52 protein-coding genes and 1 pseudogene (1 of these 53 running past the window's edge) are annotated in these 57,671 nt (G+C 53.8%); 32 read left to right on the top strand and 21 right to left on the bottom strand.

Translation table 11 applies throughout. The features are described 5' to 3' along the window. The 11 genes from ndk to PMI17_RS00205 form a co-directional block, all read left to right on the top strand. Nucleotides 1-276, top strand: the 3' portion of a protein-coding gene (gene ndk / locus PMI17_RS00250) for a nucleoside-diphosphate kinase (protein ID WP_007884899.1). 156 nt of this gene lie to the left of the window's left edge; only the last 276 of its 432 coding nucleotides appear in the window; its start codon lies beyond the left edge, outside the window; its stop codon occupies nucleotides 274-276. 186 nt (nucleotides 277-462) lie between these two features. After that, on the top strand, nucleotides 463-1,632 hold the full coding sequence (locus PMI17_RS00245; RefSeq protein WP_007884898.1) for a bifunctional tRNA (adenosine(37)-C2)-methyltransferase TrmG/ribosomal RNA large subunit methyltransferase RlmN: 1,170 nt from the start codon (nucleotides 463-465) through the stop codon (nucleotides 1,630-1,632). Nucleotides 1,633-1,707: 75 nt separating this feature from the next. After that, nucleotides 1,708-2,442 carry a type IV pilus biogenesis/stability protein PilW gene (pilW, locus tag PMI17_RS00240; RefSeq protein WP_007884897.1) on the top strand — a complete coding sequence of 245 codons (735 nt, stop codon included), beginning with the start codon at nucleotides 1,708-1,710 and terminating at the stop codon, nucleotides 2,440-2,442. After that, nucleotides 2,432-3,451 (top strand): cytoskeleton protein RodZ, encoded by a 1,020-nt coding sequence (gene rodZ / locus PMI17_RS00235; protein WP_007884890.1) that lies wholly within the window; start codon nucleotides 2,432-2,434, stop codon nucleotides 3,449-3,451. Before pilW ends, rodZ begins: the two co-directional genes overlap by 11 nt. A 38-nt stretch (nucleotides 3,452-3,489) precedes the next feature. Then, a complete protein-coding gene (ispG, locus tag PMI17_RS00230; protein ID WP_007884889.1) occupies nucleotides 3,490-4,611 on the top strand; it encodes a flavodoxin-dependent (E)-4-hydroxy-3-methylbut-2-enyl-diphosphate synthase in 1,122 nt (373 codons plus the stop codon). A 106-nt stretch (nucleotides 4,612-4,717) separates the two neighbouring features. Continuing rightward, complete coding sequence (hisS, locus tag PMI17_RS00225) at nucleotides 4,718-5,992, top strand: histidine--tRNA ligase (protein ID WP_007884887.1); 1,275 nt, start codon at nucleotides 4,718-4,720, stop codon at nucleotides 5,990-5,992. Between the two features lie 39 nt (nucleotides 5,993-6,031). Next, nucleotides 6,032-6,649, top strand: a complete 618-nt coding sequence (locus PMI17_RS00220) for a YfgM family protein (protein ID WP_007884886.1) — start codon at nucleotides 6,032-6,034, stop codon at nucleotides 6,647-6,649. Nucleotides 6,650-6,668: 19 nt separating this feature from the next. Further along, entirely contained in the window at nucleotides 6,669-7,850 is a 1,182-nt protein-coding gene (gene bamB, locus PMI17_RS00215; RefSeq protein ID WP_007884884.1) for an outer membrane protein assembly factor BamB, read from the top strand. Between the two features lie 178 nt (nucleotides 7,851-8,028). Continuing rightward, on the top strand, nucleotides 8,029-9,519 hold the full coding sequence (gene der / locus PMI17_RS00210) for a ribosome biogenesis GTPase Der (RefSeq protein WP_007884883.1): 1,491 nt from the start codon (nucleotides 8,029-8,031) through the stop codon (nucleotides 9,517-9,519). 45 nt (nucleotides 9,520-9,564) lie between these two features. Further along, nucleotides 9,565-9,792: a zinc ribbon domain-containing protein gene (locus PMI17_RS24570; RefSeq protein WP_007884882.1), complete on the top strand. Its 228-nt coding sequence runs from the start codon at nucleotides 9,565-9,567 to the stop codon at nucleotides 9,790-9,792. Nucleotides 9,793-10,119: 327 nt separating this feature from the next. Next, nucleotides 10,120-12,558 (top strand): glucose/quinate/shikimate family membrane-bound PQQ-dependent dehydrogenase, encoded by a 2,439-nt coding sequence (locus tag PMI17_RS00205; RefSeq protein ID WP_007884881.1) that lies wholly within the window; start codon nucleotides 10,120-10,122, stop codon nucleotides 12,556-12,558. An 84-nt stretch (nucleotides 12,559-12,642) separates the two neighbouring features. Here the strand turns inward: PMI17_RS00205 and PMI17_RS24565 are convergent, their stop codons facing one another. From PMI17_RS24565 to xseA, 4 genes are all read right to left on the bottom strand, one after another. Continuing rightward, nucleotides 12,643-12,825, bottom strand: a complete 183-nt coding sequence (locus tag PMI17_RS24565) for a general stress protein (protein ID WP_045814915.1) — start codon at nucleotides 12,823-12,825, stop codon at nucleotides 12,643-12,645. Nucleotides 12,826-12,928: 103 nt separating this feature from the next. Continuing rightward, the gene (locus PMI17_RS00200) at nucleotides 12,929-13,255 is read right to left on the bottom strand and encodes a protealysin inhibitor emfourin (RefSeq protein WP_007884879.1); all 327 of its coding nucleotides are present in this window, start codon (nucleotides 13,253-13,255) and stop codon (nucleotides 12,929-12,931) included. Beyond that, nucleotides 13,240-14,265, bottom strand: coding sequence for a M4 family metallopeptidase (locus tag PMI17_RS00195; RefSeq protein WP_007884877.1), 1,026 nt, complete (start codon nucleotides 14,263-14,265; stop codon nucleotides 13,240-13,242). The genes PMI17_RS00200 and PMI17_RS00195 overlap by 16 nt, the downstream gene beginning before the upstream one ends. 50 nt (nucleotides 14,266-14,315) lie before the next feature. Then, nucleotides 14,316-15,686 carry an exodeoxyribonuclease VII large subunit gene (xseA, locus tag PMI17_RS00190; RefSeq protein ID WP_007884875.1) on the bottom strand — a complete coding sequence of 457 codons (1,371 nt, stop codon included), beginning with the start codon at nucleotides 15,684-15,686 and terminating at the stop codon, nucleotides 14,316-14,318. A gap of 169 nt (nucleotides 15,687-15,855) precedes the next feature. Between xseA and guaB the strand changes: the two genes are divergently transcribed. Then, nucleotides 15,856-17,322 (top strand): IMP dehydrogenase, encoded by a 1,467-nt coding sequence (gene guaB, locus PMI17_RS00185; protein WP_007884873.1) that lies wholly within the window; start codon nucleotides 15,856-15,858, stop codon nucleotides 17,320-17,322. A 72-nt stretch (nucleotides 17,323-17,394) separates the two neighbouring features. Next, nucleotides 17,395-18,975 (top strand): glutamine-hydrolyzing GMP synthase, encoded by a 1,581-nt coding sequence (gene guaA / locus PMI17_RS00180; RefSeq protein ID WP_007884870.1) that lies wholly within the window; start codon nucleotides 17,395-17,397, stop codon nucleotides 18,973-18,975. A gap of 72 nt (nucleotides 18,976-19,047) precedes the next feature. Here guaA and PMI17_RS25815 read toward each other — a convergent pair whose 3' ends face one another. Continuing rightward, a complete protein-coding gene (locus PMI17_RS25815; RefSeq protein WP_369751401.1) occupies nucleotides 19,048-19,155 on the bottom strand; it encodes an IS3 family transposase in 108 nt (35 codons plus the stop codon). A gap of 1,697 nt (nucleotides 19,156-20,852) precedes the next feature. Continuing rightward, nucleotides 20,853-21,635, bottom strand: a complete 783-nt coding sequence (locus PMI17_RS00170; protein WP_007884868.1) for a dTDP-4-amino-4,6-dideoxyglucose formyltransferase — start codon at nucleotides 21,633-21,635, stop codon at nucleotides 20,853-20,855. Nucleotides 21,636-22,370: 735 nt separating this feature from the next. On the opposite strand from PMI17_RS00170, the pseudogene PMI17_RS00165 reads away from it, so the two are divergent. Continuing rightward, nucleotides 22,371-23,399 (top strand): annotated as a pseudogene (locus tag PMI17_RS00165) (IS630 family transposase). 210 nt (nucleotides 23,400-23,609) lie between these two features. After that, nucleotides 23,610-24,386, top strand: coding sequence for a DUF3750 domain-containing protein (locus PMI17_RS00160; protein ID WP_007884866.1), 777 nt, complete (start codon nucleotides 23,610-23,612; stop codon nucleotides 24,384-24,386). Between the two features lie 27 nt (nucleotides 24,387-24,413). On the opposite strand, the gene PMI17_RS00155 is transcribed toward PMI17_RS00160, so the two are convergent. The 6 genes from PMI17_RS00155 to ppk1 all read right to left on the bottom strand — a co-directional run bounded on the left by PMI17_RS00155 (nucleotide 24,414) and on the right by ppk1 (nucleotide 30,777). Next, nucleotides 24,414-24,593 carry a hypothetical protein gene (locus tag PMI17_RS00155; RefSeq protein WP_007884864.1) on the bottom strand — a complete coding sequence of 60 codons (180 nt, stop codon included), beginning with the start codon at nucleotides 24,591-24,593 and terminating at the stop codon, nucleotides 24,414-24,416. A 75-nt stretch (nucleotides 24,594-24,668) separates the two neighbouring features. Continuing rightward, nucleotides 24,669-26,102: a magnesium transporter gene (gene mgtE, locus PMI17_RS00150; RefSeq protein ID WP_007884863.1), complete on the bottom strand. Its 1,434-nt coding sequence runs from the start codon at nucleotides 26,100-26,102 to the stop codon at nucleotides 24,669-24,671. A 120-nt stretch (nucleotides 26,103-26,222) separates the two neighbouring features. Further along, nucleotides 26,223-26,408, bottom strand: a complete 186-nt coding sequence (locus PMI17_RS00145) for a YfgG family protein (protein WP_007884862.1) — start codon at nucleotides 26,406-26,408, stop codon at nucleotides 26,223-26,225. Nucleotides 26,409-26,560: 152 nt separating this feature from the next. Further along, nucleotides 26,561-27,160 (bottom strand): tellurite resistance methyltransferase TehB, encoded by a 600-nt coding sequence (gene tehB, locus PMI17_RS00140; protein ID WP_007884861.1) that lies wholly within the window; start codon nucleotides 27,158-27,160, stop codon nucleotides 26,561-26,563. A 27-nt stretch (nucleotides 27,161-27,187) separates the two neighbouring features. After that, nucleotides 27,188-28,711, bottom strand: coding sequence for an exopolyphosphatase (gene ppx, locus PMI17_RS00135; protein WP_007884860.1), 1,524 nt, complete (start codon nucleotides 28,709-28,711; stop codon nucleotides 27,188-27,190). Nucleotides 28,712-28,716: 5 nt separating this feature from the next. Beyond that, on the bottom strand, nucleotides 28,717-30,777 hold the full coding sequence (ppk1, locus tag PMI17_RS00130) for a polyphosphate kinase 1 (protein WP_007884859.1): 2,061 nt from the start codon (nucleotides 30,775-30,777) through the stop codon (nucleotides 28,717-28,719). Between the two features lie 182 nt (nucleotides 30,778-30,959). Between ppk1 and PMI17_RS00125 the strand changes: the two genes are divergently transcribed. The 3 genes from PMI17_RS00125 to pstB are packed head-to-tail and all read left to right on the top strand — an operon-like array spanning nucleotide 30,960 to nucleotide 35,428. Continuing rightward, a complete protein-coding gene (locus tag PMI17_RS00125) occupies nucleotides 30,960-33,053 on the top strand; it encodes an ABC transporter permease subunit (protein ID WP_007884857.1) in 2,094 nt (697 codons plus the stop codon). Next, nucleotides 33,050-34,648, top strand: coding sequence for a phosphate ABC transporter permease PstA (gene pstA / locus PMI17_RS00120; RefSeq protein ID WP_007884856.1), 1,599 nt, complete (start codon nucleotides 33,050-33,052; stop codon nucleotides 34,646-34,648). Before PMI17_RS00125 ends, pstA begins: the two co-directional genes overlap by 4 nt. A 12-nt stretch (nucleotides 34,649-34,660) precedes the next feature. Further along, complete coding sequence (gene pstB, locus PMI17_RS00115) at nucleotides 34,661-35,428, top strand: phosphate ABC transporter ATP-binding protein PstB (protein WP_007884855.1); 768 nt, start codon at nucleotides 34,661-34,663, stop codon at nucleotides 35,426-35,428. Nucleotides 35,429-35,573: 145 nt separating this feature from the next. Here pstB and purN read toward each other — a convergent pair whose 3' ends face one another. Further along, the gene (gene purN, locus PMI17_RS00110; protein WP_007884852.1) at nucleotides 35,574-36,212 is read right to left on the bottom strand and encodes a phosphoribosylglycinamide formyltransferase; all 639 of its coding nucleotides are present in this window, start codon (nucleotides 36,210-36,212) and stop codon (nucleotides 35,574-35,576) included. Continuing rightward, nucleotides 36,209-37,249, bottom strand: coding sequence for a phosphoribosylformylglycinamidine cyclo-ligase (purM, locus tag PMI17_RS00105; RefSeq protein WP_007884851.1), 1,041 nt, complete (start codon nucleotides 37,247-37,249; stop codon nucleotides 36,209-36,211). Before purM ends, purN begins: the two co-directional genes overlap by 4 nt. Nucleotides 37,250-37,490: 241 nt before the next feature. Here purM and upp point away from each other — a divergent pair, with 241 nt between their 5' ends. The 3 genes from upp (at nucleotide 37,491) to hda (ending at nucleotide 40,392) form a co-directional block, all read left to right on the top strand. Then, nucleotides 37,491-38,117, top strand: a complete 627-nt coding sequence (gene upp / locus PMI17_RS00100) for a uracil phosphoribosyltransferase (RefSeq protein WP_007884850.1) — start codon at nucleotides 37,491-37,493, stop codon at nucleotides 38,115-38,117. A gap of 196 nt (nucleotides 38,118-38,313) precedes the next feature. Further along, nucleotides 38,314-39,597 (top strand): uracil permease, encoded by a 1,284-nt coding sequence (uraA, locus tag PMI17_RS00095; RefSeq protein ID WP_007884849.1) that lies wholly within the window; start codon nucleotides 38,314-38,316, stop codon nucleotides 39,595-39,597. 93 nt (nucleotides 39,598-39,690) lie between these two features. Continuing rightward, complete coding sequence (gene hda, locus PMI17_RS00090) at nucleotides 39,691-40,392, top strand: DnaA inactivator Hda (RefSeq protein WP_036619769.1); 702 nt, start codon at nucleotides 39,691-39,693, stop codon at nucleotides 40,390-40,392. Here the strand turns inward: hda and arsC are convergent. Together arsC and PMI17_RS00080 are read right to left on the bottom strand one after the other, a co-directional pair. After that, nucleotides 40,389-40,736 (bottom strand): arsenate reductase (glutaredoxin), encoded by a 348-nt coding sequence (gene arsC / locus PMI17_RS00085; protein ID WP_007884843.1) that lies wholly within the window; start codon nucleotides 40,734-40,736, stop codon nucleotides 40,389-40,391. The two genes, hda and arsC, sit on opposite strands and share 4 nt — an antisense overlap. Before the next feature lie 5 nt (nucleotides 40,737-40,741). Beyond that, the gene (locus tag PMI17_RS00080; protein ID WP_007884835.1) at nucleotides 40,742-42,205 is read right to left on the bottom strand and encodes a M48 family metallopeptidase; all 1,464 of its coding nucleotides are present in this window, start codon (nucleotides 42,203-42,205) and stop codon (nucleotides 40,742-40,744) included. 641 nt (nucleotides 42,206-42,846) lie between these two features. On the opposite strand from PMI17_RS00080, the gene PMI17_RS00075 reads away from it, so the two are divergent. The 4 genes from PMI17_RS00075 to PMI17_RS00060 all read left to right on the top strand — a co-directional run bounded on the left by PMI17_RS00075 (nucleotide 42,847) and on the right by PMI17_RS00060 (nucleotide 47,234). Next, nucleotides 42,847-43,452, top strand: a complete 606-nt coding sequence (locus PMI17_RS00075; protein ID WP_007884834.1) for a DsrE family protein — start codon at nucleotides 42,847-42,849, stop codon at nucleotides 43,450-43,452. 23 nt (nucleotides 43,453-43,475) lie between these two features. Continuing rightward, nucleotides 43,476-44,084, top strand: coding sequence for a DsrE family protein (locus PMI17_RS00070; protein WP_007884832.1), 609 nt, complete (start codon nucleotides 43,476-43,478; stop codon nucleotides 44,082-44,084). Between the two features lie 392 nt (nucleotides 44,085-44,476). Beyond that, entirely contained in the window at nucleotides 44,477-46,069 is a 1,593-nt protein-coding gene (locus PMI17_RS00065) for a sensor domain-containing diguanylate cyclase (protein ID WP_007884829.1), read from the top strand. A 91-nt stretch (nucleotides 46,070-46,160) separates the two neighbouring features. Next, complete coding sequence (locus PMI17_RS00060; RefSeq protein ID WP_007884827.1) at nucleotides 46,161-47,234, top strand: AI-2E family transporter; 1,074 nt, start codon at nucleotides 46,161-46,163, stop codon at nucleotides 47,232-47,234. A gap of 34 nt (nucleotides 47,235-47,268) precedes the next feature. Here the strand turns inward: PMI17_RS00060 and bcp are convergent, their stop codons facing one another. Together bcp and PMI17_RS00050 are read right to left on the bottom strand one after the other, a co-directional pair. Continuing rightward, nucleotides 47,269-47,736 carry a thioredoxin-dependent thiol peroxidase gene (gene bcp, locus PMI17_RS00055; RefSeq protein ID WP_007884826.1) on the bottom strand — a complete coding sequence of 156 codons (468 nt, stop codon included), beginning with the start codon at nucleotides 47,734-47,736 and terminating at the stop codon, nucleotides 47,269-47,271. Nucleotides 47,737-47,878: 142 nt separating this feature from the next. Beyond that, complete coding sequence (locus tag PMI17_RS00050; RefSeq protein ID WP_036619762.1) at nucleotides 47,879-48,445, bottom strand: glycine cleavage system transcriptional repressor; 567 nt, start codon at nucleotides 48,443-48,445, stop codon at nucleotides 47,879-47,881. A gap of 143 nt (nucleotides 48,446-48,588) precedes the next feature. On the opposite strand from PMI17_RS00050, the gene dapA reads away from it, so the two are divergent. From dapA to ypfH, 6 genes are all read left to right on the top strand, one after another. Further along, nucleotides 48,589-49,467: a 4-hydroxy-tetrahydrodipicolinate synthase gene (dapA, locus tag PMI17_RS00045; protein ID WP_007884824.1), complete on the top strand. Its 879-nt coding sequence runs from the start codon at nucleotides 48,589-48,591 to the stop codon at nucleotides 49,465-49,467. Between the two features lie 14 nt (nucleotides 49,468-49,481). Further along, the gene (gene bamC / locus PMI17_RS00040) at nucleotides 49,482-50,510 is read left to right on the top strand and encodes an outer membrane protein assembly factor BamC (RefSeq protein ID WP_007884823.1); all 1,029 of its coding nucleotides are present in this window, start codon (nucleotides 49,482-49,484) and stop codon (nucleotides 50,508-50,510) included. 267 nt (nucleotides 50,511-50,777) lie between these two features. Beyond that, complete coding sequence (gene purC / locus PMI17_RS00035; protein WP_007884822.1) at nucleotides 50,778-51,491, top strand: phosphoribosylaminoimidazolesuccinocarboxamide synthase; 714 nt, start codon at nucleotides 50,778-50,780, stop codon at nucleotides 51,489-51,491. A gap of 166 nt (nucleotides 51,492-51,657) precedes the next feature. Next, nucleotides 51,658-52,527, top strand: a complete 870-nt coding sequence (locus PMI17_RS00030; RefSeq protein WP_007884820.1) for a neutral zinc metallopeptidase — start codon at nucleotides 51,658-51,660, stop codon at nucleotides 52,525-52,527. Then, the gene (locus PMI17_RS00025; protein WP_007884819.1) at nucleotides 52,527-54,485 is read left to right on the top strand and encodes a tRNA(Met) cytidine acetyltransferase TmcA; all 1,959 of its coding nucleotides are present in this window, start codon (nucleotides 52,527-52,529) and stop codon (nucleotides 54,483-54,485) included. The genes PMI17_RS00030 and PMI17_RS00025 overlap by 1 nt, the downstream gene beginning before the upstream one ends. Nucleotides 54,486-54,558: 73 nt before the next feature. After that, a complete protein-coding gene (ypfH, locus tag PMI17_RS00020; RefSeq protein ID WP_007884818.1) occupies nucleotides 54,559-55,257 on the top strand; it encodes an esterase in 699 nt (232 codons plus the stop codon). A gap of 118 nt (nucleotides 55,258-55,375) precedes the next feature. Here ypfH and PMI17_RS00015 read toward each other — a convergent pair whose 3' ends face one another. The 3 genes from PMI17_RS00015 to PMI17_RS00005 are packed head-to-tail and all read right to left on the bottom strand — an operon-like array spanning nucleotide 55,376 to nucleotide 57,082. Further along, complete coding sequence (locus tag PMI17_RS00015; RefSeq protein ID WP_007884817.1) at nucleotides 55,376-55,564, bottom strand: YpfN family protein; 189 nt, start codon at nucleotides 55,562-55,564, stop codon at nucleotides 55,376-55,378. Between the two features lie 20 nt (nucleotides 55,565-55,584). Then, a complete protein-coding gene (gene dapE / locus PMI17_RS00010; RefSeq protein WP_007884816.1) occupies nucleotides 55,585-56,712 on the bottom strand; it encodes a succinyl-diaminopimelate desuccinylase in 1,128 nt (375 codons plus the stop codon). Nucleotide 56,713: 1 nt separating this feature from the next. After that, nucleotides 56,714-57,082 (bottom strand): ArsC family reductase, encoded by a 369-nt coding sequence (locus PMI17_RS00005; RefSeq protein WP_007884815.1) that lies wholly within the window; start codon nucleotides 57,080-57,082, stop codon nucleotides 56,714-56,716. Between the two features lie 321 nt (nucleotides 57,083-57,403). Between PMI17_RS00005 and ypfM the strand changes: the two genes are divergently transcribed. After that, nucleotides 57,404-57,535, top strand: coding sequence for a protein YpfM (ypfM, locus tag PMI17_RS25810; protein ID WP_369751400.1), 132 nt, complete (start codon nucleotides 57,404-57,406; stop codon nucleotides 57,533-57,535). Nucleotides 57,536-57,671 lie beyond the last annotated feature (136 nt).

The following is a 57,671-nucleotide window of genomic DNA, read 5'->3' as shown; positions in this document are numbered from 1 at the left end:
GAGCACAAAGGTCGTCCATTCTTTGATGGTCTGGTTGAATTCATGACTTCTGGTCCAGTTGTGGTTTCTGTACTGGAAGGCGAAAACGCCGTTCAGCGTCATCGCGATCTGATGGGTGCAACTAACCCAGACAACGCGCTGGCAGGTACTCTGCGTGCTGACTACGCGGACAGCTTCACCGAGAACGCGACCCACGGTTCTGACTCAGCTGAATCTGCAGCACGCGAAATCGCGTACTTCTTCGCAGAAAACGAAGTCTGCCCACGCACTCGCTAAGTACATTGAGGGCCAAGCGGACACACGTCTTTACAGCTGTTCAACATCTGTGAAACGGTTCCCCTGGCATCATGCAGCAGATGTAGTACAATTATGCGCCCTTGTTGAGTCTGACTCAGCAAGGGCGCTGTTTTTTCCTACTATTAACCAGAGCCGTAACGTGTAACAACGAGGCCAGAGAACATTATGTCCGAACAGATTGTGACGCCGTCGTCCGCTTCCCCCGTGGTTGTTTCCCCAAAAAACGAAAAAATTAACCTGCTGGATCTTAACCGTCAGCAGATGCGCGAATTCTTTCTCGAAATGGGCGAAAAGCCGTTCCGTGCCGATCAGGTCATGAAGTGGATGTACCACTACTGCTGCGATGATTTCGAGCAGATGACCGACATCAATAAAGTGTTGCGCGGCAAACTGATGCAGCGCGCTGAAATCCGTGCGCCGGAAGTGGCGGAAGAGATGCGTTCCACCGATGGCACCATTAAATGGGCGATTCGCGTCGGCGATCAGCTGGTGGAAACTGTCTACATTCCGGAAGCGGATCGCGCAACGCTGTGCGTCTCTTCGCAGGTAGGCTGTGCGCTGGAGTGCAAATTCTGTTCGACGGCGCAGCAGGGCTTTAACCGCAACCTGCGCGTGTCTGAAATTATTGGCCAGGTATGGCGTGCCGCTAAAATCATCGGCGCGGCGAAAATCACCGGTCAACGTCCTATCACCAACGTGGTGATGATGGGCATGGGCGAACCGCTGCTCAACCTGAACAACGTGGTACCGGCGATGGATATTATGCTGGATGACTTCGGTTTTGGTCTGTCAAAACGTCGCGTTACGCTGTCAACGTCAGGCGTGGTGCCGGCGCTGGATAAGCTGGGCGATATGATCGACGTAGCGCTGGCGATTTCGCTGCACGCGCCAAACGATGCCATTCGTGACGAAATCGTGCCGATCAACAAAAAGTACAACATCGAAACGTTCCTCGCGGCGGTTAAACGCTATATCGGCAAGTCCAACGCGAATCAGGGCCGTGTGACCATTGAGTATGTGATGTTGGATCATGTCAATGACAGCACCGATAACGCACATGAGCTGGCGGCACTGCTGAAAGAGACACCGTGCAAAATTAACCTGATCCCATGGAACCCGTTCCCGGGCGCGCCGTATGGCCGTAGCTCCAACAGCCGTATCGATCGCTTCTCTAAAGTACTGATGGATTACGGTTTCACCACTATCGTGCGTAAAACGCGCGGTGATGACATTGACGCCGCATGTGGTCAGTTAGCGGGCGATGTGATTGACCGTACCAAGCGTACGCTGCGTAAGAAAATGGCGGGTGAAGCCATCTCTGTGAAGGCGCTCTGAAAGCCAGCGCCTGGTGATATTCACCGGGCGTAACTCATGTCAGTCTCTCCGCACATTTTTCACGGAGAAACTGATATGCGTAAAGGAATACCTGCGGCGATTCTGGCCAGCTTAGTTGTAACCGGTTGTGTCAATCACCCCGCCCGACAGAGCGCAGCGGATATCCGCTTGCAGCTGGGATTGCACTATCTTGCAGTCAAGGATTTTGCCGCCGCACAGCGCAATTTGTTGCGTGCGCAGCAGGCGGCACCGGATGATTATCGGGTGCCGTTAGCCCTTGCCCGCGTGGCGCAGGCTCAACAGAATAGCGCGCAAACACGCTGGCACTATCAACGCGCGCAGCAGTTAGCACCGCTGAATGGTTATGTCGCTAACAATTACGGTGCGTTTCTCTGCGGTTTAAGGCAGTATGACGAAGCGCATCAACAGTTTAAGCTGGCAATTGAGGCGCAGGAAATCGATGCCCGTCAGGATGCATTTCTGTTTTCGGGCTATTGTTACCTGCAGGCTGATGAGAGTGCCGCAGCGCGCGAGCAATTAGGTTACGCGCTGGATGCCGCACCGGAGCAGGGCAATCAACTGCTAAGGGAAGTGGAAAGGCGGCTTGAACAGCAGGAACAGCAATCCGTTCCGCTGCTTTTAGAAGTGTACCATCAGCGTTTGCCCGCAACGGCAGAGAGCCTATGGTTACAGATACGTTTCGCCGCGCAACAGGGAAACGCTGCTGACGTTACACGTTATGGCGACCGGTTGGCGCGAAGTTTTCCACAATCGATACAGTACCAGCGTTATTTAGCTAATGAATACTGAAGCCACTCAAGATAATTCTGCAGTACATTCCACAGGTGAACGCCTGCGTCTGGCCCGTGAGCAGATGGGGCTGACCCAGCAAAACGTCGCTGAGCGCCTGTGCCTGAAAGTTTCTACCGTACGTGATATTGAAGAGGACAAATCACCTGCTGATTTAGCTTCGACATTCCTGCGCGGTTACATTCGTTCTTATGCCCGTTTGGTGCATGTGCCGGAAGATGACCTGCTGCCGATGATGGCAAAACAGGCTCCGGTGCGCGCGGCCAAAATCGAGCCAATGCAGAGCTTTTCATTGGGTAAGCGTCGTAAAAAACGCGATGGCTGGCTGATGATTTTCACCTGGTTGGTGATCTTTGTTGTCGTCGGTTTGACCGGTGCCTGGTGGTGGCAAAATCATAAGGCATCACAGGCTGATCTGGTGTCGATGGCCGATCAAAACGGCAGCGGCGATAATAGTCAGTCTATCCCGCTGGGTGACAATAGCACCGACAGCAATGCTGATGCGGATACGAATGCAGCCGGTACGCCGGTTGATAACGGTGCGGGTGCGGTTGCGACGCCAGAGAGCAGCAACACCGCGAGCAGCGCACCAGCTGCAAGCACGACTGCGCAAACCAACGGCAGCGAGAATGCTGTGGTTTCGCCTAGCCAGGCACCGATTGACACCACGCCGCCAGCGGCCACGTCTCCGGCACCGGCTAATAGCGTTCCGGCCGGCCAAATGCCTACTGCAAACGCAGCGGTCAGCCAACCGGCTGGCGATCCGAATGCCATCGTGATGAACTTCAAAGCCGACTGCTGGCTGGAAGTGAGCGATGCCACCGGCAAGAAGTTGTTCAGTGGTTTGCAACGTAGCGGCGGTAAGCTGAGTTTGTCCGGTACGGCTCCGTATCGTCTGAAAATTGGCGCTCCGAGTGCGGTTGACGTGCAATATCAGAATCAGCCCGTTGATTTAAGTCGTTTTATCCGTAATAACCAGGTTGCCCGTCTGACGCTGGGTGCGCAATAACGCGCAGCGCGCTTTCCGGGTAATTGTGGAGAGAGAATATGCATAACGAAGCACCCATTATCCGTCGCAAATCAACACGGATTTACGTCGGCAAGGTGCCAGTTGGCGATGGTGCGCCCATCGCCGTTCAGTCAATGACCAACACCCGCACCACTGACGTGGACGCAACCGTTAACCAGATTCGCCAGCTTGAGCGCGTCGGGGTTGATATTGTCCGCGTTTCCGTTCCGACCATGGATGCGGCTGAAGCCTTCAAACTGATTAAGCAACAGGTCAACGTGCCGCTGGTGGCGGACATTCACTTTGACTATCGCATCGCACTGAAAGTCGCCGAATATGGCGTGGATTGTCTGCGTATCAATCCTGGTAACATCGGCAATAATGAGCGTATCCGCCAGGTGGTGGATTGTGCGCGTCATTACAATATTCCGATCCGCATCGGCGTGAATGCCGGTTCGCTGGAAAAAGATCTGCAGGAAAAATACGGTGAGCCAACGCCGCAGGCGCTGCTCGAATCCGCGATGCGTCATGTGGATCATCTCGATCGTCTTAACTTTGATCAGTTCAAAGTGAGCGTCAAAGCCTCTGACGTCTTCCTCGCCGTTGAATCTTATCGTCTGCTGGCGAAAGCTATCGATCAGCCGCTGCATCTCGGCATCACCGAAGCGGGTGGCGCACGTGCGGGTTCAGTGAAATCTGCCATCGGCTTGGGCCTGCTGCTGGCCGAAGGCATCGGCGATACGCTGCGTATTTCACTGGCGGCCGATCCGGTCGAAGAAGTGAAAGTGGGTTATGACATTCTCAAATCCCTGCGCATCCGTTCGCGTGGCATCAATTTCATTGCTTGCCCGACCTGCTCGCGGCAGGAATTTGATGTTATCGGCACCGTTAATGCGCTGGAAGAGCGCCTTGAAGACATCATCACGCCCATGGATATTTCGATTATCGGCTGCGTGGTGAATGGTCCGGGTGAAGCCACGGTTTCTACCCTCGGTGTGACCGGTGGCGCCAAGAAAAGCGGCTTCTATGAAGATGGCGTGCGTCAGCGCGATCGTCTCGATAACAACGACATGATCGATCAGCTGGAAGCGCGTATTCGCGCCAAGGCCACCATGCTGGATGAAAGCCGTCGCATCAACGTGCAGCAGCTTGAAAAATAATCAAGGTGCGCGCAGGCCGCGTACCAGTTTGTGATTGAACCTGTGCGGTTTCATCCTCATAAGGTATGATGCCGCTCAGGTTTTTTTGTCTTAAAGAGATTCTAACGTGGCGAAGAATATTCAAGCGATTCGCGGAATGAACGATTACCTGCCAGCGGATACCGCAATTTGGCAGCGTATTGAAGGCACTCTGAAGCAGGTTCTGGCCAGCTATGGTTTCAGTGAAATCCGTCTGCCGATCGTTGAGCACACCCCGCTGTTCAGCCGTGCGATTGGTGAAGTCACCGACGTGGTTGAGAAAGAGATGTACACCTTTGAAGACCGCAATGGCGAAAGCCTGACGTTGCGTCCGGAGGGCACCGCGGGTTGCGTGCGCGCCGGAATCGAACACGGTCTGTTGTACAACCAGGAGCAGCGTCTGTGGTACGTTGGCCCCATGTTCCGCTACGAGCGTCCGCAGAAAGGTCGCTATCGTCAGTTCCATCAGATTGGTGCGGAAGTTTTTGGCCTGCAGGGTCCGGACATTGATGCCGAATTGATCATGATGACTGCGCGCTGGTGGAAAGCGCTGGGCATCGCCGATCACGTTGAGCTGGAACTGAACTCTATCGGTTCACTGGAAGCGCGCGCCGACTACCGTAACGCGCTGGTGGCGTTCCTTGAGCAGCATAAAGAAGCGCTGGACGAAGATTGTAAGCGCCGCATGTATACCAATCCGCTGCGCGTACTCGACAGTAAAAATCCTGAGATTCAGACACTGCTGAACGATGCGCCGACGCTGGGTGAATTCCTTGATGAAGACTCGCGCGCGCACTTCAGCGGCCTGTGCGCGCTGCTGGACGATGCGGGTATCAAATATCGCGTGAATCAGCGTCTGGTGCGCGGCCTCGATTATTACAACCGCACCGTTTTTGAGTGGGTTACCAGCAGCCTCGGCTCGCAGGGTACCGTATGTGCCGGTGGACGTTATGATGGCCTGGTCGAACAGCTGGGTGGCCGCGCTACGCCAGCCGTCGGTTTTGCTATGGGCCTGGAGCGTTTGGTGTTGCTGGTGCAAGCGGTTAATCCAGAATTTGAACCGACGCGCATTGTTGATGTCTATGTTATCGCTTCGGGGCAGGGCGTTCAGTCCGCCGCGATGCAACTGGCGGAAAAACTGCGTGATACTGATCCCGCACTGAAGCTAATGACCAACTTCGGTGGCGGTAACTTCAAGAAGCAGTTTGCCCGTGCAGACAAGTGGGGCGCACGCATTGCGCTGGTGCTGGGCGAAGATGAAGTGAACGCGGGCCAGGTTGTGGTTAAAGACTTGCGTACCGGCGATCAACAGACGCTGGCTCAGAGCGACGCCGCTGCGACGTTGCGCACGCTGCTGCAGTAAGCGCAGCACTGCAACAGCCATATTAAAGAGAGGGATTGCGTGGAAGTTTACAGCAACGAAAACGAACAAGTTGACGCGCTGCGTCAGTTCTTCACCAACAATGGTAAATTTCTGGCCGTTGGCGTAATCATCGGTATCGCTGCGCTGGGTGGCTGGCGTTTCTGGGCCAGCCATCAGGAAGGAACCGATAAAGCGGCATCCGCTGAGTATCAGCAACTGACCAGCGCCATGCAGGCCGATAAGCCTGATACGCTGGAAGCAGTGGCCACTTTCGCTAGCGAAAACAACAACACCTACGGCGCATTGGCGTCGCTGGATCTGGCTAAGCAATATGTTGAAGCTAATCAGCTGGATAAAGCAATCGCTCTGCTTCAGAGCGGACTAAAAGATACCAAAGATGCCAACCTGCAGGCAGTAATTAACCTGCGTCTGGCACGCATTCAGTTGCAGCAAAGTCAGGCCGATGCCGCACTTTCTACCCTTAACAATGTTAAAGGTGATGGCTGGACAGCCATTGTGGCGGATATTCGCGGAGAAGCACTGCTGAGCAAAGGCGATAAGCAGGGCGCACGTGATGCCTGGAGCAAAGGTGCCGAATCGCAGGCCTCTCCTGCGCTGAAGCAAATGCTGCAGATGAAGATGAATAACTTAAGTTAAGCCAGTCAAGAGAGCGCACATGGAATTACGTAAATACCTGCTGCCAGGGCTGATTTCAGTCACTCTGCTCAGCGGTTGCTCGCTGTTCAGCGGCGAAGAAGATGTAGTGAAAATGGCCCCGCTGCCAAAAGTGGAAAACCAGTTTACGCCGCAGACCGCGTGGAGCACCTCTGTCGGGGACGGAGTGGGTGATTTCTATTCCAACCTGCATCCAGCCTGGCTGGACGGTACCGTGTATGCTGCGGATCGTTTTGGCGTGGTTAAAGCGCTAGATGCCAGCAATGGCAAAGAGAAATGGAAAGTCGATCTCTCTGAGAAAACCGGCTTCTTCTCGAAAAATATCTCCGCACTGCTGTCTGGTGGCGTAACGGCTAGCGGCGATCGCATTTACATCGGTAGCGAGCGGGGTCAGGTATTTGCGCTGAACACCAGCGATGGTGGCATTGCCTGGCAGACTAAAGTCGCCGGTGAAGCGCTGTCGCGTCCGGTTGTCAGCGATGGTTTGATTCTGGTGCACACCAGCAACGGTATGTTGCAGGGACTTGACCAGAGCACCGGCGCGATTAAGTGGAGCGTCAATCTTGATATGCCTGCGCTGTCACTGCGCGGCGAATCAGCGCCAACTGTTGCCTTTGGTGGTGCCATCGTCGGCGGCGACAATGGTCGTGTAAGCGCGGTCATCATCAATCAAGGCCAACTGATCTGGCAGCAGCGTATTTCGCAGCCAAGCGGCGCGACTGAAATCGATCGTCTGAGCGATGTGGATACCACGCCAGTGGTCGTAAACGGTGTGGTCTATGCGCTGGCCTATAACGGCAATCTTACCGCACTGGATCTGCGTTCTGGCCAGGTGCTGTGGAAACGTGAGATTGGTGGCGTCAAAGACATGGTGGTGGATGCCGGTCGTATCTATCTGGTCGATCAGGATGACCGTGTGATTGCGCTGAATGCTGACGGTGGCGTGGCCATCTGGCGTCAAAGTGATCTGCTGCACCGCAATCTGACTTCACCCGTGCTGTTCAACGGTTATCTGGTGGTAGGCGATAGCGAAGGTTATCTGCACTGGATTAATACGCTTGATGGCCGCTTCGTGGCGCAGCAGAAACTGGATAGCGATGGCTTCCAGACTGAACCGGTTGTTGCCGGTGATAAGCTGCTGATCCAGGCGAAAGGCGGAGAAGTTTACGCCATCTCGCGTTAAGTCATTGGCTCTGCGGAAATCCATTTTCCGCTCGCTTACACGGCTCCTGATTCGTCAGGGGCCGTTTCGTTTTTGGTCAGGCATGGTATTCTGTGCGCCTTCTGCCTGACGCCTGGCGTCAAATGTCGTTATAATCACGCCATTCGAGCGAACTATTTTCAAAACTGAGGCAAGTGTTATGGTACCTGTGGTCGCGCTGGTTGGGCGTCCCAATGTGGGAAAATCTACGCTATTTAACCGTTTAACACGCACGCGTGATGCGCTGGTGGCGGATTTTCCTGGACTGACTCGCGATCGCAAATATGGTCGCGCCGAAGTGGAAGGGCGCGAATTCATTGTTATTGATACCGGCGGTATTGATGGCACCGAAGAAGGCGTAGAAAACCGCATGGCGGAGCAGTCGCTGCTGGCGATTGAAGAAGCCGATGTGGTGCTGTTTATGGTCGATGCGCGCGCGGGCGTGATGCCGGCGGATCAGCAAATCGCTAATCATCTGCGTGCACGTGAGAAAGCCACCTTTGTTGTCGCTAACAAAACGGATGGCATCGATCCGGAAGCGGCCGTACTGGATTTCTATGCGCTGGGCTTAGGTGAAATTCACCCGATTGCCGCTTCGCATGGCCGCGGCGTTAACAGCTTGCTGGAAACCGCATTGCTGCCGTGGATGGACGAAATCGTTCCAGAAGCGGAACTCACGGAAGAAGAAGAGAATGCCGCCTATTGGGCCGCATTAGAAGAAGAAGGCGAGAAGGCGCTGGAGGAAGAGGAAGAAGAAGATTTCGACCCAACCACACTGCCGATCAAACTGGCTATCGTTGGCCGCCCTAATGTAGGTAAGTCAACGCTTACCAACCGTATTCTTGGCGAAGATCGCGTTGTGGTCTTCGACATGCCTGGCACCACGCGCGATAGCATCTACATTCCAATGGAACGTGACGAACGCGAGTATGTTCTGATTGATACGGCGGGTGTACGCAAGCGCGGTAAAGTCACCGAAACCGTAGAAAAATTCTCCGTTATCAAAACGTTGCAAGCGATTGAAGACGCTAACGTGGTGATGCTGGTGATTGATGCGCGTGCCGGAATTTCCGATCAGGATCTGTCGCTGCTGGGCTTCATCCTCAATAGTGGGCGCTCACTGGTGATTGTGGTCAACAAGTGGGATGGCATGACGCAGGAAGCGCGAGACGAAGTTAAAGAGCAGCTAGACTTCCGTCTGGGCTTTATCGATTTTGCGCGCATCCACTTTATTTCAGCACTGCACGGCAGCGGCGTGGGTAACCTGTTCGAATCCGTGACCGAAGCCTACGACTGCTCCACCAAGCGTGTGGGCACGGCGATGTTGACGCGTATCATGACCATGGCAGCCGACGATCATCAGCCGCCACTAGTGCGAGGCCGCCGCGTGAAGCTGAAATATGCGCACGCCGGTGGTTATAACCCGCCAATCGTGGTGATCCACGGTAACCAGGTGAAAGATCTCGCGGATTCGTACAAGCGTTACCTGATGAACTACTTCCGTCGTTCACTCAACGTAATGGGTACGCCGATTCGTATTCAGTTTAAAGAAGGCGATAACCCGTATGCGGGCAAACGCAATCTGCTGACGCCAACTCAGCAGCGTAAACGTCAGCGTTTGATGTCGCATCTGAAGAAAAACAAGCGTTAAGATGAGAAGGGCCCAGACGGGCCCTTTTTTTATGTCGGAGGATCGATGAACATCCCTTGCCCCAACTGCCAGCAACCGCTTACTCACAACCCAGATGGTTTTATGTGTGCTCACTGTGCCAGCCATTTTGCGCATCTGGCGTTATGCCCCGACTGCCATCAACCGCTGCAGGTGCTAAAAGCTTGTGGAGCGGTTAATTACTTTTGTCAGCACGGTGACGGTCTGATCTCGAAGAAGCGTGTCGAATTCGTCCCCGACCTCACTGCTCAGTAACAATTTTTCGCCGCACGCCGTCATAGTTATTAATGGGTTACGACTGGTTTTGTAGCAAAAATGCTATTAACCAGTAACTGCTGCGTTATGGATATTCACTTTTTATTGTACCAGGTGGTACAATCCTGCCGCCTTGGGGCGAGAATCACTCTCATCTGCATTGTGTCCCCGCTCACAAGCGACGAATCACGGGCCTTGCTCCCGTACCAATAGATTAAAATAAAGCGTAACGGATATGTCTTGTCTCCCGCTTCGGCAGGAGCCTCAATACCGGCTGCCTCAGGCTTACCGGCACCAGCGCGTTATTTTTTCAGGAGAGTTTTTGTTATGGCAGAAAATTCCGCTCGTCCCGGCAAAGGGCTGAGCATCTGGTCTGTACTGTTAGGCCTGGTCCTGCTGGCAATCGGCTTGTTCTTCGCTATCGGCGGCGGCAAGTTGGTAGCGCTGGGCGGCAGCTGGTACTTCCTCATCGCCGGTATCGCTATGTTGCTGTCGGCCATTCAGTTCTTCCGTCGCAAATCATCTGCCGTCACCCTGTTCATCCTGGTGTTTGCCGGTACGCTGATTTGGTCACTGTTTGATGCTGGCTGGCATTTCTGGCCGCTGGTATCACGCCTGATGGTTCCGGCTGGCTTGATGCTGCTGGCATTCATTACCTGGCCAGCACTGCGTAAACGCGAAGGCAAAAGCTCTCTGGCGAAAGTTTCTTACGTGTTGTCGGCGGTTATCGCGGTAGGCATGGTGGCAACCTTCGTGCAGATGTTCCAGCCGCATCCTACCGTCGCGTTTGACGGTAAACAGCTGCCGCTGATTCCTGTTGATAAATCGAAACCACAGCAGGACTGGAGCAGCTATGGCCGTACGCCAGGTGGCGACCGTTTCGCAGCCATCGATCAAATCACGCGCGACAACGTAAAAGATCTGCAGGTTGCCTGGACGTTCCACACGGGTGATACGCCAATCAGCCCAACCGGTAACGGTGCGGAAGATCAGCAGACTCCGCTGCAAATCGGCAACACGCTTTATCTGTGCACGCCACACAACAACGTGATTGCGGTAGCCGCAGACAGCGGTAAGCAGATCTGGAAACGCGAAATTAACGCTCAGGCGGAAGTATGGAACCGCTGCCGTGGCTTAGCGTATTTCGATGCGACCAAACCGCTGCAGCAGCCTACGCAGCCGGGTTCAACGCCGGTTACTGCAGCTGTGCTGCCGGCGGGTGATACCTGCCAGCGCCGTATTCTGATGAACACCATTGACGCGCGCCTGATTGCGATTAACGCCGATAACGGTGAGCTGTGTGACAGCTTCGGTACGCACGGTGTGGTTGATCTGAAAACCGGTCTGGGCAAAGCGCCAGATCCGCAATATCAGCTGACTTCGCCTCCAGCGATGGCCGGAACCACCGTTGTGGTTGGCGGTCGCGTCGCGGATAACGTGCAGACTGACATGCCAGGCGGCGTGCTGCGTGGTTTTGACGTGATCACTGGCCAGATGCGTTGGGCGTTTGACCCAGGCAACGACGATCCTAATGCGGTGTTAATGCCGGGTAAAGACTACACGCGTAGTACGCCGAACTCGTGGGCACCTATGTCCTACGATCCAGCGATGAACACCGTGTTCCTGCCGATGGGGAGCCCGTCTGTCGATCTGTGGGGTGCGAACCGTACTAAACTGGATCACACCTACGGCGCATCAATTCTGGCGCTGGATGCCACCACCGGTAAGCAGAAGTGGGTGTATCAGACCGTGCATAACGATCTGTGGGACTTCGACCTGCCAATGCAGCCGAGCCTGGTAGACTTCCCGATGAAGGATGGCACCACTAAGCCAGCCGTGGTCATCGGGGCGAAAACCGGCATGATTTGGGTGCTGGACCGCCTGACGGGCAAGCCTTTGACCAAAGTTGAAGAGCTGCCGATGCCGCAGGGCCACATTCCGAACGAGCAGTACACCAAAACGCAGCCGCACTCGGTGGAGATGCCAAACATTGGCAATCAGAAGCTGACTGAAGCGGATATGTGGGGTGCAACACCGTTTGACCAGCTGGCGTGCCGCATCGCCTTTAAAGGCATGCGTTACGATGGTCTGTTCACCGTGCCGGATACCGATAAATCTCTCAGCTTCCCAGGTTCACTGGGCGGTATGAACTGGGGTGGTATCTCGTTTGATCCGAACAACCAGTATATGTTCGTTAACGACATGCGTCTGGGTCTGTGGGTACAGATGGTGCCGCAAGACACCAGCAAAACTGCGGCCAGCAATGGTGGTGAAGCGATCAACACCGGCATGGGTGCGGTTCCGCTGAAAGGCACACCGTACGCGGTAAACAAAAACCGCTTCATGTCGCCACTGGGCATTCCGTGCCAGGCACCGCCGTTCGGTACGCTGTCGGCGATTGATATGAAAACCCGCCAAATCGTTTGGCAGGTGCCAGTGGGTACCGTGCAGGATACCGGTCCGTTTGGTATCAAAATGCGCGCGAAAATGCCAATTGGTATGCCGACCTTGGGCGGTACGCTGGCGACGCAGGGCGGCCTGGTGTTCATCGCCGGAACGCAAGATTACTATCTGCGCGCGTTCGATAGCTCAACCGGTAAAGAAGTGTGGAAAGCACGTCTGCCAGTCGGCAGCCAGGGCGGTCCAATCAGCTATGTATCGCCGAAAACTGGCAAACAGTACATCCTGATCTCTGCGGGCGGCGCACGTCAGTCACCAGACCGTGGTGATTACGTGATTGCTTACGCGCTGCCAGACAGCAAGTAAGTGCCCTAATGAGAAAGGCCGACATCATGATGTCGGCCTTTTTTTTACCATCCTTAGCGCACTTTATCCCTCAAGGTACCTTATTCACTGCTGCTTGGAAGGGCGGCGGCTTTTTTGACCTCCTTTTCTTCCAGCTTCCCTGGCTCTTTCAGGATCGTTTCTGAAATTACCCCCGCTGACTTTGCCGCCAGCGCTACCTGCTTCCCTGGCGCGCTCCGGGTCCTCTGCAAAGTTCCCGGCACCACCTCGTTGCTTTTTTTGTGTCATAGCAGAGACCTCATCTAAGGGTGTTTTCTTCGACGTGGACTAGCTAGCCACATAATGAGTATAGTCAATCAGTTATGACTTTCCTTGAGAGATCTCTTATAACCTATTCCCCGTCGCGCCAGAGAGATTGCAACTCAGGTGGCGCGAGTTGCTCAGGAATTAACAGCACCAAAGTTCCCGCCTCGCGGTGGGTAGCGTAGGTGATTTGAATACGGTAATAGCGCTGATCGCCACGACCGATATTTGCCGCCTGATCTTCCGGTTCGCCAAGGGGCATGGCCTGTTCTAGTACTTCACAAACCCGCTGTTTTTGCGGTTCTGGCAGCTCTGACAAGGCAAAGCGTCGTTCTCCGCGTAGCTTAGGGATAAAGGCGATACCGCCTTCACGCGCCAGTTTAATGACAGCGTCATCGGTCAGTTGGATGTCCACGTTACGCCCACCTGCTGCCAGGCGGATTGAATGCTCTCCGCCACTGAAGTGTTAAATCGTTGTTTGGCGTGCTGCACGGTGAAGCGGGCAAAGGTGCTGAAATCGGCATCCTGCGGCAGCGTTTTATCGCATAACGTGTCGTACCACGCCTGGCCCGCGATTTCCCAGGCAAAGCCGCCCAGCGCTTTAGCCGCGAGATAAAATGCGCGATTGGGAATGCCAGAATTAAGATGCACGCCGCCGTTATCGTCCCGCGTCTCAATGTAGTGATCCATATTGGCGGGTTGCGGATCTTTTCCCAGCACCGGATCGTCGTAGGCGGTGCCGGGTGACGACATTGAGCGCAACCCGCGGCCATTAATCCCACCCGCCAGTAAACCCTCGCCGATGATCCAGTCAGCCTGATCGGCGCTCTGCTTAAGATGAAACTGCTTCACCAGTGAGCCAAAAACATCCGACATTGATTCGTTCAGCGCGCCTGCCTGCTGGAAGTAAATCAGCCCGGCTTCGGTTTCCGTTACGCCATGCGTCAGTTCGTGCGCCACCACATCGAGTGCGATGGTGAAGCGATTAAATATCTGGCCATCACCATCGCCAAATACCATCTGCTGGCCGTTCCAAAAGGCATTCTGGTACTCCTTGCCGTAATGCACGGTGCCATCGAGTTTGAGGCCTTTGTTGTCGAGCGAATTACGTTGGTAGATTTGCCAAAAGAAATCGTAGGTAATGCCGAGATAATCCCAGGCTTCCTGGGCGGCGACATCGTCATTTTTCGGCTGGCCTTCCGTGCGGATTAACGTGCCGGGGAGATTTTGCGTGCCTTCGGCGTCGTAGATTGCGCGCTGAACGGTGCCTGGTTTGGCAATGGCGGCGCTGGTGGCTTGATGGCTGTGTTTCTCCATCAAGTGTTGCACGTGGGTGAGAGTGCGGCGCGCATAGTCTTGCTGCGCACCGGTGCAGTTATCAATGATATTGCGCAGCATGTAGGGAGGAATAACGCTAAAAGGCATACTAACTCCTGATCATAAATGATTATGTCAAAAGTATAGTTTTCATCCTATCAACGCGCTTTACGGCCCCGGGATTTCTGCGGTTCAAGCGCGGTAACCTGACTTTCCACCCAGCCATCATCCAGTCGGGTACGCAGCAAATCACCTTTGCTGAGCTGCTGAGTTCTCTTCACCACCTGACCTTGCGTATCGGTGGTGACGCTGAATCCACGCGCCAGCGTCGCCAAAGGGCTTACGCCTTCCAACTGTGCGGCTAATGTGCCAAAGCGCTGACGATTGTGATTAAGCTGTTTTTCCATGCCCTGTTGCAGACGATAGTGCCACTGCTGGAGCTGCTGCTGAGCGCGCAGAATCCGTCCCTGCGGTTGCTGTGCGTTGAGACGCTGCAGCAGGCGATCCTGCTGACGATTCGCTACGCGCATACGCTGATCCATCGCTTCGCCAAGACGGCGCTGCAGCTGAAACAGTGCGGTTTGTTGACGTGCCAGACGCAGCTGCGGATGCTGCTGCTGTAATCGGTGCTGGATGCGGGTAAAGCGACGCTGCTGCTGTGCCAGATAAAAATCCATCGCCATCTCCATGCGCTGCTGCTGCGACTGCAAACGGCGCACCAGTTCCAGCTGATTACGGCTCACCAGCTCAGCCGCCGCAGAAGGCGTTGGCGCACGTAAATCCGCAACGAAGTCGGCGATGGTGACATCGGTTTCATGGCCAACGGCGCTGACGATTGGCAGGCGGCTGGCAAAAATCGCCCGTGCCACGCGTTCGTCATTGAAGCTCCACAAATCTTCCAGCGAACCGCCGCCACGGCCAACAATCAGCACGTCACACTCTTCACGCTGGTTGGCCAACTCGATGGCTCGCACAATGCCAGCGGGCGCATCCACGCCTTGCACCGCCGTAGGATAGATGATCACCGGCAATGACGGATCGCGTCGATGCAGCACGCGCAGCACGTCGTGCAGCGCCGCGCCGGTGGCGGAGGTAATCACGCCCACCTGACGCGCCGGATCCGGCAGCGGCTGTTTGAACTGCTGATCGAACAAGCCCTCTGCGGCTAAACGCGCTTTCAGCTGTTCGAACTGCTGCTGCAGCAAGCCTTCGCCCGCCGGATGCATGCTTTCGATAATCAGCTGATAATCGCCACGCGGCTCATACAGCGTGATACTGGCGCGTACTAAAACTTGCTGACCATGCTGAGGACGGAAGGTGACGCGACGATTGCTATTGCGGAACATCGCGCAGCGTACTTGCGCACCATCATCCTTCAACGTGAAGTACCAATGGCCGGAAGAGGGCTGGGTAAAATTCGAGATCTCAGCGCTGAGCCATACCAGGCCCATCTCATTTTCCAGCAGTTGGCGCACCGTGGTGTTCAGGCGGCTGACAGTAAAAATATTGGCGGTTGGCGGTAGCGACATGTGATGTAGATCAAATTTTAAATCAGAGGGTTAATCAACCGATACTACATTGCTCACCCGGAGGATCAAGACTTTTTCTGAAAAAACACTGGAGGCAATCGGTTTCGGCCTGTATAATGCCGCGGCAATATTTTATCTGTTTTAATCGCCCCCAGGTGGAGATATTGCAATGTTAAGAATCGCGAAAGAAGCCCTCACATTTGACGACGTTCTGCTCGTTCCCGCTCACTCCACTGTCTTACCCAACACCGCTGATCTCAGCACGCAACTGACAAAAAACATTCGTCTGAACATCCCAATGCTCTCCGCTGCAATGGACACCGTAACTGAAGCGGGTCTGGCTATTGCGCTGGCGCAGGAAGGGGGTTTGGGCTTTATCCATAAAAACATGTCAATTGAGCGCCAGGCGGATGAAGTTCGTAAGGTGAAAAAACACGAAAGTGGCGTCGTTACCGATCCACAAACCGTGCTGCCAACCACCGCGCTGGCGGCGGTAAAAGAGCTGACCGAACGTAACGGTTTTGCTGGCTATCCTGTGGTGAACACCGAGAACGAGCTAGTGGGGATCATCACCGGTCGTGACGTGCGTTTTGTCACTGACCTGACGCTGCCGGTTTCTGCGGTGATGACACCGAAAGAGCGTCTGGTTACCGTTAAGGAAGGCGAAGCGCGTGAAGTGGTGCTGCACAAAATGCACGAAAAGCGTGTTGAGAAAGCGCTGGTTGTGGATGACAGCTTCCACCTGCTGGGCATGATTACCGTTAAAGATTTCCAGAAAGCCGAACGTAAACCTAACGCCTGTAAAGATGCGGAAGGTCGCCTGCGCGTCGGCGCAGCGGTTGGTGCGGGTGCAGGCAACGAAGAGCGCGTTGATGCGCTGGTTGCTGCCGGTGTTGACGTGCTGCTGATTGACTCATCACACGGCCACTCAGAAGGCGTGCTGCAGCGTATCCGTGAAACCCGTGCAAAATACCCGAACCTGGAAATCATCGGCGGCAACGTGGCGACCGGCGCAGGTGCATTGGCGCTGGCTGAAGCGGGTGTGAGCGCGGTGAAAGTCGGTATCGGTCCTGGTTCAATCTGTACCACGCGTATCGTTACCGGTGTCGGCGTGCCACAAATTACTGCGGTTTCTGACGCGGTTACTGCGCTGGAAGGCACCGGGATTCCGGTTATCGCTGACGGCGGTATCCGCTTCTCTGGCGACATCGCTAAAGCGATCGCCGCAGGTGCAGCAGCAGTGATGGTCGGTTCAATGCTGGCCGGCACCGAAGAGTCTCCGGGCGAAATCGAGCTATATCAGGGCCGTTCGTTCAAGTCTTATCGCGGAATGGGTTCACTGGGCGCGATGTCCAAAGGCTCTTCAGACCGTTACTTCCAGAGCGATAACGCCGCTGACAAACTGGTACCGGAAGGTATTGAAGGTCGCGTTGCTTATAAAGGCCGCCTGAAAGAGATCGTGCACCAGCAGATGGGTGGCCTGCGCTCTTGCATGGGCTTGACCGGTTGCGGCACCATCGACGATCTGCGCACCAAAGCGGAGTTCGTGCGCATCAGCGGCGCGGGCATCAACGAAAGCCACGTGCATGACGTGACCATCACCAAAGAGTCACCAAACTACCGCATGGGTTCATAATCCCGTAAAATTTAGCGCCCGGCACCAGCCGGGCGCTTTTATTATTAAGTCCATCCCAATGGAAACGCCTCAATGACGACTGAAAATATTCATAAACATCGTATTTTGATCCTCGATTTTGGTTCTCAGTATACGCAGCTGGTGGCGCGCCGCGTGCGTGAGCTGGGCGTCTACTGCGAACTCTGGGCGTGGGATGTCACCGAAGAGCAAATTCGCCAGTTCAACCCGAACGGCATCATCCTCTCTGGCGGTCCGGAAAGCACCACCGAGCAGAACAGCCCACGTGCGCCGGAATATGTGTTCAACGCCGGTGTGCCGGTACTGGGCGTCTGCTATGGCATGCAGACCATGGCGATGCAGCTGGGTGGCAAGGTTGAAGGCTCCAACGAGCGTGAGTTTGGTTATGCGCAGGTAGAAGTGCTGACCCAGAGCGCGCTGGTGCGTGACATCGAAGATGCGATTAGCGCAGCAGGAAAACCGCTGCTGGACGTATGGATGAGCCACGGCGACAAAGTCACCGCCATCCCAGCCGGTTTTGAAACCGTTGCCAGCACTGAAACCTGTCCGTTCGCCATCATGGCTAACGAAGAGAAGAAATTCTACGGCGTGCAGTTCCACCCGGAAGTGACGCACACGCGTCAGGGGCTGCGTATGCTGGAGCGTTTTATTCGTGACATCTGCGGCTGTGAAGCGCTGTGGACGCCAGCCAAAATCATCGAAGACGCGGTTGAGCGTATTCGTCAGCAGGTTGGCAACGATAAAGTTATCCTCGGCCTGTCTGGCGGCGTCGACTCTTCCGTGACCGCGATGCTGCTGCACCGCGCCATCGGCGATCGCCTGACCTGCGTGTTCGTCGATAACGGTCTGCTGCGTCTGAATGAAGCTGAGCAGGTACTGGACATGTTCGGCGACCACTTCGGCCTGAACATCGTACACGTTGCGGCTGAAGCGCGTTTCCTTGATGCGTTGGCGGGCGAGAACGATCCTGAAGCCAAGCGTAAAATCATCGGCCGCGTGTTCGTAGAAGTATTCGACGAGCAAGCACTGCGTCTGGAAGACGTGAAGTGGCTGGCGCAGGGCACCATCTATCCTGACGTGATCGAATCTGCCGCTTCTGCGACCGGCAAAGCGCACGTGATCAAATCGCACCATAACGTGGGCGGTTTGCCAAAAGAGATGAAGATGGGCCTGGTTGAGCCGCTGAAAGAGCTGTTCAAAGATGAAGTGCGCAAAATTGGTCTGGAACTCGGCCTGCCGTACGACATGCTGTATCGACACCCGTTCCCGGGTCCAGGTTTGGGCGTACGCGTGCTGGGCGAAGTGAAGAAAGAGTATTGCGATCTGCTGCGCCGTGCCGATGCTATCTTCATTGAAGAGCTGCATAAAGCCGACCTGTACAACAAAGTCAGCCAGGCATTCACCGTATTCCTGCCGGTGCGTTCTGTCGGCGTGATGGGCGACGGTCGTAAATACGATTGGGTGGTTTCACTGCGTGCAGTAGAAACCATCGACTTCATGACCGCACATTGGGCGCACCTGCCGTACGATTTCCTCGGCCGCGTCTCCAACCGCATCATCAACGAAGTGAACGGCATTTCCCGCGTGGTTTATGATATTTCGGGTAAACCACCTGCGACGATTGAGTGGGAATAAATCCGACTCTGAGTCATGCGTAAAAACGAAGCCCGCTTAATGTAATTCCCCCATAAAGTTGGATAGTACATGTTAAGCGGCTTTCAAGGCCAGAGTTCGGTACACCATCGGACTCTGGCCTTTCAGTCTCGGACTGATAGGTTCATGGTTGTAATAATGGGTAAATTCGTCAACGCCCAGCCTTATCTATTTGATATTTTTGTATTTACTAAGATAAAGACACTCTGTTTTAAACGTGCCTAAAAAACTTTCAGCCATCGCCTAATCCAGGCAATTCCCTTTTTTCGACATGCTTTACCACGCCCTGAGTTCTCAACTTTTCCTGATAGGCAGACATCTGATATTGCCATCCGTGGTCTGAGTGAAGTAATCGTTTTTCACCAACACCCAGCCTCAGTAAAGCCTTTACCAGCATGCTATTTACATGACACCCATCACTAGCCTTTCAAACAGGTTGTAAGAGATGTCCTCTCCGTTGAATACGCCCTGCAGTGTCAAGAGACAAATAAAGTTAACTCAGTGACATCTGTTACTCACTTCTCGTTTGGCTTGTCGGCGCAATAGTTGCGGTAGAGTATATTGGGTGCAACAGTTCCTACCAAGTCTTACCAGGAGCGATATTTTTTACGCGGATTGCCGCCGTCGGGGACCTTTCCCCCATCAGCTGCGGAACAGTTTTTCGATTAATTAGAAAACCACAGCGTCTGAGAGCAAGGTGATGCGGGGATAACCATACCGGCTTTATGACAGCGATAATCGCAATAATTTTTTCCTGAATATTCTGATATTTTCCCGCACGCCTCATGACTTTTTCGCTGTAATGAAACGTACTCCGCGCCACTCCTGCCGCCCGGAGCAGATCACTCAGGTCGTGCTTTTGCCTCAGATCAGAGATTTTCTGCGCTTTTGCCGATTTTTTACGGAGCTGAGGCATTGAGTTTTTTTAGACACTCTACCTACACATGGAGAAGAATTTCAGCCAGTTTCTGCTCTTATGTCATTTGTTCAGCTGGAATAACGGCAGTGGTTGGTTGCGGATTAATGTCACTTTCAAAGGTTGTCTTACTGATGTCCGGTCGAGAAAAGCATCTGCAACCGCTAATTGGTAGTTTTTAACGCACTAATGAACAGTGCTTTCACTGGAGAGATTGAATTTGGCCGCAGCTTCACGAAGGGAAAGTTGGTCAATGAAAACTGCCATAACATCGCTGAGTATGAACTCGGGTGAGTATTGGACGGTCTTCCAGGTCAGTCCATCGAGACCATTAAGTTTGTGAGCTGTCACCCACCTGCTTAGAGCCGTGTGCCCGATGCCAAAATACGCGGCAGCTTCGCGAAAACCGTCTTACTAAAAGATAATGCCCCACGGCGGTAAGCCGTAGCTCAAGTGAGAATTTGGGACTGCTCATAAAAACTGCACCTTAATCAGTTGGGTGTTCAATTTTTGGAGCGCAGCACCATAAATGCGGTTTTTTTATATTTATTCATGTTGATTAAATTATATATATTTTATAAACCCGAAGTTTTAGTCAACTCTAGTGTTAAAGGTATGCAATGAAAATAAAAAAATATTTACATCCATATTTTGGTGAAATAGAGGTCAAGATAATTATGGCAGTGGTGAGTGTTAGGAAAGCATAAATATTTTTGGAGTTGGTTTTGTGGGTTATATTTTATATTTGATGTTATCTGAGGGTTTTAAAATAGAAGGTGTTTGGTCTTAATGATTAATAATGCGGGGTTGATTAAATAAGTGACCTATGGCGTTTTTATGCTTTTTTTGGAGAGTGTTAATTATTTACTGGATGTAACAAAGTAGCTACTGCTCAGAGAACGACTTCGCTATATCCAGTATTTATGATGTTATGAAATGGATTTCATTGATCTTCTTCTATAACAATTTTAACATAATATTTCTTTCCGTTATCAATGAAATAAGCATTTTTAAAACTTCCGTGGGTGGTTGCGCGCAATAATTTCAAGTGTTCACCAAGTGAACCTTCTGATGTTAAATTTAGCTCACATAGTTTATTGTAATCTTTGATTCCGTTATAGTTTCCATCTTTTTTTGGTTTTGTTGTGATAAATTTATTTTCAATGATGTTATATATATTTTCTTGTATAAGTTTCTTCTCTGTTTCTATTACTTTTCTATAAACTTCTAACGAGGTGTCTGAGATATCTATTTCAACTTCTTTCTGCGAGATAATTTCGCCATGATCTACTTCTGCATCCATTAAGTGAATGGTTGAACCAATAGGTAAGCCATTGATAATGGAAAAGGCTTGGGGATACCAGCCTCTATTATAAGGGTTTAGTCCCGGGTGGAAATTAATGCAACATACATTCTCCACAAGTCGGTTCGGGAATATTTGTTTGCAATGCAGACTAAAAACCATATCATAGTTTTGAATTATTGATTCAATTGTTTTTTCATCCTTAACATTTACTTTCTTTGCACCAATTTCAATCATCTGTTGAGGGCTCGAATTAAAAGAAGTATAGCAGAAGTCAACTTTCAAAGGATGCTCAAAGACTATTTTCCCAAGCTCATTTTTTAAATAAAGTGAAAGCTCTTGGTTCTCAGAAACAACAAGTAATCTTTCGATTGGACGTCTTAGGTAATCCTTTGTAGTATTTATGTTAATGTGGTAGTTCATTATCGTAGCCTCTCATCAAGATGTAAAATTATTTTACTATTAGAAAGTTATATGGGGAGTGATTTTTAGCAATTATGGAATTATAGCCGTTATCGCATGCTAATACAAAATTTATTTGTACAGTTATTAATTTTCAAAAGGTGAAAGTATTATGTTTATAAATTAATCTTAATTGAAGAAAAGTAAGGTGTGTTATTATATTGATGTGCGATACTTTACTGAATGTGTGGATTTTGAGTGAAAATATACTGTTTAAGCAGCTCTTCTTTTCCTGAGCTTCTCCACTTCTAATGGTTTGTGTTTAAAATAACATTTTAGTGTAGTTATTGTGTGTTATTTTCTTACTGGGCGTTTTAATGGTTTTTTAATTTAATATGGTTTTAATATTTTTATCTATTGGGCTGTGATGGTTGAAGTTATTACACATGTGTAATGATTTTTTATTTCTTAATGAGCTGTGTTTGTAAGGTGTTTTGCGATGAGAAAGGCATAACTATTGGATGTGTATTTTTTCAATAATTGATTGTAACAATAAAAAAGATAAGTTTCACGTTTTGCTTTTGATACCATCATTAACCTTACATCATGTCTAAGTGAGGAGGGATCAAAAAGTCATCCATAAATTTTATATTTAAATAGCTTCGCCGAATAGTAGAACATTTAAAGGGAACTCAGCCCGGATTATGCAATCTGATCAATCGCCAAATCAAAACAGATCACCAACCGGACTGAGCTATGCCCATCAAAGCACCAATATCCCGTATCGAACGACGCCTTATGCAGAAAAATATCCATAAAACGTGCGATAAAAAAATCATGCCCGCAGACTCACTGCCATGCTGATTTTGGACTGGGAGACTCTGTCAGCGGTGTTACCAGAATGCTTTGCTGCGCACGTTCATCCATCGATTGCTGGATTAGGGGTTTACGCTGTCAGGTGTCGAAGGCCTGAAACCCTTACCCGCAGGGTGTTCCTGTCGCTGGCCGTTTGAGCATTTGCACACTGTTACGTGAACTGATAAAGCATTCTCCCGGCGATTTTGGCTATAGCGTTCAAATTGGAGTACACAACTGCTGTAAATAATAATAAATGAGATAACTGGATATCAGTTACATGTTGGAACTGTTCGTCGCTGGCTGCCTGCTGCCGGGCTTGTGTGGCGCAGGGCAGTGCCAACGCTGCGAGTAAGTGACCGGAATAAAGATGAAAAGATGGCGTTCATCCGCACTGCGCTGGACGAATGCAGCACAGAACATCCGGTATTTTACGAAGACGAAGTGGCTATCCACCTCAATCCCAAAATCTGTGCAGACTGGCAGTTGCGTGGACGATAATAATGCGTGGTAACGCAGGGGCAGAATAAAAAGTATTATCTAGCCGGAGCACTGCACAGCGGAACGGGTAAAGTCAGCTATGTTAGTGGCAACAGCAAAAGTTAATCGTTATTTATCAGCCTGTTAAGGCATGTTAAATCGACATGCCGACGGGCAAGAAACCATCACGCTTATCGTAGATAATTACATTATTCACAAAAGTCATGAAGTCCAGTGCTGGCTGAAAGCCAATACGCAGTTTAGGGGGATTTATGAGCCGGTTTACTCGCAATTGGTGAACCACGTTGAGCGGTTTTGGCAGGCACTTCACGACGCGATATCGCGTAATCACCAGTGCCGTTCAATGTGGCAGTTACTGAGAAAGGTTCACCACTTTATGAAAAAGTCAGTCTATTCCCGGGAGGGAAACATGGTTTGGCAAAAGTGTAGCGGTATTAGGCATAGATATTTAGGCTAAGTATAATGATCTTGTTTTAATAATTATTTATCGAAAAATTCACCATGATAAAATAACCCTGCAAAAGATTATGCGAAAAATGCATCTTAGTTTGGGGCGAATTTACAGCATAGTTCGTGAATACAAACTCGCCCCTTTCGTTGCAATATAGTGAGTGATTTTTACTCATCAGGATGCCGTCGATGTTGCCTTTCAAAGCCGTACTGATCTCTTTTCTATGCATCATCATGCTCTCATTAGGCGCCAGTCTGGCGCAGGCAACGCGTGGTGGTGAGTTAACGTCGGAACGCGGCGGCTGGGCGTCCGCCCGACGCGATTCTGCCGGTATCGCACCCGATCCCCAGCGTTACGCATCCGAAGCTATCGTACAGGTCTATGCCGCGCCAACGTATGGCTGGAAAGGCGCAGTGGCGGTGCATCCGTGGATTATCTTCAAGCGCGCCGGGGAGACCCACTACAATCGCTATGAAGTCATCAGCTGGGGCAGCGGCGATAAAGTGCGGCGTAACAGTAATCTGCCGGATGGCTATTGGTACGGTGCCAGGCCACGTCTGCTGGTAGATCATCGCGGCAGCGCGGCACAGGCGATGATTCCGCAGATCGAAGCGGCGATTAAATCGTATCCATGGCCAACTACCTATCACGCCTGGCCGGGGCCCAACAGCAATACCTTTATGGCGCATATTGGCCGTGAAGTGCCCGCACTGAAACTGGATCTGCCAGCCAATGCGCTCGGCAAGGATTATCGCTCACTGCTGAATCCGGTGGGGTTACCGCCTTCAGGACGCGGCGTACAGCTCTCTGTACTCGGTGTGCTTGGCGTAACGGTGGGAGCGGAAGAGGGATTAGAGGTGAATGTGCTGGGTCTGAATATGGGACTGGATTTCACCCCATTCAGGCTGCGTCTGCCATTTATCGGTGGCATCGGGCAGAATAATGTTCAGCGCGACAATCCGTAAAAATGGCCCCGAAATGGGGCCATTTTTTTAGCAGACGCCGAAATCGCCGTCTTCGTGATACAGATTCACGGTATCGGCTCGGACTTCAATTTCTCGTTTGATGTGATCGTCAACGCGAGCACACCATAGCATATCGCCTTCCACGCGCAGCACCTGCATCTTCGGGCCACCGGTCTTCGACTGTACAAAATCATCCACCTTAAACATGCTTTTTCTCCATCAGGTCAGTGATATTTACAGAGTTTATATGTACTTCACTGACTGTGCGCTTGATTTTGTGCCTTAGTGATGCAGCAAAAATAGGGTCGCCAGACCGAGGAAGATAAAGAATCCACCGGTATCGGTGATCGCGGTGATCAGTACGCTAGAGCCAACGGCGGGATCGCGTTTCATTTTGGTCATGATTAACGGAATCAGCACGCCCATCAGAGCCGCGAGCAGCAGATTCAGCACCATCGCTAGCATCATCACGCCGCCCAGTTGCAGGTTGTCGTACATCAGCCAGGTGACGCCGCCCATAATGCCGCCCCAGAATAGGCCGTTAATTATCGCCACGCCGAGTTCACGCATAATCAGAAACGAGAAGTTACCCGGTTCAACCTGATGCAGCGCTAATGCACGCACGATCATAGTGATGGTTTGGTTACCGGTATTGCCGCCGATGCCTGCAACGATTGGCATCAGCGCTGCCAGTGCAACCAGCTGTGAAATCGTCGCTTCAAACAGACCTATCACGCGCGACGCAACGAAAGCGGTACACAGATTTACTGCCAGCCACGCCCAGCGTTTGCCAACCGCTTTGCGCACCGGGGCAAACACGTCTTCGCCCTGGCTGATACCGCCCATTTTACGGATATTGCTTTCGTTCTCTTCATTCACCAAATCGACCACGTCTTCAATGGTGATACGGCCAATCAGCTTGCCTTGTGCATCGGTTACCGCGGCGGAGATCAGGTTATAACGTTCAAACGCGCTGGCGGCGTCCTCCGCTTTATCGTTGAGTTGAAAGGTGGTGGGATGCGAATTCATCACCTCGGCCACTAATATCTTCGGTTTGTTCAGCAGAATATCGGTGAGGGTCAACTCACCCAGCAGTTGATTTTGCTCATCAGTGATAAAGATCTTATCGGTGCCGTCTGGCATTTTTTTGCCTTTACGCAGATAGCGTTGCACCGTGGCTAAGGTAACGTCCGAGCGCACCGTCAGGATGTTGAAATCCATGATCTGTCCGACGCGATCGCGATCCAGTTCGATCACGCTCATCAATCGCGCGCGCAGACCGGGTTCCAGCGTAGTGAGCAGACGTCCGGTTAAATCGCGCGGCAAGTAACGCGCCAGATATACCTGATCGTCGATATCCAGCGGCTCAATAGCATGCAGAATATCGCGATCAGACATTTCTTCCGTCAGGCTAGCCCAAACGGTTTCCGAAGCCTCAACCAACACGTGACCGCGCTGTGCGGTGGGCACTAAACGCCACAGCGCCTGACGCTCTTCTTCTGGCAAGGCTTCGAGGATGTCGGCTAAATCCGCCGCATGTAACTGCTGGAGTTCGCTCTCTAATTCATGGCGCCAGTCGGTAATATCGCGCAGCTCGGCAGCATTAAGATCGACAGATTTATCCAGCAGGACATCAACGAGATCATGCTCGTTAAGCAGCAGATTAAGAATGTGGTGGCGAGTTTCAGCTAATTTTTGTGAATGCGAAGCAGACATAACGCGTTCCTTGTGTCTGTAAAGTCAGCTCACAGTGTAGCGCGTTGCGGGTAACAGAGCGTAAAAAGCAGCATTGTCTCAAAGGATAATGTGTCGCAGCGACAAGGACCCGCAGATGCGTTAGCGCGAATCGCTGGTGCTCAGCGTGACCGGTTCAGAGATGACTTGCTTTTGCTGATGATGCTCAATAGCACCGGGAATGATGAAAATCAGACGGCCAACCAAAATAAAGAAACTGATCAGCAAAATAATGCGGCTCATGGTGCTGGTTTTGGGACGTCTTCGTGCAGAAATGGCGCTGTTCACGCGGGGTGGTTCCTATAATTACCCGATTGGGCGGAGGCAATATTTAGTCACACTTAGATCGCTAAAGCAATCGCTGTGTGAAAAATGAGCAGGAAAGGTTCAAGGTATTGATCGACATCAGACAATAACGGCCGCACAGGGCGGCCGTTACATCAGTAGCTGGCTTTCTGCGCCAGCAGCGTGGCAAAACGGTATTTGATGCGATTACCGTTTTCGTCACGGCGGTGCAGTTCACCGATATCTTCGTTGTACTTCACAATATGCCAGTTGCGGTAATAGTGGCTTAACTCACCGGATTTAAAAGCAAAAGGGAAGTTCTGCGTATTGGGATAATCAGCGGTATTCATCGCCGCCACAATCAGGTTGTAGCCATATTTGCGCGTGCTGGCCTGCATATCAGCAATCAGCTGCGGGATGGTGTCAGGTTGCAGGAACATCATCACCACCGTTGAGAACACAAACTGGTAGGCGCCGTTAAAGCGTACGCTATTGAGATCGCACAACTCGGTGTGAATATTTTGCAGATTCTCTTCTGCAATGATGCTGTTCAGGCGTTCGAGACTGGCCGGATTGCTGTCCCATGCTGTGACCTCAAAGCCATGCTGATTGAGAAACAGGCTATTGCGGCCCTGACCACATCCCAAATCCAGCGCTTTCCCCACTTCAAGGTGGGGAAGGGCCGCCAGGACTTCAGAATGGGTCGGTGTCAGACCGTACTTTTCAGCAAAATAGTTATCGGGGCGTGTTGTCATAACCATACAACGGGCCAGCAGCCCGCTTTACTCCTCTTCCAGCATCAGTTTCCAACCGGTGACATCATTCCAGTAAGCTTGCTCGCGCTCCAGATCCAACTGCACCAGCGTGTTTTGGCTCAGGAAGCCCGCCGGGAAGGTCAACGTCCAGTGACCATCGTCGGTGCTTAACTTGAGCGAATCCGGTTTGGTGGTTGCCTGGCGCTGATTATTCAGCAGCGTGCCGAGACGCAGCAGGAACACCATCGGCAGAAACTGTTTCTTTTTGAACAAGGTGAAACGTGGCATCTCATCCTGCTTCACCGCTTTACGGTGATAACGTACCAGCGTGGCCAACAGCATCTGTTGATCCTGATTAAAGCCCGGCATATTGGAGTTCTGCAGGATATACGCCGAGTGACGTTGCATGCCGCTGTGATTGATGGTCAATCCCACTTCGTGCAGCAGCGCCGCCCATTTCAGCAGCGCCGAGAGTTGCGGATTAGCCTGCTTCGGATTCTGCTCCTGCCACTGTAAATAGAGCTGCTCGGTAGTCTCCAGCACGCGCCGCGCCTGATCGCTATCAATGGCGTAATGATTGGCCAGGCTCTGCGCAGTGCGGCTGCGAATGTCCTGATGGCGGAAACGACCTTCCATCTCATACAGCACGCCTTCGCGCAGTGCGCCGTCAGAAAGACGCAGCTCACGAATCGCGAGCGCATCAAACACGCCACACAAAATCGCTAAGCCCGGTACAAACACCGCTTTACGCTCTTCCGACAAGCCCGGCAGGCTCAGCGCATTAAAGGATTTATGCTTCAGCACTTCGCTGGTCAGTAACTCCAGCGTTTCTGGCGTGATCAGCTTCTCTTTTTCGCCCATCGCCAGCAGCACTTCACAGGCCGCTTTGATGGAGCCCGATGCACCCAGCGCATATTGCCAACCGTGCAGACGATATTGCCACGCCATGGTTTCCAGCTTCTGCGCAGCTGAGAGGCGCGCACGGCGGAAGTTTTCCGACGAGATTTCCCCTTTCGGGAAAAAGAGATTGGCGAAGCTGACGCAACCCATGCGACGGCTCTCCACCAGCTGCGGCTCAAAGTCTTCACCAATCACCAGTTCGGTTGATCCGCCGCCGATATCAATCACCAGCTTGCGACCTTTCTCCGGCTGCGTATGCTCCACGCCCATGAAGATTAAACGCGCTTCTTCGTTGCCGGAAATCACTTCGATGGGATAGGGAATCACTTCGGCCGCGCGCTGCAAGAACTCTTCCGCGTTGCTGGCGATACGTAGCGTGTGGGTGCCGACGATGGTGACGTTCGCGGGACTAAAGCCCTGCAAACGTTCCGCGAACAACGCCAGACAACTCAGACCGCGCTCAATCGCCTCTTCGCTCAGGCGATTGTGTGCATCCAGGCCATCAGCCAGATGCACGCGCTGTTTCAGGCGTCCCAGCACTTGCAAAGCGCCATCCACCACGCGGGCAATGACCATATGGAAGCTGTTCGAGCCGAGGTCGATTGCCGCGAACTCTTGAGGTTTCGGCGTACTTTTATGTGAGATTGGCATAGGCGTTATTCGGGTTGTTCCAGTTTCTTGATGTAGTCGTAAATGGCCAGCTGCGAACGCACCTTTTTACGGTTGCCGCGCGGCACATAACGGTTACTCAGCTCTTTATCGACGATGCGGGCTTTCACCGTATCACTAAACAGAATGGCAATGATGTCCAGTATGCGCTGCTTCACGCGCGGATCAAGAATCGCCACGGCAACTTCAATGCGGTGATCAATGTTACGCGTCATCCAGTCCGCGGAAGAGAGGAACACCTTTTTCTCGCCGCCGTTCTCAAAAATATAGACGCGGTCGTGCTCAAGATAGCGGTCAACGATGCTGGTAATGCGAATATTTTCACTGATGCCCGGTAAATCCGGAATCAGTGAGCACATGCCGCGCACCAGCAGATTGATTTTCACCCCAGCCGACGAGGCCGCGTACAGCCGATCAACCAATCCGTTATCCACCAGGTTGTTGATCTTCAAGGTAATACCGGCAATATTGCCTTGCTGCGCGTTGGCGATTTCCGCATCAATGTACTTGTACAGCATGTCGCGCGAGTTCTGCGGCGACACCAGCAGATGCTCGAAGGTGACCGGACGATACGGATTCTCAATAAAGTTGAACACGCGACGCACTTCATTGGTGATGCGCGCATCGGCGGACAGCAATGAATAGTCAGTATAAATCCGCGCGGTTTTTTCATTGAAGTTACCTGTGCCGATGTGCGCATAACGCACCACTTCTTCACCTTCGCGGCGCGAAATCAGGAACAGCTTGGCGTGAATTTTCAGACCCGGCGCGGAGAAGATCACGTGCACGCCGGCTTCGGTCAGGCGTTTCGCCCAGCGAATGTTGGCTTCTTCATCGAAGCGCGCCTGCAGCTCAACCACCACCGTGACTTTCTTGCCGTTATAGGCGGCGTGAATCATCGCATCCATGATGCGCGAGTTTTTCGCCACGCGGTAAATGTTGATCTTAATTGCCAGCACGTTCGGGTCAAATGAAGCCTGGCGCAGCAGCTCCAGCACGTGCTCAAAGGTGTGATACGGATAATAGAGCAGCACATCGCGATTGCGTATGGCATCGAAGCCGTTGCGGAAGCCATCAAAGCCAATGTGGCGAATCTGCGGCAGCGGGCGGTTTTCCAGATTACTTTTACCGACGTTCGGGAAGCCGATGAAATCTTTGAAGTTATGATAACGGCCGCCGGGCACAATCGAATCGTAGTTCGAAATCGACAGCTTATGGCGCAGCATTTCCACCATCGCATCCGGCATATCGCGCTGATAAACGAAGCGCACTGGCTCGGCATTAAGACGCTGCTTCAGGCTTGATGACATCAGCTCCAGCAGGCTTGATTCCATCTCCGTCACCAGATCGTACTCGGCATCGCGCGTCATCTTCATTGAATAGGCATTCAGCGTATCGTAATCGAAGAAGCCTTTGAAAATTTCATCCAGGCAATAACGCAGAATGTTATCCAGCAGAATCATTGGCTTGCGGCGACGGGGTGATTCAGCCGGCAGGTTAATGAAGCGCGGCACTTTATCCGAAGGAATCTCCAGCAGCGCGTAGCGCACATCGTCGCCGCGGATGATTTCAACCGCCAGATAGGTGTAATCGTCTTTCAGGAATTCGATCAGGTCGGTGTCATGGTTGATCAGAATCGGCGTAACGTGCTGGCGCAATTGATGTTTGAAGTAGTAGCGCAGCCACTCTTGCTGATTCGGTGACAGCTGGCGTTCGTTGATCAGGAAGATCTGATTACGCGCCATTTCAAGCAGCAGATCGTTATAGAGTGCATCAAACTCTTGATCTGATTTCTGCACCCGCAGCTGAATTTTCTTTAACAGATGCCGCAAAGAGGTCGGTTTGCCTTGCTCTTCGCTGATCAGAATTCGCCGCTTGAGATCGGCAAAGCGCACTTTATAGAACTCTTCGAGGTTATTGGAATAGATTCCCAGAAAGCGCATGCGCTCAATCAGCGGATTACTTTTATCCGAGGCTTCCTGTAACACACGTTCATTGAAGCTTAACCAGCTTAATTCTTTTTCTATATACAGCTTATCCTGACCCATTCTGACTCCGAGATGCTGATGCTGGACGGAATGTCCGGCGGAAAAAACGCAAAAATGCGGTACCGCTCAGTGTCCGTCACCATTATGGCGAGAGTATGGCAGGCTTGTCCAACGTCAAAGGTTGTCTTATCAATCAGCTACGGGCAACATAGCGACTTGTTTCCACCGGTAACCTGGCCTGCATGAGCATAAATCGCATTCCCGTCCACTTTAGCGACCGTCGTCGACGCGCCACTGATAATTTAGTGCGCCGCATAGTCACGGCCTGTGGCGTGGGAATTTTACTGTTGATGTTACTGCTGTTCTTCTGGTTGATCTGGGTGGTATTACCGCTGTTTAGCGCGCCGGGCATGCATGCCACCACTAATCTGCAGCTGTGGGATAAAGCGCCGATGCTGGCGATGGGCAGCGACGGTCATCTGGGCTGGCGCATTAGCCGCAACGAAGCGCGCTTTATCCCGCTGGATGGTCAACCTGCGGGTCCTGCGCTGGCGCTCAACGGCAAACCTGATGCGGCGGTCACCAGCAGCGATAACCGCAGCGTGCTGCTCAATATGCAGGGCGAGCTGCTGTTAATGCAACCGGTTATCCGCAACGGCAGCGGCGAATGGCGTTTCCCGCTCGGCGATCGTCCAATGCGTTTACCGCAAGGTGCGGTGAGTAACATGACGCTGACGTCGCTCAGCGACAATCAGTGGCTTATCGCCGCGCAAACCGCAGCCGGTATTAGCCTGCTGACGCTGGAAAATCAGCAAAAAGTTAATCAGATCGTGTTGCCGCAGCAGCAGGCCGAACATCTGCTGCTGTCGCCGGATGGGACGCTGCTCTACACCAGCAGCGGGCGTTTGCTGCGTGTCTGGCAAATCACGCCGCAAGGCGCGCAATTACGCGAAACCCAAACCCTCAACCTGCCGCCGCAAAGCCTGCATATGCTGGCCGGTGGACGTACTTTGCTGATTCAGGATGCGCAGGGCATACATCAATGGTTTGCCATTGCGGGTGATAAAGGACCGCGCCTGCAACAGGTTCATACCTTTAATGGCAGCCAGAAACTGGCCGGCATTACGCCCGAATCGCAGCGCCGCGTCTTTGCCACCTTTGATGAGCAGGGCAAGGTTCAACTGTTTGCCAGCAAGCAGCAGGGCGCGATTTTGACGCGGCAGCTGGCGCCAGGCATTCAGGCGCTGGCGTTCGCGCCGCGTGGGGATGTCCTGATTATTGAACGTGCCGGGCAATGGCAACTGTTCGCGCTGGATAATCCGTGGCCGGACTTCACCTGGCGCAATCTGTGGCAGAAGATTTGGTATGAAAACTATCCGCAGCCCGATTGGGTGTGGCAATCCACCGCGGCGGGTGACAGCTATCAGGCCAAGTTCAGCCTGATGCCGCTGGTGCTGGGCACGCTAAAAGCGGCCAGTCTGGCGCTGCTGTTCGCCACCCCGTTAGCGTTGGCTGCCGCCATGTACACCGCGTGGTTTATGTCGCCGGGTTTACGCCGCTGGGTTAAACCTGGCATCGAGATGATGGGCGCGCTACCGAGCGTAGTGATTGGTTTAATCGCGGGCATCTGGCTGGCACCGCATATCAGCAGCGCGCTGGTTGGCGTGTTGCTATTGCCGCTGGTGCTCGCCGCCACCCTATTATTGTGTGGCGTGCTGAGTCCGCGTTTGCCGGCCAACTGGCGACGTCCAGGGTTTGAAGTGATTCTGCTGCTGCCAGTGCTTTTAGTCATGACGTTACTCACGCTCTGGCTGCCGACGCTGTTTTGGCCGGACGTGGGCGAGCGGTTAGCGCATTATGAACAGCGTAATCTGCTGGTGGCCGCGCTGGCGATGGGCTTTGCGCTGGTGCCGCTGATTTTCACCTTATCGGAAGATGCGTTATTCAGCGTGCCGGGCGCGCTCGGGCAGGGCTCACTGGCATTGGGCGCTACGCCATGGCAAACCCTGACGCGTGTCGTGCTGCCGGGTGCTTCGGCGGGCATTTTTGCCGCCTTGATGATTGGCTTTGGCCGCGCCGTCGGCGAGACGATGATTGTGCTAATGGCGACGGGCAACACGCCCGTCAGCGAAGGCGGTTTATTTGCTGGCCTGCGTGCACTCTCCGCTAACATCGCGATTGAGATGCCCGAAGCCGCCGCCGGCAGCGCGCACTATCGCATTCTGTTCCTCAGCGCGTTGCTGCTGCTGATGTTTACCCTGGTGATCAACACCATTGCCGAGTTGATTCGTCAGCGGTTACGCCAACGCTACAGCCAGCATGAGGGCCAGGGATGAAGGCGATGCAACAAAACGATCGCTGGCGCTGGCTTACTGCGGGGGCGGTTGCGGTGTGCCTGCTGGCGTTTACCTTGTTGATTGGCTTGCTGGGCTGGCAGGGCGTTCGCGCTTTCTGGCCGCAGCCGGTTGATCAATACCAGTTCCTGCCGCCGGAAGGTCATGCGGTGATGGTGCTGGGTGAAACGCTGCAAAAGCAGCAGCAGGGCGCGCAGTGGCGCTATGTAGTGAAAACCGGCAACCGTGATTTTGCTGCACCAGATTTCCGTGTGCTGTACAGCCAGGGCGAGGCGAAAACCCGGCGTCCTGCCGATGTGTTAGTGCTGCAGCGCCGCAACGGCGGCAATGCCTATGGCTGGCTGGTGGAGTTGCGCCAGGATAATGAAGTGATGACGGCGCACAGCCGCGATGCCTTACTGCATCAGCGTTTGCAGCAGGTGCATGAGCAGCTGCGCCAGGCGAGTAAAATTCGCCGTATTGAGATGGCACGCCTCAACGCGCAGCTGGAAAGCCTGCAGCAACAGGCCGATGAACAGCAGCGTAACGGCACCTTCAACCTCGAAGTGCAGTCAGAGTTTGATGCTAATCGCAGCGCACTACAGCGCCGCTTTAACGCGCTGGCGCAGCAGTTAACCCATCTACAACACGAAAGTCAGCGCGACACGCTGGTGCTGCGTGATGTGCAGGGACAGGATCACGTTATCCCGCTGGCGCAGGTGGTGGATGCCTGGTACCCCAATGCCATGACATTAACCACCCAAACGCTGCACTTCTTCAGTCAGATTTGGCAATTCATCAGTGATTCACCGACCTCCGGAGGTGGTGAAAGCGGGGCGTTTCCGGCGATTTTTGGCACCGTGCTGATGGTGCTGTTGATGTCGATTATCGTCATGCCGCTCGGCGTTGTTGCTGCGGTGTGGCTGCATGAGTACGCCGGACGCCATGCGTTGACGCGGCTGGTGCGCATCGCGGTGGTCAATCTGGCAGGCGTGCCGTCGATTGTTTACGGCGTGTTTGGGCTCGGTTTCTTTGTCTGGCTGATTGGCGGTACGCTCGATCAGTTATTCTTCTCCAGCGCTTTACCCAATCCGACCTTTGGCACGCCGGGCTTGCTGTGGGCCGCGCTAACGCTGGCGCTGCTGACGCTGCCGGTGGTAATCGTCGCCACCGAAGAGGGATTGTCACGTATTCCTGATAATCTGCGTCAGGGATCCTTGGCGCTGGGCGCAACCCAGGCAGAAACGCTGTGGCGCGTGGTATTGCCGCTGGCGGTCCCGGCGATGCTGACCGGTCTGATTCTGGCCGTGGCGCGCGCGGCGGGAGAAACCGCGCCGCTGATGCTGGTGGGCGTGGTGAAAATGGTGCCCGAACTGCCGGTTGATGCGGTGTTCCCTTATCTGCACCTCGATCGCAAATTCATGCACCTCGGTTTTCAGATCTACGATTTGGCATTCCAAAGTCCCAACATCGATGCTGACCGACCGCTGGTTTACGCCACCGCCTTGCTGCTGGTGGTGATCATCCTGTCGCTCAATCTGCTGGCCATGGCGCTGCGTCATCGGCTGCGTGAGCGTTACCGGCTCATGACGCACTAAAAAGGTTTTCTGATGACGCCCGATTACGACATTGCCTTAAGCGTGAATCAGCTGTCGCTGTGGTACGGCGACCGCCAGGCACTGAATAACATTGATCTGCAGATCCCGAAAAACCGCATCACGGCGCTGATTGGGCCGTCCGGCTGCGGAAAATCGACGCTGCTGCGCTGTTTTAATCGCATGAATGACGTGATTAATGGCTGTCGCATTGAGGGTGAGATTCTGCTCGACCGGTATGCGGTAATGCAGGCCAACCAGGATCTTCCCGCGTTGCGTCGCCGCATTGGCATGGTGTTTCAGCGACCGAATCCGTTCCCAAAATCGATCTACGAAAACGTGGTGTACGGCCTGCGCTTGCAGGGCGTGCGCGATCGACGCGTGCTGAATGAAGCCTGCGAACGTGCGCTGCGTGCCGCGGCGCTGTGGGGCGAAGTCAAAGATCAGCTGGGACAGAATGCGCTAACGCTCTCTACCGGTCAGCAGCAGCGTTTGGTGATTGCGCGCGCTATTGCTATTGAACCCGAGGTATTGCTGCTGGATGAGCCGACATCGGCGCTCGATCCGATTTCAACCTTGGTGATAGAAGAGTTGATGACCACGCTGAAGCAGCATTTCACGCTGGTGCTGGTGACGCATAACATGCAGCAGGCGGCGCGCGTGTCAGATTTCACCGCGTTTATGCACAACGGCCAGCTGGTGGAGTTTGATGAAACCGATCGTATCTTCACCTCGCCAAAAGCGCGACGCACCGAAGATTACATTACGGGAAGGTTTGGTTGATGACGTTTTGTCGAAACCGCTCCCCTCAATAATTCAAGTTTCAGGAAGGCGGCAAGCTTGAGAATCCCCAGCAGCTTACATCAGTAAGTGACTGGGGTGAGCAAGTGAAGCCAACGCTCCTGAAACTCGAAGTATGACGGGGAAATCAGTCGTGGGCGTAACCCTGCGGCGGCAATGGTTCACCATCCAACCACGCTTTACCCTCGCGCATCTGCAAACGCCCATCGACAAACCAGCTGATCACCAGCGGATAAATCGCGTGTTCCTGATGCTGCACGCGCGCACTGATCTCGTCTTCGCTGTCGCCTGCAAACACCGGCACGCGCGCCTGCAAAATAATCGGTCCGCCATCCAGCTCGTCAGTCACAAAATGCACCGAGGTGCCATGCTCCTCATCGCCGTTTTCCAGCGCCTGCCGATGGGTATGCAAGCCCGGATATTTCGGCAATAGCGACGGATGGATATTCACCAAACGATCGTGATAGTGCGCGACAAAAGCGCTGCTGAGGATGCGCATATAGCCAGCCAACACCACCAAATCCGGTGCGTACGCGTCAATCTCCTGCATTAGCTGGCGATCGAAGGCTGCACGGTCGGCAAAATCACTGGCGGCTAACGCATGCTGCGCGACATCGGCTTCCCGCGCACGCGTCAAACCGTAGGCGCTGGCTTTATTACTGAAAACGGCAGCGACGCTGCCGTTAATACGCCCGCTTGCGCAGGCGTCGAGGATGGACTGAAGATTGCTTCCGTTGCCGGAGATCAGTACAACCAGTTTTTTCATGGGTTGATAACCACACGCTCTTCAGCATCAGACGCTTTAATCACACCGATTTTCCACGCTTTTTCGCCAGCGTCACTCATCAGTTGCACCGCTTTATCTGCGTCTGCCGGGCTCAGCGCAATCACCATGCCCACGCCGCAGTTAAAGGTGCGGTACATTTCAAAGCGGCTAACATTACCCGCTTGCTGCATCCAGGTGAATACCGCAGGCCACTGCCAGCTGCTCTCTTCCAGCACGGCCTGAGTATTGTCTGGCAATACGCGTGGGATATTTTCCCAGAAGCCGCCGCCAGTCAGATGTGAAATCGCATGCACATCAACCTGCTCAATCAGGCTAAGGATGTTTTTCACGTAGATGCGGGTCGGCGCCAGCAGGTGATCGGCCAATGATTTGCCTTCCAGCTGCTTGGTTTCTGGATCGGTCTGGCTGACTTCAAGAATCTTGCGCACCAGCGAGTAACCGTTCGAGTGTGGACCGCTGGAACCCAGCGCGATCAGCACGTCACCGTCCTGCACTTTCGAACCGTCGATGATTTCTGATTTTTCCACCACGCCGACGCAGAAACCGGCCACGTCGTAATCTTCGCCGTGGTACATGCCAGGCATTTCAGCGGTTTCGCCGCCCACCAGCGCACAGCCAGACTGCAAGCAGCCTTCGGCAATGCCGGTGATCACCGAGGAAGCCGTGTCTACATCCAGCTTGCCGGTCGCGTAATAATCGAGGAAGAACAGCGGCTCTGCACCTTGCACGATCAGGTCGTTGACACACATCGCAACCAGATCGATGCCGATGCTGTCATGGCGTTTGAGATCCATCGCCAGACGCAGCTTGGTGCCGACGCCATCGGTTCCGGAGACCAGCACAGGCTCGCGGTACTTCTGCGGCAGCGCACAGAGCGCGCCGAATCCACCCAATCCACCCATCACTTCCGGGCGGCGAGTTTTTTTCACTACGCCTTTAATACGGTCAACCAGATCGTTACCAGCATCGATATCAACACCGGCGTCTTTGTAGCTGAGAGAGGTTTTGTCGGTCACTGCGGAATCCCCACGCGAGTTGCGGTTGGTGGCAAAAATTAAGCGCGGCAATTCTAACAGCGCAGGCAAACGTTTGCGAGTCCCATCTCACGCTGCCTTTGCACAGCGTCAGATTTTCGCCAATCCTTACTCTTGAGCTGATTCAGGCAAGCCATTGACCGATGACATGTGGCGCGGCGGCGAAAAGGCGGTATAATCCGGCGATTTTTTTTTAGCTCAACTCAATTCCGGGAGAACAATCATGAAGATCGTGGAAGTCAAACACCCGCTGGTCAAACATAAACTGGGCCTGATGCGTGAGCATGATATCAGCACCAAGCGTTTCCGCGAGCTGGCCTCGGAAGTGGGCAGCTTGCTGACCTATGAAGCCACCGCCGATCTGGAAACCGAGCGCGTCACCATCGAAGGCTGGAACGGTCCGGTCGAAATCGATCAGATCAAAGGTAAAAAAATCACGGTTGTTCCGATTCTGCGTGCTGGCCTCGGCATGATGGAAGGGGTGCTCGAGCACGTACCGAGCGCGCGTATCAGCGTGGTCGGCGTGTATCGTGATGAAGAGACGCTGGAGCCGGTACCCTATTTCCAGAAGCTGGTATCGAACATTGAAGAGCGCCTGGCGCTGGTGGTCGATCCGATGCTGGCAACCGGTGGTTCGATGATTGCCACCATCGATCTGCTGAAGAAAGCCGGTTGTACCAGTATCAAGGTGCTGGTGCTGGTGGCTGCGCCAGAAGGGATTGCGGCTTTAGAAAAAGCGCATCCGGATGTGGAGCTGTACACCGCATCTGTCGATCAGGGATTGAACGAAAAGGGATACATCATTCCCGGGCTCGGCGATGCCGGCGACAAGATTTTCGGAACCAAATAAAGAAAGCAGCCGGCCAGAGAGTCGGCTTTTTTTTGTCTAAAACACAACAATGTCATCCTCGAGTTATTCGCGCCAGGGCAAGGCGGCAAACGCGTTCATCCCGATGAGCTTACTTCAGTAAGTGATTCGGGTGGACAAGAGCAGCCAACGCAGCCATGGCGCGAAGAATGAAGAGGATAGGGGATAGGGGATAATAATGACTCGTCGCGCTATTGGCGTTAGTGAACGCCCACCGCTGCTGCAAACCATTCCACTCAGCCTGCAGCACCTGTTCGCCATGTTCGGCGCCACCGTGCTGGTGCCAATTCTTTTTCACATCAACCCGGCCACGGTGTTGCTGTTTAACGGCGTCGGCACGCTGTTGTATCTGTTTATCTGTAAAGGAAAAATCCCCGCTTATCTCGGTTCGAGCTTTGCCTTTATTTCGCCGGTGCTGCTGCTGTTGCCGCTCGGTTATGAGGTGGCGCTCGGCGGTTTTATCCTCTGTGGTTTCCTGTTCTGCGTGGTGGCGTTGATCGTGAAAAAAGCCGGTACCGGCTGGCTTGACGTGATGTTCCCTCCGGCGGCGATGGGCGCGATTGTGGCGGTTATCGGTCTGGAACTGGCGGGCGTAGCGGCGAATATGGCTGGCTTGCTGCCTGCTGACGGTACTTCGCCAGACAGCAAAACGGTGATCATCTCCATGGTGACGCTGGCGGTCACGGTATTTGGTTCGGTGCTGTTCCGCGGTTTCCTCGCCATCATCCCGATTTTAGTCGGCGTGTTGGTCGGCTATGCGCTCTCTTACGGCATGGGAATTGTGGACTGGACTGCGGTGGAAAATGCACCGTGGTTTGCGCTGCCAACCTTCTATACGCCGCGTTTTGAGTGGGTGGCGATGCTGACCATTCTGCCGGCCGCGCTGGTGGTCATTGCCGAGCACGTCGGCCACTTAGTGGTCACCGCCAATATCGTGAAGAAAGATCTGATCCGCGATCCTGGCCTGCACCGCTCCATGTTCGCCAACGGTTTGTCGACCATGATCTCCGGCTTCTTCGGCTCAACGCCAAATACCACTTACGGCGAGAACATCGGCGTAATGGCGATTACCCGCGTGTACAGCACCTGGGTGATTGGCGGCGCGGCAATCTTTGCCATCCTGCTCTCATGCGTTGGCAAGCTGGCGGCAGCGATTCAGGCGGTTCCTGTGCCGGTCATGGGCGGCGTGTCGCTGCTGCTGTACGGGGTGATCGGCGCGTCGGGTATTCGTGTGCTGATCGAATCCAAAGTGGATTACAACAAGGCGCAAAACCTGATCCTGACCTCGGTGATCCTGATCATCGGCGTCAGCGGCGCCAAAGTGCACATTGGTGCCGCCGAGCTGAAAGGCATGGCGCTGGCGACCATCGTCGGTGTTGGCCTGGCTCTGATCTTCCGTCTAATCAGCGTATTACGTCCAGAAGAAGTGGTGCTGGATGCGGAAGAGAAGCGCGAAAGTTAAGGCGACAAACCGGGCAGGGAAGCCCGGTTCATCTCCGACAAAGATCGTGATAAACTTGCGCGGTTTTCTGCCCGCTCATCCGTTGAGGTACTTCTGAACACGCCGGCACAGCTCTCACTGCCACTCTATTTACCCGATGATGAAACCTTCGCCAGTTTCTGGCCGGGGGAAAACGCGTCTCTGCTGGCGGCGCTGCAAGGCGCACTCTCACAGCAACACGGCAGCTATCTCTATTTCTGGTCGCGCGAAGGCGGTGGCCGCAGTCATCTGCTGCATGCAGCCTGCGCGGAACTCTCGGCGCGCGGTGAAGCGGTGGGCTACGTGCCGCTGGATAAACGCACGTGGTTTGTGCCGGAAGTTCTGGAAGGGATGGAGAATCTGGCGCTGGTGTGCATCGATAACATCGAATGTATTGCGGGCGATCCGGAGTGGGAAATGGCGATCTTTGATCTCTACAATCGCATTCTGGAAATCGGTAAAACGCGGTTGCTGATCACCGGCGATCGACCGCCGCGCCAGCTGAACCTTGGCTTGCCGGATCTGGCTTCACGCCTTGATTGGGGGCAAATTTACCGCTTACAGCCGCTGTCGGATGACGACAAATTACAGGCGATGCAGCTGCGTGCCGGATTGCGTGGCTTTGAGCTGCCGGAAGATGTCGGGCGCTTCCTGCTGAAACGCCTCGATCGTGAGATGCGTACGCTGTTTGATACGCTGGATCGCCTCGATCGCGCCTCAATTAGCGCGCAGCGCAAACTCACCATTCCCTTTGTTAAGGAAGCGTTGGAGCTTTAAATAATCTCCAGCACCGCTTCGGGCGGACGTCCAATGCGCGCCTGCTCGCCATTAACCACAATCGGACGTTCGATCAGCTTCGGATGATCTACCATTGCCTGCAGCAGGTGATCCTCGCTCAGCTCATCATTCGCCAACGCTAACGCTTTATAAAGATCTTCTTTGCGACGCATTAGTTCACGCGCGCTGTGCATGCCGAGCTGTTGTAGCAGGCGCTTCAACGTCGGCACGTCGGGCGGCGTATCGAGATATAACACCACTTCAGGTTCAACACCTTTTTCCTGCAGCAGCGCCAGCGTTTCACGGCTCTTGCTGCAGCGCGGGTTGTGATAAATGCTCACCATGTTTCTTATCCTTTTTGATAAACCTTGAAGCGTTTCTGTAGTTCACGGAACTGATCGATGCGTGCGTCATAACGCGCCTGCTTCAGGCTGCCGAGCGGCACCTGCGCACTGGCGCTGCTTAACGTCGAGATCGCCTGATCGAGTTGTCCGTTAAGCGCTAAACCTTCGGCGCGCGCGGAGAGCTCTTCATCGCGTAAACCCTGGGCTGCGGAGGCCTGCGCCAGCAAATCCCAGGCGTTGAGATCGTCCGGACGCGCGAAAGTGTAGCGATTGAGAATGCGGCTGGCGTTAGCCGGTTGCTTCGCTTCAACATAGGCGTTAGCCAGGTTCAACTGCAGCACCGGGTTGCTGCTGCTGGCTTTATTACTGCTCAGCATGGTGATCGCCTGCTGCGGCTGATTCAGGCCGATGTCGATATCGGTCATGATATCGAGAAACCAGACGTTATCCGGCTGCTTCGCCAGCAGCGGGGCGATCACCCGTTTGGCGCTATCAAAGCTTTTGGCCTGCAGGAACTGCACCGCTTTGCCGTATTGCGCAGCCTGCTGCTCGCGCACGTTGCCTTTGGCATAGTCGTTGAGCAAATCATCGGTCAGCTGATTGCGACCGGTGGAATACATGCCGAGTGAACGCACTTTCGCCATATAGAAATCCTGCGACGACTGCACCACCACTGGACGCATCTGGTTGGCGCGGTTACGCGCATCGGCCAGGCGGCTATCCGGTAACGGGTGCGTCAGCAAAATTTCCGGCGGCTTGGAGGAGAAACGGCTCTGATCCGCCAGCTTCTGCAGGAAAGTGGGCATTGCTTGCGGATCGAAGCCGGCGCGTTGCAGTACCTGAATGCCGATGCGATCGGCTTCCTGTTCGTTGCCCTGAGTAAAGCTGATGATGCCCTGCTGCGTGCCCGCCAGCGTGCCGGTCAATGCCGCCATACCCGCTTGTGGGCTGGCCATCGCTAACAGAATAGATCCCAATGCGCCCACCCAGGTGAGCGGCGCATTGCGTCTCTGCTCTTCCATCGCGCGCGCCAGGTGGCGCTGGGTAACGTGCGAAATTTCGTGCGCCATCACCGAGGCTAACTGGCTTTCATTATCGGTGTAGCGAAACAGCGACGAATGCAGCACCACATTGCCGCCAAAGAAGGCGAAGGCATTCAGCTCGTCGTTCTGAATCAGAAAGAAGTGGAACGGCGTGCGTACCGAGTTGGCGTGGGCCACCAGACGCTGACCCAGCTCATTAATATATTGGTTCAACAGCGGGTCGTTTATCAGAGGCGCACTGGCGCGCAGCTGGCGCACATAGAAGTCGCCCATCTGTAATTCCTGATTAATCGACAGCGTAGCACCGGCGGTGGTGCCCATATCGGGCAGCGTATCGCTAATGTCGGCGCGCGCACTCAGCGCAGGCGTGAGCAGCAGCGCAGGAATAAGGGCCGCCAGTACTGATTTTTTCAACCGGTTAAACATGCCTTGATCCTGTAAAAGTCACCCGAAATTGGACAGGTAAGTTGTTCAAATGTTCTGCGCTTATTTTGCATGGGTACCGCGCGCTCTATCTTAACCACACTGTTGCGACAAGCAAATGATGAAGCTTAATGGTCTATAAATGAAAAATCGGTTACAGCATCGCAAAATTGCAGCAAAAAATTGAATAGCGCGTTGCGGCATAAACCGGGCTGTAGGCCGCCAAAAGTTAAAGTTACGTAAAGTTGCTCAAAATTATTGAATTTGGCATGAATTTTTATAGGTTTACTCTGAAAAGCAGTGGCAAATCAGCGGGTTTGGCCCGCTTTTTCCATCAGTTATTTTAATCGTGCTCACGCTGCGCATTGAGTCTGGAACAGTAAATGGCGGCTATATTTTAAACGCACGTCAACTTATTCTACTGGAGTTGGGGTCACAATTTCACGGCCAACCATTTCTTCACTTCCTGCCGCACAACAATCGAAACTCTTATTCAATTAACCCTGCTAATTATTTTTCGCGCAATCAAAACGCCGGACAGCCCGTTACTACAGGCGTTTTGCCCTGCGCACGCTGTGGTATAGATAAGGCACTTTATTCAAACGGACTGTGAATTGACGCGCAGTGCATGCCGGAGAGTTTCTATGCGTTCTGTTGTCACATACGCCCTCATCGCCATTGTGGGTGGATTTGTGGGCGCCACCGTGAGCAAGGGTGATGACCTGTATCAGCGTGTTGTGAGCCATTTTTCTGCCGAGCCAGCCGATCCGGACGGTTTCTGGAGTACACCCGCCGTGGAGGGCTACGGCAAAATCCATTATGAAGCGGACGCCGCCTTTAAGCCGGTGATTGGCTTGAGTAACAAAGTGGTGTTCCAGATTACCCGCAGCGAAGGGGATATGAAGCGGCCGAACCTCGGTCTGGAGCGCGTCGCGCGCGTGGTTAATCTTTATATCGCCTCTGGCGTGCCGGCTGATGACCTGCACTTTGTCGTCTCGGTCACCGGTGACGCCACCCCGGCGATGCTGGATAACGCGCATTTCCAACAGTTCTATAAAGCAGATAACCCTAATCTGGCGCTGATAGGCGCACTGAATAAGTTGGGCGTGAAGGTATCGGTGTGCGATCAGTCGGTGGCATTCCATCACTTCCCGAAAGCGTGGATCGACCAATCGGTGATTCATGCGCTCTCCAGTCCGACCACCGTGTCGACGCTGGAAAATCAGGGTTATGCACTCTTACAGATGTAAATCTCAGGCACAGGAGAAGTGAAATGCGTCCAGCATCCTATATTGTTATCGCGGCACTGGCAGGTTTTGTCGGCGGTAATGTGTTACAGCTTCCGGAACTGATTGATAAAGTCAGCGACAAGTTTGCAGATAAAAAGAGCGAGCCCGCCGATTTCTGGAGCACGCCCGCCATTGCCGGTTACGGCAAAATCCACTTTGTGAGTGTGCCGGACTACAATCCCGCCAACACGCCGGGTTTAAGCAACAAAATCGTCTTCCAGATCAACCGTAATGAAGGGGATGTTCGCCAGCCGAATCTCGGTCTGGAGCGCGTTGCGCGCGTCACCAACCTCTACTATGCGGCGGGTGTTCCACTGAATCAGCTGAAGTTTGTGGTGTCGATCAACAGCGATGCGGTACCCGCGGCACTAAATAATGAACAGTTCCGCAAAACCTACGGCACCGATAACCCGAACCTCAAGCTAATTGATGAGCTCAGAAGCGCGGGCGTCAAGGTAACCATTTGCGATCAGTCGGTAGCATTCCATCAGCTGGAGCGCGACTGGATCGATACCCGCGTCACCCACACGCTGTCGAGTGGCACCACCGTGGCTTCGCTGCAAAACGAAGGTTACGCTTTCCTGATGTTGTAATGCCTGCCTGACAGCAGCCCGCGCTGCTGTCATCTCTTCGTCATTTTTCCACGATGTTGCTGTCACAGTTAGGTCTGGTTTAAGCGCCAGCTGCAAGTGGAGTTGCGGCTGATGGCTCGTCACTCAATATCCTTAGCGCATGTCTGCAATGTCGGCTGACGCAAATAAACATCGGCGATTATCCCGGCCCGTGGCCGTTTTACAATGCCAGTGGCTTGATCGATTAGCACCAGCAGTGAGAAAGAATTGTCGGTGGCTGACAGGATGCTTCGTGCTCAATTTGAGTTGTGGGTGTACAATTGCTCGTTCCCTCACCAGGGCAAGTGCAACCAACAATAACAAGACTGTCAGGCACACAAATCTATGAATCTACGCTTTAAAGCAGGTGCGCCATGCTAACGCGCCTGCGGCCAAAAACTGACCTGCGCACGCTGATCGCGCTGTTAGCGATCACCAGCATCGTCATCACGCTTGCCAATGCGTTGTACGCCACCTGGCGCGTGCAACGTATGGTCCTGATCGAAAGCACCCTCGAAGCTAATCGCGCTTACGCCACCAAACTGGCTGCCACCACGGAAGTCTTCTTTCAGCTGGCTCAGTCGCAGCTGCACTACAGCGCGACGCAGTTAGGCAATGATTTTGATGATGACGATCTGGCGCAGCAGGAAGTGAATCGCCTGCGTGAGCAAACCAACAGCTTTAACTCGGTCGCGGTGGTCGACAGTAACGGTATCGTGAAGGCGATTTCACCGGAATCGTTGATGCTGAAAGGCATGCGTCTGACCAGCCAGTCTTCGCGTGAAGCGTTAGCGCAGCGTCAGCCGATGGTCAGTCGACCCAGCATTTCCGCCGCTAACAACCTGATTGTGTTTGTCTCCTGGCCAATCTGGAGCAAAGACGGACGCTATCTCGGCTATGTGGGCGGCACTATCTATCTGAAAAAGAAAAGCATCCTGAACGCGCTGCTCGGCGAACAGTTCTATCGCGACGGCACCCAGGTTTACGTTATGGATCGTAATAATCAGGTGCTGTATCACCAGAATAGCCAGCTGATTGGCAAAAGTGCGCCAGCCATCATCAGCGAGCGCCAGCGCCAGCAGCAAACCAACGGCGAAGTGCAGTTAAGCGAAGAGGGCAAAGCCAAACTGGCCGGTTATGCCATCGTGCCCACCACCGGCTGGATGGTGGTGGCGTTGAAACCGACCGATGCCACGCTGGCGCCGCTCTCAGGCTTGTTATTAAAAGTGCTGAAAAACTCGGTGCCGTTCGCGCTGCTGACCTTGCTGGTGGCGGTGATTTTGGCGCGGCTGATTGCCTTGCCGCTGTGGCAGCTGGCGCGTAAAGCCAGCCAGATGGATTCGCAGGGCGTATCAACTGAGATTGGCGGCATTCGCGCCTGGTATTTTGAAGCGGCGCAGGTGAAGCGCGCGTTGCTGACCGGCATTGGTTTAGTGCAGGACAAAATTGGCCGGCTGAAATCTGAAGTCCAGACCGATCCGATGACCAACCTGCTCAATCGCCGCGGTTTAAGCGCCGTGCTCGACTATTTCTCTACCATGCGCCAATCGTTTTCCGTGCTGGCGCTGGATATCGATCACTTCAAACGCGTCAACGATACCTTTGGTCATGATGTGGGTGATGAGGTGATCAAACACGTGGCGCGCACCTTGCGTCACAGCGCACGGCAAACCGATGTGGTGTGCCGTAACGGCGGGGAAGAGTTTCTGATGCTGTTGCCCGCCACCTCGGTTGAAGATGCGCGCATTCTTGCCGAACGCGTGCGTATCAGCATCGCGGAAAACTGGATTGATCAGGTTGGCAATGTCACGCTGTCGGTGGGGATTGCTGACTGGCAGCCGGATGGCGGGGCGCAGGAACAGAGCCTCAAGCAAGCCGATGCCGCGCTCTATCAGGCGAAAAATGCCGGGCGCAACTGCGTAATGATCTCCGGTCAGGATGCGTTGGTGAGTAGTATTACGCATTAACCCTCCCTATCATGCACGATCCGTAGCGACGTAATTTATGGCACCGCTACGGAACGTGCGCTTTTCTGTTTTCGTTTCAAGGATGTTTTGCATGCTCGCTCTGCTTTATCAATGGTACAAACGCCGCTTCAGCGACCCGCAGGCTATCGGCCTGCTGGTGATTCTGCTGGCGGCGTTTTGTATTCTGTTCTTCTTAAGCGGTTTACTGGCGCCGCTGCTGGTGGCGTTAGTGCTCGCCTACCTGCTTGAGTGGCCAACGGTACGCCTGCAGCGCGTCGGTTGTAGCCGCACCTGGGCCACTAGCGCGGTGCTGGTGGTGTTCGCGGGCATCTTATTGGTGATGGTGTTGATTGTGGCGCCGGTGGCCTGGCAGCAGGGCATTAATCTGACCCGCGACTTGCCCAATATGCTGAATAAACTCTATCTCTTTGCCGCTGGCTTGCCGAAGCGTTATCCGGCACTGGTTGATGCTGGCATCATCGACATCATCGTGGAGAATCTGCGCAGCCGCCTGACTGGCTTAGGCGAATCGTTGGTGAAGTATTCACTGGCGTCGCTGGTGGGCTTGATGACGCTGATGATCTATCTGGTGCTGGTGCCGCTGATGGTGTTCTTCCTGCTGAAAGATAAAGAGCAGATGCTGAGCGCGGTGCGTCGCGTGCTGCCGCGCAATCGCGGTCTGGCGGGTGTAGTGTGGCAAGAGATGAATCAGCAGATCACGAACTACATTCGCGGCAAAGTGCTGGAGATGGTGGCGGTAGGCTTTGTAACCTGGCTGGCGTTTCTGATGCTGGGCCTCAACTATTCGCTGTTGCTGGCGGTGCTGGTAGGAATTTCAGTACTGATTCCCTATATCGGCGCGATGGTGGTGACCCTTCCGGTGATTGGCGTTGGCCTGTTCCAGTGGGGACTGGGCAGCGATTTCTGGACCATGATCGCCATCTATCTGGTTATTCAGGCGCTGGATGGCAACGTGCTCGTGCCGATTCTGTTCTCTGAAGCGGTGAATCTGCATCCGCTGGTGATCATTCTGTCAGTGGTGATTTTTGGCGGGATGTGGGGATTCTGGGGCGTGTTCTTTGCGATTCCGCTGGCAACGTTGGTAAAAGCCGTGGTGCATGCCTGGCCTGAAACACCGGCGCTTGATGGGCCGCGAAAAGAGTAAAAGAGAACGGGTGCGGCTTGCGCACCCGTTACTATCAGGCTGATTTCAGATAATCCAACACGATGTCGTGGTGGTTAGACGTTTTGAAATCGTCGAACACTTTCTCTACCTTGCCTTCGCCATCGATCAGGAAGCTGATGCGGTGAATGCCGTCGTAGGTTTTACCCATAAAGGTTTTCTCACCCCACACGCCAAACTGCTCACACACCTGATGATCTTCATCGGATAGCAACGTGAAGTTCAGCATCTCTTTATCGGCAAAGCGCGACAACTTCTCGGCTTTATCGGTGCTGATGCCCAGTACTGTGACACCCTCAGTTTTCAACTCATCCATGTTGTCGCGCAGACCGCAGGCCTGAACGGTGCAACCCGGCGTCATGGCTTTCGGATAGAAATAGACCAGAACGCGCTGTCCCTGGAAGTCGGCCAAATTTACTTGTTCGCCGTCCTGATCGGGCAAGCTAAATTTCGGTGCGGTATCACCGGCTTTCAGTGGATTCATCACAACTCTCCATTATTTTTTACATGCTGTGGGTAATACACCATCAGGAACAAAAGTGCCAGGGGGTGTTTACCGTCAGGGTTATTTCACTACACGTTTTGCCGCCGCGGCAGAGTGTGTGGCGAAATAACCCGGAGCCTGATTAAACGCTGCTGTTGGCATCGTCGGTCACACTATAAAGACGAATTGAGCCTTGTGCATGCAGTTCTTCGCACAGCTGATTGAAAGCCTGCTCGATAGGGGCGCTGACCGGATTGGCCGGGCTGTGCGCCGTCATTTGAATATAGAGCGTCGGGGCTACGCCATCCTGCGACGGTTTAATCCGCGAGACCAATTCGGCGATATTCATCTGGTGTTTATCGAACAGATCGGTGAAGCGCTCAATGATGTGCGGAGAATCCGGGACTTCAACCTGCACCCACACGGTGGCGGGCATCGGTGGCGTAGCGCGTGCGTTGGTGCGCTTCATCACAATCAGCAACTCCAGCTCGGCACCTTTCATTGGCAGCGTAGATTCAATCAGGGTTATCGCATTCCAGCTGCCGGAGAGCAGCATGATGAAGGTGAACTCATCACCAAGCATCGCCAGACGACTGTCTTCGATATTACAGCCGCAGCTACTAACGTGGCGGGTGATGGTATTGACGATACCCGGACGATCAACGCCCAGTGCGGTGATCACCAGATGGTGAGGCTGTGACTGCGACAAAATGGCATTTCCTGTACGTTCGCTAATAACTATAAGGTAAACATAAAAAAAACTGCTGACAAGCGCGGGAATGGCGTGGCTCGCTTGCTTTTCTTTCAATGTAAAACGTAACATGAGGCACTTGTTTGTCGAGGGGATAGCCCATGTTCACCGGAAGTATTGTTGCGCTCATTACGCCAATGAATGAAAAAGGTAATGTCTGCCGCGAAAGTCTAAAAAAACTGATTGATTATCATGTTGCCAGCGGCACCGCGGCGATTGTTTCTGTTGGCACCACCGGCGAATCAGCCACGCTCAGCCATGACGAGCACGGTGATGTAGTCATGCAAACCCTGGAACTGGCCGATGGCCGTATTCCGGTTATCGCTGGTACCGGCGCCAATGCCACAGCTGAAGGCATCTCCCTGACAAAACGCTTTACCGGCAGCGGTGTTGTGGGCTGTTTAACGGTGACGCCTTACTACAACCGTCCAACCCAGGAAGGCTTGTTCCAGCACTTTAAAGCCATTGCGGAAAGCACCGATCTGCCGCAGATGCTGTATAACGTTCCTTCGCGTACCGGTTGCGACATGCTCCCGGAAACCGTCGCGCGTCTGGCCGAAATTAAAAATATTATCGGAATCAAAGAGGCTACCGGGAACTTATCGCGCATCTCACAGATCCAAGAGCTGGTTAATGATGAGTTCATCATCGTCAGCGGTGATGACGCCACGGCGCTGGACTCTATGCAACTGGGCGGCAAAGGCGTCATTTCGGTAACGGCTAATATTGCGGCACGTGAAATGGTTGAACTCTGTGCGTTGGCACAACAGGGCAAATTCGCCGAAGCGCGTCGCCTGAATCAGCGTCTGATGCATTTGCACCAGACGCTTTTCTGTGAACCCAATCCAATCCCGGTGAAATGGGCAGCAAAACAGCTAGGATTAATCGCGGATGACACGCTGCGCTTGCCAATGACGCCACTGACCGAAGCGGGTCAGGCGAAAACGGCTCAGGCGCTGATTAAAGCGGGTCTGCGATAATTTAGGGAGAATCAATGAGTTATTCAGTTAAGCGCTCGACGCTGGCAACGGTAGTGGGCCTTTCCACCCTGATGCTGCTAACAGCGTGTTCCAACGATCAGCGTTATAAGCGCCAGGTCAGCGGCGACGAATCTTACCTGCAGGCGCCTGAGCTGCAGGATTTAAAAGCGCCCGCCGGCATGATTCTGCCACTGCAGAATGGTGATTACGATGTTCCGCATAGCGTCGCCAAAGGCGCAGTTGGTAAAGAGCTGGATATTCGTCCGCCAGCCCAGCCGCTGGCATTGCTGAACGGCACGCGTGCGCAGTTCACCGGTAATACCGGCGTGCTGGCCGTGGAAAGCAGCCGGGGTTCGATCTGGTCGCAAGTGGTTGGCGTAGTCCAGTCTTACAAGTTCCCGATTGCGCAGCGTGATGATGCTTCACAGCAGCTGACTACCGATTGGGTGCAGTGGAACCGTGCTGACGAAGATAACCAGTATCGCGGTCGCTATCAGATCAGCGTGCAGAATCAGAGCTATCAGCAAGTGCTGACGGTACGTCTGCTGGAACTGCAGCAGTCAGGTCAGGCCGTCACTTCTCCGGCGCAGATCCAACGCTATACCGGCCAGATGCTGAACGACATCAGCACCGGTCTGGATAAAGTGGATTCTGCTAGCCAGGATGCCGCGGCAAACCGTGCTACCGGACAAATTGATGTCCAGAGCGGCGCGGACGATACCGGTTTACCGCTGTTGATTCTGCGTGCACCGTTCAACGTGACCTGGCAGCGTTTGCCAGCGGCGCTGAAACGCGTGGGCATGGAAGTCACTGACGACAACCGTTCGCAGGGCAGCCTGAAAGTCACCTACAAACAGCCGGGCAGCGGCGTGTGGGATGAGATCGGTGCGAAAGATCCGGAATTACCAAACGGCGATTACAAATTGCAGGTTGGCGATCTGGATAACCGCAGTAGTCTGCAGTTCATCGATCCGAAAGGTCACGTGCTAACCCAGACGCAGAATGATGCGCTGGTATCAGTGATTCAAGGCGCGTTGAAATAAATTGCCAAAGGGCCGGAGATTACCCGGCCTTTTTGTTTTGATTTGTCATATACACAAATCCTTCAAGCTGCAGATGCGTTGGCTGCTCTCATTCACCCGAATCACTTACTTGAGTAAGCTCATCGGAGTTCATTCGTTTGCCGCCTTCCTGCATCTCGAATGATTTTGTGTATAATAGCGCCCGGCGAAGTAAACGATTGCGTCACGCAGTCGGCGCGCGGTGAAACACCGCTGAACACGGGTTCTTTCATGTTTGGAGTTAACAAGATGCAAAAGCGAGCTGAGTTGTATCGCGGTAAAGCGAAAACCGTATACAGCACCGATAATCCGGATCTGCTGGTACTTGAATTCCGCAACGATACGTCAGCAGGAGACGGTGCACGAATCGAGCAGTTTGATCGCAAAGGGATGGTGAACAACAAGTTCAACCATTTCATCATGACCAAATTGCAGGAAGCGGGCATTCCGACCCAGATGGAAGCGCTGCTGTCGGATAACGAAGCGCTGGTGAAAAAGCTGGAGATGGTGCCGGTCGAGTGCGTGGTGCGCAACCGTGCGGCAGGATCGCTGGTAAAACGTCTGGGCGTGGAAGAGGGCATTGTGCTCAATCCACCGCTGTTTGATCTCTTCCTGAAAGATGACGCCAAACACGACCCGATGGTGAACGAATCCTATTGCGAAACCTTTGGTTGGGTGAGCAAAGCCAATCTGGCACGTATGCAAGAGCTGACCTTTAAAGCCAACGACGTGCTGAGCAAGCTGTTTGATGACGCGGGCTTAATCCTGGTTGACTTCAAGCTGGAGTTTGGTCTGTTCAACGGCGAAGTGGTGCTGGGCGATGAGTTCTCGCCAGACGGCGCGCGCCTGTGGGACAAAAACACCATGGACAAAATGGACAAAGACCGTTTCCGTCAGAGCCTCGGCGGCCTGGTTGAAGCGTACGAAGAAGTCGCCCAGCGTTTGGGTGTGAAGCTGGATTAAGTCTGTCCACCTATCTTGGAGGGTCGTCATTTATGACGACCTTTTTTTATGCCCGTAATAGAGGTCGTCATTAATGACGACCCTACGGTGTTATGTGACTACAACACTGGTGCTAACCTGCGCCGCCAACTAAAATCATGCCAAAACATGTTTAAAGGAGTAGGCCATGCGCTGGCAAGGGCGTCGTGAAAGCGACAATGTAGAAGATCGACGCAATGATTCACCGGGCATTGGCAGCGGTGGCGGACGGCAAATCCGTATTCCGCGCGGCAAAGGTGGCCTGATCTTGTTGGTGGTTGTCGCTGTTGCAGGCTATTACGGCTACGACCTCACCGCGCTGCTGGAAGGCGGCGGTAGCGTCGCGCCAACTTCGCAGCAGCGTCAGGTGAACACCGCGCAGAGTAATGAAGATGCCAAATTCACCTCGGTGATTCTGGCAACCACGGAAGATACCTGGAGCAAGCTGTTCCAGCAGATGAACAAACAGTACGTGCCGCCGAAACTGGTGATGTATCGCGGTGCGACGCGCACCCATTGTGGTACCGGCCAATCGGCGATGGGGCCGTTTTATTGCCCGGCCGATCAAACCGTGTATATCGATTTGTCGTTTTACGATGATATGAAAACCAAACTCGGTGCCGGCGGCGATTTTGCGCAGGGCTATGTTATTGCCCACGAAGTTGGCCATCACGTGCAAAAACTGCTCGGTATTGAGCCGAAAGTACGCCAGATGCAGCAGGGCGCGAGTCAGGCGCAGGCTAATCAACTGTCGGTGAAGATGGAGCTGCAGGCTGACTGCTTTGCTGGTGTTTGGGGCCATTATATGCAGCAGCAAAATATTCTCGAAGTTGGCGATCTGCAGGAAGCGCTAAATGCGGCAGAAGCCATTGGCGACGATCGCTTGCAGCAGAAAGGTCAGGGCCGCGTGGTGCCGGACAGCTTCACGCACGGTACATCCCAGCAGCGTTACACCTGGCTGAAGCGCGGTTTCGATAGCGGCGATCCCGGTCAGTGCAACACCTTCGCTAGCAAGTGATGTCCTTGATTGAACCGACGGCGGCGATGCAGCGTGCAGGCATTCGCCGCCTGAGTGTGATTGCTGGCGAAGCGGATTGGGCCCGGCTGCAAGCCTCGCAATGGCGAGCGGAGTTGCAAGGCGATTGGCTGACGCTCAGTGACAGCGATGATTTGCCGCATGCGGTCGCGCCAACCGCGTTGCGCACGTTACTGGGACGTGAATTCCAGCACGCGATATTCGATGCACGTAAAGGTTTTCATGCCGAAGCCTTCGCGGCGCTGGCGGGAACCTTGCGTGCAGGCAGCTGGTTATTGCTATTGACGCCCGCCTGGAAAAGCTGGCCAACGCAAACGGACGCTGACAGCCTGCGTTGGGCCGATGTCGCCGAACCGATCGCCACACCGCATTTTATCCATCATCTCCAATCTCTTCTGCTCGACGATGCGCAGGTAATGTTGCAGCGTCAGCATCAACCTGTGCGTTATCCCGCCGACATTGATCTGCCCGAATGGCACTGCCAGGCACCACAGCAGCAGGCGCAAATCCTGCAACAGCTAGAAACGATGCCTGCCGGCGTCGCGGTGATCACCGCCGCGCGCGGTCGCGGCAAATCTGCATTGGCTGGCATGCTGGCGCAGCAGAATCAGCACTGTTTAGTGACGGCGCCCGGCAAAGTCTCAACCGAGGTGCTGGCCGACTTTGCGGGTGAGCATTTCCGCTTCATGGCACCGGACGCCATTCTGGCGCGAGAACAGACGCCGCTGGCGCAATGGCTGATTGTCGATGAAGCGGCAGCGATTCCCACGCCGCTGTTGCAGCAGCTGGTGCAGCGTTTTCCGCGTGTGCTGCTCACCACCACCGTGCAAGGTTATGAAGGTACCGGACGCGGTTTTATGCTGCGCTTCTGCGCCACCTTGCCCGATGTCCATTACTTCCAGCTCGACGAGCCGTTGCGTTGGTCGCCCAACGATCCGCTGGAGCAGTGGCTCAGTCAGGCGTTGCTGTTTGAGGATGCGCAGGAAAGCCGCGTAAACGCCGACGTCGCAATTTTCCCGGCGACACCACAGCAAAACTTTTCTGCGTTGGAAGCGGGTTACCGCCTGCTGGCCAGCGCGCACTACCGCACGTCACCGCTGGATTTACGCCGCATGCTGGATGCACCCGGCATGCGTTTTTGGTTAGCCGGGGAAGGTGAACACATCACCGGCGCGCTGTGGCTGGTGGAGGAGGGCGGATTAGATCAAGCGCTAGCAGAAGCGATATGGGCGGGTTACCGCCGGCCGCGTGGCAATCTGGTGGCGCAATCGCTGGCGGCGCATGCGGGTTTTGCGCAGGCGGCGACGCTGCGTTCACAACGCATTAGCCGGATTGCGGTGCAGGCGGCACAGCGCCAGCACGGTATCGGCAAAGCTTTAGTCGCAACGGCACGCCAACAGGCGCGGGGCTGTGATTATCTTTCGGTTAGTTTCGGCTACACCGAATCCCTGTGGCACTTCTGGCGCGCCTGCGGGTTTACGCTGGTGCGGATGGGTTCGCAGCGCGAAGCCAGCAGCGGCTGCTATGCCGCGATGGCGATGCTGGCGATGACTGCAAAAGGCGAAGCGCTACAACAGCAGGCAGCGCAGCGCCTGGCGCGCGACTGGCCGTGGCTGCAGCAGATCATTGAACTGCCGTTATCGCTGGCAAACGATGACAGCCAATTGCTCAATGATGACGATTGGGCGCTGCTGGCGGGTTTCGCCTGGGCACAGCGCCCTTTTGAAGCCAGCTATGCGGTGTTACAGCGTCTGGTGCGCCACGCTTCTACACCCTTGTTGCATGCCATTCTGCTGCAAAAACAGACGCTGAGCAGCGCGGCGCAAAATGCGGGACTTAGCGGGCGCAAGGCGTTAATGCACAAGCTGCGATCTGAGGTTGCCGAGGCCCTAATTCAGCTCAATCCTGACGCGGCACCGCAGACTCCTTCGTTGCAATAAATCCATTATCTCATTCAAATTTTCCCGGTATCTCTGTGCGAGCAGCGGCGTATAGTGATTTGAGGAGGATCTTATGGCACTACGATATGTAATTGTTCAGCAACCCAGCAGTGCAGCGCAGCTGTTCCTGCTGTATCACGGCGTAAACGACAACCCGGATTCGATGGCACAGATTGGCAGCTGGTTCGCTAAGGCGTTCCCGCAAGCGTTGGTGATTTCCGTTGGCGCACCTTACGCTGCCAGCAGTGTTCCTCAGGGACGCCTGTGGTTTGCCGATATTCCGGCGCACGATCGCTCGGAGCAGCAGGGCGTGGATGCGGTGATGCCGGAATTCGTGGAATCGGTGCGTCACTGGCAGCAGCAAAGCGGGGTACGCGCCGAAGCAACTGCGCTGGTCGGTTTTTCGCAGGGCGGCACCATGGTGCTGGAAGGCGTTAAGGCGCAGCCAGATCTGGCCGGGCGAGCAATTGTGTTTAGCGGCCGCTATTCCACGCTGCCGCAGCGCGCATCCACCCGCAACACTATCCATCTGATTCATGGCGATTACGATGAGCAGATTCCGCTCAAGTACGCAGAGGAGGCGAAGCAACGCCTTATGTCGCTAGGTGGCGATGTGACGCTGGATGTGGTTGAGGATCTGCCGCACGCCATTGACGATCGCAGCATGGAGCTGGCGCTCAATCATCTGCGTTATACCGTGCCGCGTCGTTACTTCGATGAAGCGCTGAGCGGCGCTAAGCCCGGCGATGATGATGTGGTGATGATGATCTAAATTTATATCTGCACACTTCGTAGCGGCGCGATTTATCGCGCATTGTTACAGCGAGACTGCTGCTAAACACGCGCGATAAATCGCGCCGCTACGGGTAAGGAGACTGATTTAACTGTGGTTATTTCTTCTTCGGCCAATCCTCTTCATCGTCCCACTTATCGTTAAAATCTCGATGCGGCGGCAAAGTCGGTTTGTTATCCATGAACTTTTTATGGTCGATACGTTTTAGGTCTTTGTAAACATTCATCAAAATACCGACCATCAGCAGGATCACCAGGATCCACCAGTACTCTTTAAAGAATTCCATCCCTTGCTCCTTCGGCGCGTTTAGGCGATCAGTTGTTCCATGATGCGCTGATACATACGGCTCAGCATCTGCAAATCTGACGCTTTCACGCACTCATTAATCTTATGAATGGTGGCGTTCACCGGGCCCAGTTCCACCACTTGCGCCCCCATGCGCGCGATGAAGCGCCCATCCGAAGTGCCGCCGGTGGTCAGCAACTGTGGCTTAATCTCATTATAGTGCGCTACGGCGTTTACCACGGCATCAACCAGCTTGCCGCGTGAAGTCAGGAACGGTTGACCGGAAACATTCCACTCCAGCGTATAACGCAGCTGATGACGATCCAGCAGTTCCGCCACGCGATCTTTGATCATCTGATCGGTGAGCTGGGTGCTGAAGCGGAAGTTGAACTGCACAAAGAATTCACCGGGGATCACGTTATTGCTGCCGGTACCGGCCTGCACGTTGGCGATCTGCATACTGGTTGGCGGGAAGAATTCATTGCCTTCATCCCACACGGTGTCCACCAGCTCATTCAGCGCAGGCATGGCGCGATGCACCGGATTGTCCGCCAGATGCGGATAGGCCACGTGGCCCTGCACGCCGTGAAGGGTAAGATTGGCGGTCATTGAGCCGCGACGACCATTCTTCACCACGTCGCCAACGATTTCGGTGCTCGACGGTTCGCCGACCAGGCAATAATCCATGCGCTCATTGCGCGCCATCAAACGCTCAACCACTTTTACCGTACCGTTAACCGCGCTGGCTTCCTCATCGGAGGTAATCAGAAACGCCAGACGACCTTTATGCTGTGGATTGGCGGCAACAAAGCGCTCCGCTGCCACTACCATTGCGGCCAGCGAGCCCTTCATGTCAGCCGCACCGCGGCCAAACAGCATGCCGTCGCGGATGCTCGGCTCGAACGGCGGGCTGATCCAGCGATTGGCGTCGCCCGGCGGCACCACATCGGTATGTCCGGCAAACGCCAGCGTTTCGCCCTGGCCGCGCGTCGCCCAAAAGTTGAGCGTATCGCCAATGTGCATCGGCTCAACGTTAAAGCCGATGGCTTCCAGACGCGCAATCAGTAGCGTCTGGCAACCGGCATCATCTGGGCTGAGAGAGGGGCGACGGATAAGCTGCTGAGCCAGCTCAATGACCGGACAGAACATGTTATGACTTCTCCTGGATAAACGCGGAATAAAGGGAATCGTTGAAGCCGACCAGCAGATCGCCATTGGGTGCAGCTAACACGGGGCGCTTGATGATGGCAGGCTGCGCGAGCATCACCGCTTTGGCGCTGGCCGCATCGTTAACCGCTGCGCGATCGGCTTCCGGCAGCTTGCGCCACGTGGTTCCGCGCGTGTTTAACAGCACTTCATAACCAAGCTGGTCAATGAACGATTGCAGCAGCGCGTCGTCAATGCCATCCACGCGATAATCATGAAAACGATAGTCGATGCCGGAAGCCTCTAAAGAGTTGCGTGCTTTTTTAATCGTGTCGCAATTTTTAATTCCGTACATCACCCACTGCGCTGTCATCGCTTATTCCCATTTTGTTAAAAATAAAGCGCGAGTTTACCACAGCGATCTAAGTGTCGTGAGCGCTGACGGCGATTGCCGCTTTTTTTCATGACACTTTTGCCGTTATAAATTTTATTACTTAGATCCAGAAAACGCTTTCATCTATCCCATCCGTAATTGCCCACGGCATCATCAGGCCACTAAGGATTATCCTAAACGGCAATTTGTGCTACGCGATTTAAGTTGGGCTTTTTTCCTGACGCATTATGCAGTTGCTGAAATGTGCGTCACTACGCAATTTCAGAAAATTACAGCTTTTGCGCGCGTTTGCCGATAGTGATGAGAGGTGGAAGCGTATTCACCTGTAGAAAAAAACGGCGTAGAATCGCCACTACAATAAGAGAGGATTTTATGGTCGACACCGAAATGGGAAACTGGAAAGAATTTATCGAAGCGATGTTACGTAAGTAACGCGTGAAGAGAAAAGCAGGGCATTTCCCAACTTGCTGTAATTCTTACCACACACAACAATAAAGCCGCCGTGAAGTTCATGGCGGCTTTTTTATTGGGTCTTCACGGGCCTTTAAAACGGTCGCCATAAATGGCG

The sequence above is a fragment of the Pantoea sp. GM01 genome, from assembly GCF_000282675.1.
In the GTDB taxonomy this organism is placed as follows: domain Bacteria; phylum Pseudomonadota; class Gammaproteobacteria; order Enterobacterales; family Enterobacteriaceae; genus Pantoea; species Pantoea nemavictus.
This window is presented reverse-complemented; position numbering and strand designations above follow the sequence as displayed.

Excerpts from the sequence above, each read along its gene's own strand:
- PMI17_RS00245 (WP_007884898.1), top strand. The coding sequence starts at position 463 with ATGTCCGAACAGATTGTGACGCCGTCGTCCGCTTCCCCCGTGGTTGTT.
- pilW (WP_007884897.1), top strand. The coding sequence starts at position 1,708 with ATGCGTAAAGGAATACCTGCGGCGATTCTGGCCAGCTTAGTTGTAACC.
- rodZ (WP_007884890.1), top strand. The coding sequence starts at position 2,432 with ATGAATACTGAAGCCACTCAAGATAATTCTGCAGTACATTCCACAGGT.
- ispG (WP_007884889.1), top strand. The coding sequence starts at position 3,490 with ATGCATAACGAAGCACCCATTATCCGTCGCAAATCAACACGGATTTAC.
- bamB (WP_007884884.1), top strand. The coding sequence starts at position 6,669 with ATGGAATTACGTAAATACCTGCTGCCAGGGCTGATTTCAGTCACTCTG.
- der (WP_007884883.1), top strand. The coding sequence starts at position 8,029 with ATGGTACCTGTGGTCGCGCTGGTTGGGCGTCCCAATGTGGGAAAATCT.
- PMI17_RS24570 (WP_007884882.1), top strand. The coding sequence starts at position 9,565 with ATGAACATCCCTTGCCCCAACTGCCAGCAACCGCTTACTCACAACCCA.
- PMI17_RS00205 (WP_007884881.1), top strand. The coding sequence starts at position 10,120 with ATGGCAGAAAATTCCGCTCGTCCCGGCAAAGGGCTGAGCATCTGGTCT.
- PMI17_RS24565 (WP_045814915.1), bottom strand. The coding sequence starts at position 12,825 with ATGACACAAAAAAAGCAACGAGGTGGTGCCGGGAACTTTGCAGAGGAC.
- PMI17_RS00195 (WP_007884877.1), bottom strand. The coding sequence starts at position 14,265 with ATGCCTTTTAGCGTTATTCCTCCCTACATGCTGCGCAATATCATTGAT.
- xseA (WP_007884875.1), bottom strand. The coding sequence starts at position 15,686 with ATGTCGCTACCGCCAACCGCCAATATTTTTACTGTCAGCCGCCTGAAC.
- guaB (WP_007884873.1), top strand. The coding sequence starts at position 15,856 with ATGTTAAGAATCGCGAAAGAAGCCCTCACATTTGACGACGTTCTGCTC.
- guaA (WP_007884870.1), top strand. The coding sequence starts at position 17,395 with ATGACGACTGAAAATATTCATAAACATCGTATTTTGATCCTCGATTTT.
- PMI17_RS00170 (WP_007884868.1), bottom strand. The coding sequence starts at position 21,635 with ATGAACTACCACATTAACATAAATACTACAAAGGATTACCTAAGACGT.
- PMI17_RS00160 (WP_007884866.1), top strand. The coding sequence starts at position 23,610 with ATGTTGCCTTTCAAAGCCGTACTGATCTCTTTTCTATGCATCATCATG.
- PMI17_RS00155 (WP_007884864.1), bottom strand. The coding sequence starts at position 24,593 with ATGTTTAAGGTGGATGATTTTGTACAGTCGAAGACCGGTGGCCCGAAG.
- mgtE (WP_007884863.1), bottom strand. The coding sequence starts at position 26,102 with ATGTCTGCTTCGCATTCACAAAAATTAGCTGAAACTCGCCACCACATT.
- tehB (WP_007884861.1), bottom strand. The coding sequence starts at position 27,160 with ATGACAACACGCCCCGATAACTATTTTGCTGAAAAGTACGGTCTGACA.
- ppx (WP_007884860.1), bottom strand. The coding sequence starts at position 28,711 with ATGCCAATCTCACATAAAAGTACGCCGAAACCTCAAGAGTTCGCGGCA.
- ppk1 (WP_007884859.1), bottom strand. The coding sequence starts at position 30,777 with ATGGGTCAGGATAAGCTGTATATAGAAAAAGAATTAAGCTGGTTAAGC.
- PMI17_RS00125 (WP_007884857.1), top strand. The coding sequence starts at position 30,960 with ATGAGCATAAATCGCATTCCCGTCCACTTTAGCGACCGTCGTCGACGC.
- pstA (WP_007884856.1), top strand. The coding sequence starts at position 33,050 with ATGAAGGCGATGCAACAAAACGATCGCTGGCGCTGGCTTACTGCGGGG.
- pstB (WP_007884855.1), top strand. The coding sequence starts at position 34,661 with ATGACGCCCGATTACGACATTGCCTTAAGCGTGAATCAGCTGTCGCTG.
- purN (WP_007884852.1), bottom strand. The coding sequence starts at position 36,212 with ATGAAAAAACTGGTTGTACTGATCTCCGGCAACGGAAGCAATCTTCAG.
- upp (WP_007884850.1), top strand. The coding sequence starts at position 37,491 with ATGAAGATCGTGGAAGTCAAACACCCGCTGGTCAAACATAAACTGGGC.
- uraA (WP_007884849.1), top strand. The coding sequence starts at position 38,314 with ATGACTCGTCGCGCTATTGGCGTTAGTGAACGCCCACCGCTGCTGCAA.
- arsC (WP_007884843.1), bottom strand. The coding sequence starts at position 40,736 with ATGGTGAGCATTTATCACAACCCGCGCTGCAGCAAGAGCCGTGAAACG.
- PMI17_RS00080 (WP_007884835.1), bottom strand. The coding sequence starts at position 42,205 with ATGTTTAACCGGTTGAAAAAATCAGTACTGGCGGCCCTTATTCCTGCG.
- PMI17_RS00075 (WP_007884834.1), top strand. The coding sequence starts at position 42,847 with ATGCGTTCTGTTGTCACATACGCCCTCATCGCCATTGTGGGTGGATTT.
- PMI17_RS00070 (WP_007884832.1), top strand. The coding sequence starts at position 43,476 with ATGCGTCCAGCATCCTATATTGTTATCGCGGCACTGGCAGGTTTTGTC.
- PMI17_RS00065 (WP_007884829.1), top strand. The coding sequence starts at position 44,477 with ATGCTAACGCGCCTGCGGCCAAAAACTGACCTGCGCACGCTGATCGCG.
- PMI17_RS00060 (WP_007884827.1), top strand. The coding sequence starts at position 46,161 with ATGCTCGCTCTGCTTTATCAATGGTACAAACGCCGCTTCAGCGACCCG.
- bcp (WP_007884826.1), bottom strand. The coding sequence starts at position 47,736 with ATGAATCCACTGAAAGCCGGTGATACCGCACCGAAATTTAGCTTGCCC.
- dapA (WP_007884824.1), top strand. The coding sequence starts at position 48,589 with ATGTTCACCGGAAGTATTGTTGCGCTCATTACGCCAATGAATGAAAAA.
- bamC (WP_007884823.1), top strand. The coding sequence starts at position 49,482 with ATGAGTTATTCAGTTAAGCGCTCGACGCTGGCAACGGTAGTGGGCCTT.
- purC (WP_007884822.1), top strand. The coding sequence starts at position 50,778 with ATGCAAAAGCGAGCTGAGTTGTATCGCGGTAAAGCGAAAACCGTATAC.
- PMI17_RS00030 (WP_007884820.1), top strand. The coding sequence starts at position 51,658 with ATGCGCTGGCAAGGGCGTCGTGAAAGCGACAATGTAGAAGATCGACGC.
- PMI17_RS00025 (WP_007884819.1), top strand. The coding sequence starts at position 52,527 with ATGTCCTTGATTGAACCGACGGCGGCGATGCAGCGTGCAGGCATTCGC.
- ypfH (WP_007884818.1), top strand. The coding sequence starts at position 54,559 with ATGGCACTACGATATGTAATTGTTCAGCAACCCAGCAGTGCAGCGCAG.
- PMI17_RS00015 (WP_007884817.1), bottom strand. The coding sequence starts at position 55,564 with ATGGAATTCTTTAAAGAGTACTGGTGGATCCTGGTGATCCTGCTGATG.
- dapE (WP_007884816.1), bottom strand. The coding sequence starts at position 56,712 with ATGTTCTGTCCGGTCATTGAGCTGGCTCAGCAGCTTATCCGTCGCCCC.
- PMI17_RS00005 (WP_007884815.1), bottom strand. The coding sequence starts at position 57,082 with ATGACAGCGCAGTGGGTGATGTACGGAATTAAAAATTGCGACACGATT.
- ypfM (WP_369751400.1), top strand. The coding sequence starts at position 57,404 with ATGAGAGGTGGAAGCGTATTCACCTGTAGAAAAAAACGGCGTAGAATC.